This is a genomic window from Rhizobium bangladeshense (assembly GCF_017357245.1).
GTDB classification, from domain to species: domain Bacteria; phylum Pseudomonadota; class Alphaproteobacteria; order Rhizobiales; family Rhizobiaceae; genus Rhizobium; species Rhizobium bangladeshense.
The window spans coordinates 3,506,050-3,555,000 of record NZ_CP071612.1 but is presented as its reverse complement, the minus strand read 5'-3'; the positions used below and the strand labels follow the sequence as shown (position 1 = coordinate 3,555,000).

The 48,951-nt window shown below is 59.9% G+C and carries 38 protein-coding genes, 1 tRNA gene, 2 rRNA genes and 2 pseudogenes (2 of these 43 cut by a window edge); 15 read left to right on the top strand and 28 right to left on the bottom strand.

Going from position 1 to position 48,951, the window contains the following annotated elements; all coding sequences use genetic code 11:
* The 6 genes from J2J98_RS17225 to J2J98_RS17200 form a co-directional block, all read left to right on the top strand.
* Positions 1-2,109: ribosomal RNA gene (locus J2J98_RS17225) — 23S ribosomal RNA — on the top strand (it extends 692 nt beyond the left edge of the window).
* 232 nt (positions 2,110-2,341) lie between these two features.
* Positions 2,342-2,456, top strand: a 5S ribosomal RNA gene (rrf, locus tag J2J98_RS17220).
* Positions 2,457-2,671: 215 nt separating this feature from the next.
* Positions 2,672-2,748 (top strand) — tRNA-Met (locus J2J98_RS17215).
* A gap of 538 nt (positions 2,749-3,286) precedes the next feature.
* Positions 3,287-4,288: an NADH-quinone oxidoreductase subunit NuoH gene (gene nuoH, locus J2J98_RS17210; RefSeq protein ID WP_064706077.1), complete on the top strand. Its 1,002-nt coding sequence runs from the start codon at positions 3,287-3,289 to the stop codon at positions 4,286-4,288.
* Between the two features lie 10 nt (positions 4,289-4,298).
* Entirely contained in the window at positions 4,299-4,865 is a 567-nt protein-coding gene (locus J2J98_RS17205) for an NADH-quinone oxidoreductase subunit I (RefSeq protein WP_064706076.1), read from the top strand.
* Between the two features lie 45 nt (positions 4,866-4,910).
* Positions 4,911-5,351: a CBS domain-containing protein gene (locus tag J2J98_RS17200; protein WP_064706075.1), complete on the top strand. Its 441-nt coding sequence runs from the start codon at positions 4,911-4,913 to the stop codon at positions 5,349-5,351.
* Positions 5,352-5,425: 74 nt separating this feature from the next.
* Here the strand turns inward: J2J98_RS17200 and nuoG are convergent, their stop codons facing one another.
* The 15 genes from nuoG to J2J98_RS17125 form a co-directional block, all read right to left on the bottom strand.
* The gene (gene nuoG / locus J2J98_RS17195) at positions 5,426-8,005 is read right to left on the bottom strand and encodes an NADH-quinone oxidoreductase subunit NuoG (RefSeq protein WP_207601682.1); all 2,580 of its coding nucleotides are present in this window, start codon (positions 8,003-8,005) and stop codon (positions 5,426-5,428) included.
* A 33-nt stretch (positions 8,006-8,038) separates the two neighbouring features.
* Positions 8,039-9,304 carry an NADH-quinone oxidoreductase subunit NuoF gene (gene nuoF, locus J2J98_RS17190; RefSeq protein ID WP_207601681.1) on the bottom strand — a complete coding sequence of 422 codons (1,266 nt, stop codon included), beginning with the start codon at positions 9,302-9,304 and terminating at the stop codon, positions 8,039-8,041.
* Between the two features lie 4 nt (positions 9,305-9,308).
* Positions 9,309-9,818, bottom strand: a complete 510-nt coding sequence (nuoE, locus tag J2J98_RS17185; protein ID WP_207601680.1) for an NADH-quinone oxidoreductase subunit NuoE — start codon at positions 9,816-9,818, stop codon at positions 9,309-9,311.
* 16 nt (positions 9,819-9,834) lie between these two features.
* A complete protein-coding gene (nuoD, locus tag J2J98_RS17180) occupies positions 9,835-11,049 on the bottom strand; it encodes an NADH dehydrogenase (quinone) subunit D (protein WP_207601679.1) in 1,215 nt (404 codons plus the stop codon).
* A 29-nt stretch (positions 11,050-11,078) separates the two neighbouring features.
* Positions 11,079-11,615, bottom strand: coding sequence for an NADH-quinone oxidoreductase subunit C (locus J2J98_RS17175; RefSeq protein ID WP_064706070.1), 537 nt, complete (start codon positions 11,613-11,615; stop codon positions 11,079-11,081).
* The gene (gene nuoB / locus J2J98_RS17170) at positions 11,612-12,115 is read right to left on the bottom strand and encodes an NADH-quinone oxidoreductase subunit NuoB (RefSeq protein ID WP_064706069.1); all 504 of its coding nucleotides are present in this window, start codon (positions 12,113-12,115) and stop codon (positions 11,612-11,614) included. Before nuoB ends, J2J98_RS17175 begins: the two co-directional genes overlap by 4 nt.
* Entirely contained in the window at positions 12,103-12,468 is a 366-nt protein-coding gene (locus J2J98_RS17165; RefSeq protein WP_064706068.1) for an NADH-quinone oxidoreductase subunit A, read from the bottom strand. Before J2J98_RS17165 ends, nuoB begins: the two co-directional genes overlap by 13 nt.
* A 128-nt stretch (positions 12,469-12,596) precedes the next feature.
* Positions 12,597-14,036 (bottom strand): NADH-quinone oxidoreductase subunit N, encoded by a 1,440-nt coding sequence (locus tag J2J98_RS17160; RefSeq protein WP_064711315.1) that lies wholly within the window; start codon positions 14,034-14,036, stop codon positions 12,597-12,599.
* Complete coding sequence (locus tag J2J98_RS17155) at positions 14,033-15,508, bottom strand: NADH-quinone oxidoreductase subunit M (RefSeq protein ID WP_207601678.1); 1,476 nt, start codon at positions 15,506-15,508, stop codon at positions 14,033-14,035. Before J2J98_RS17155 ends, J2J98_RS17160 begins: the two co-directional genes overlap by 4 nt.
* Positions 15,509-15,516: 8 nt before the next feature.
* Complete coding sequence (locus J2J98_RS17150; protein ID WP_207601677.1) at positions 15,517-17,292, bottom strand: Na(+)/H(+) antiporter subunit D; 1,776 nt, start codon at positions 17,290-17,292, stop codon at positions 15,517-15,519.
* On the bottom strand, positions 17,285-17,539 hold the full coding sequence (locus J2J98_RS17145; RefSeq protein ID WP_064706064.1) for a hypothetical protein: 255 nt from the start codon (positions 17,537-17,539) through the stop codon (positions 17,285-17,287). The genes J2J98_RS17150 and J2J98_RS17145 overlap by 8 nt, the downstream gene beginning before the upstream one ends.
* Complete coding sequence (locus J2J98_RS17140; RefSeq protein ID WP_207601676.1) at positions 17,536-18,999, bottom strand: monovalent cation/H+ antiporter subunit D family protein; 1,464 nt, start codon at positions 18,997-18,999, stop codon at positions 17,536-17,538. Before J2J98_RS17140 ends, J2J98_RS17145 begins: the two co-directional genes overlap by 4 nt.
* 5 nt (positions 19,000-19,004) lie before the next feature.
* Positions 19,005-19,307 carry an NADH-quinone oxidoreductase subunit NuoK gene (gene nuoK / locus J2J98_RS17135; protein WP_064706062.1) on the bottom strand — a complete coding sequence of 101 codons (303 nt, stop codon included), beginning with the start codon at positions 19,305-19,307 and terminating at the stop codon, positions 19,005-19,007.
* A complete protein-coding gene (locus tag J2J98_RS17130) occupies positions 19,307-19,807 on the bottom strand; it encodes an NADH-quinone oxidoreductase subunit J (protein WP_207601675.1) in 501 nt (166 codons plus the stop codon). Before J2J98_RS17130 ends, nuoK begins: the two co-directional genes overlap by 1 nt.
* 523 nt (positions 19,808-20,330) lie before the next feature.
* On the bottom strand, positions 20,331-22,649 hold the full coding sequence (locus J2J98_RS17125) for a membrane-bound PQQ-dependent dehydrogenase, glucose/quinate/shikimate family (protein ID WP_207601674.1): 2,319 nt from the start codon (positions 22,647-22,649) through the stop codon (positions 20,331-20,333).
* A gap of 249 nt (positions 22,650-22,898) precedes the next feature.
* On the opposite strand from J2J98_RS17125, the gene J2J98_RS17120 reads away from it, so the two are divergent.
* Positions 22,899-24,008, top strand: a complete 1,110-nt coding sequence (locus J2J98_RS17120; protein WP_207603159.1) for an acyltransferase family protein — start codon at positions 22,899-22,901, stop codon at positions 24,006-24,008.
* A 335-nt stretch (positions 24,009-24,343) separates the two neighbouring features.
* On the opposite strand, the pseudogene J2J98_RS17115 reads toward J2J98_RS17120, so the two are convergent.
* Both J2J98_RS17115 and J2J98_RS17110 read right to left on the bottom strand, forming a co-directional pair.
* Positions 24,344-25,363, bottom strand: a pseudogene (locus J2J98_RS17115) (glycosyltransferase family 2 protein); the annotation flags it as partial.
* A gap of 188 nt (positions 25,364-25,551) precedes the next feature.
* Positions 25,552-26,463, bottom strand: coding sequence for a glycosyltransferase family 8 protein (locus J2J98_RS17110; RefSeq protein WP_207601673.1), 912 nt, complete (start codon positions 26,461-26,463; stop codon positions 25,552-25,554).
* A 308-nt stretch (positions 26,464-26,771) separates the two neighbouring features.
* Between J2J98_RS17110 and J2J98_RS17105 the strand changes: the two genes are divergently transcribed.
* Positions 26,772-27,071 carry a hypothetical protein gene (locus J2J98_RS17105; protein ID WP_064706056.1) on the top strand — a complete coding sequence of 100 codons (300 nt, stop codon included), beginning with the start codon at positions 26,772-26,774 and terminating at the stop codon, positions 27,069-27,071.
* Between the two features lie 188 nt (positions 27,072-27,259).
* On the opposite strand, the gene J2J98_RS17100 is transcribed toward J2J98_RS17105, so the two are convergent.
* The 5 genes from J2J98_RS17100 to J2J98_RS17080 form a co-directional block, all read right to left on the bottom strand.
* Positions 27,260-28,726 carry a hypothetical protein gene (locus J2J98_RS17100; protein WP_207601672.1) on the bottom strand — a complete coding sequence of 489 codons (1,467 nt, stop codon included), beginning with the start codon at positions 28,724-28,726 and terminating at the stop codon, positions 27,260-27,262.
* Positions 28,727-28,848: 122 nt separating this feature from the next.
* Positions 28,849-30,225 (bottom strand): polysaccharide biosynthesis/export family protein, encoded by a 1,377-nt coding sequence (locus J2J98_RS17095; RefSeq protein ID WP_207601671.1) that lies wholly within the window; start codon positions 30,223-30,225, stop codon positions 28,849-28,851.
* A gap of 4 nt (positions 30,226-30,229) precedes the next feature.
* Positions 30,230-31,252 (bottom strand): glycosyltransferase family 2 protein, encoded by a 1,023-nt coding sequence (locus J2J98_RS17090; protein ID WP_207601670.1) that lies wholly within the window; start codon positions 31,250-31,252, stop codon positions 30,230-30,232.
* On the bottom strand, positions 31,249-32,997 hold the full coding sequence (locus J2J98_RS17085) for a polysaccharide biosynthesis tyrosine autokinase (RefSeq protein ID WP_207601669.1): 1,749 nt from the start codon (positions 32,995-32,997) through the stop codon (positions 31,249-31,251). Before J2J98_RS17085 ends, J2J98_RS17090 begins: the two co-directional genes overlap by 4 nt.
* 118 nt (positions 32,998-33,115) lie before the next feature.
* Positions 33,116-33,826 carry a sugar transferase gene (locus J2J98_RS17080; RefSeq protein ID WP_138396497.1) on the bottom strand — a complete coding sequence of 237 codons (711 nt, stop codon included), beginning with the start codon at positions 33,824-33,826 and terminating at the stop codon, positions 33,116-33,118.
* Between the two features lie 458 nt (positions 33,827-34,284).
* Between J2J98_RS17080 and J2J98_RS17075 the strand changes: the two genes are divergently transcribed.
* From J2J98_RS17075 to J2J98_RS17055, 5 genes and pseudogenes are all read left to right on the top strand, one after another.
* The gene (locus tag J2J98_RS17075; protein ID WP_064706051.1) at positions 34,285-35,022 is read left to right on the top strand and encodes a Crp/Fnr family transcriptional regulator; all 738 of its coding nucleotides are present in this window, start codon (positions 34,285-34,287) and stop codon (positions 35,020-35,022) included.
* Positions 35,022-36,367 (top strand): annotated as a pseudogene (locus J2J98_RS17070) (glycosyltransferase family 4 protein). The gene J2J98_RS17075 and the pseudogene J2J98_RS17070 overlap by 1 nt, the downstream one beginning before the upstream one ends.
* Positions 36,364-37,608, top strand: a complete 1,245-nt coding sequence (locus J2J98_RS17065; RefSeq protein ID WP_138396495.1) for a glycosyltransferase family 4 protein — start codon at positions 36,364-36,366, stop codon at positions 37,606-37,608. The pseudogene J2J98_RS17070 and the gene J2J98_RS17065 overlap by 4 nt, the downstream one beginning before the upstream one ends.
* A 75-nt stretch (positions 37,609-37,683) precedes the next feature.
* A complete protein-coding gene (locus J2J98_RS17060; RefSeq protein WP_138396494.1) occupies positions 37,684-39,165 on the top strand; it encodes a lipopolysaccharide biosynthesis protein in 1,482 nt (493 codons plus the stop codon).
* Between the two features lie 50 nt (positions 39,166-39,215).
* Complete coding sequence (locus tag J2J98_RS17055; RefSeq protein ID WP_207601668.1) at positions 39,216-40,043, top strand: glycoside hydrolase family 16 protein; 828 nt, start codon at positions 39,216-39,218, stop codon at positions 40,041-40,043.
* A 21-nt stretch (positions 40,044-40,064) separates the two neighbouring features.
* On the opposite strand, the gene J2J98_RS17050 is transcribed toward J2J98_RS17055, so the two are convergent.
* The 6 genes from J2J98_RS17050 to J2J98_RS17025 all read right to left on the bottom strand — a co-directional run bounded on the left by J2J98_RS17050 (position 40,065) and on the right by J2J98_RS17025 (position 46,133).
* Complete coding sequence (locus J2J98_RS17050) at positions 40,065-41,144, bottom strand: ABC transporter ATP-binding protein (RefSeq protein WP_207601667.1); 1,080 nt, start codon at positions 41,142-41,144, stop codon at positions 40,065-40,067.
* On the bottom strand, positions 41,141-42,070 hold the full coding sequence (locus J2J98_RS17045) for a PfkB family carbohydrate kinase (RefSeq protein ID WP_207601666.1): 930 nt from the start codon (positions 42,068-42,070) through the stop codon (positions 41,141-41,143). The genes J2J98_RS17050 and J2J98_RS17045 overlap by 4 nt, the downstream gene beginning before the upstream one ends.
* The gene (locus J2J98_RS17040) at positions 42,071-43,093 is read right to left on the bottom strand and encodes an SIS domain-containing protein (protein ID WP_138396490.1); all 1,023 of its coding nucleotides are present in this window, start codon (positions 43,091-43,093) and stop codon (positions 42,071-42,073) included.
* Complete coding sequence (locus J2J98_RS17035) at positions 43,090-43,935, bottom strand: carbohydrate ABC transporter permease (protein ID WP_064711333.1); 846 nt, start codon at positions 43,933-43,935, stop codon at positions 43,090-43,092. The genes J2J98_RS17040 and J2J98_RS17035 overlap by 4 nt, the downstream gene beginning before the upstream one ends.
* A complete protein-coding gene (locus J2J98_RS17030; protein ID WP_064706043.1) occupies positions 43,935-44,819 on the bottom strand; it encodes a carbohydrate ABC transporter permease in 885 nt (294 codons plus the stop codon). Before J2J98_RS17030 ends, J2J98_RS17035 begins: the two co-directional genes overlap by 1 nt.
* 75 nt (positions 44,820-44,894) lie before the next feature.
* A complete protein-coding gene (locus tag J2J98_RS17025; RefSeq protein ID WP_207601665.1) occupies positions 44,895-46,133 on the bottom strand; it encodes an extracellular solute-binding protein in 1,239 nt (412 codons plus the stop codon).
* Positions 46,134-46,357: 224 nt separating this feature from the next.
* On the opposite strand from J2J98_RS17025, the gene J2J98_RS17020 reads away from it, so the two are divergent.
* Together J2J98_RS17020 and J2J98_RS17015 are read left to right on the top strand one after the other, a co-directional pair.
* Entirely contained in the window at positions 46,358-47,563 is a 1,206-nt protein-coding gene (locus J2J98_RS17020; RefSeq protein ID WP_207601664.1) for an ROK family transcriptional regulator, read from the top strand.
* Positions 47,564-47,926: 363 nt separating this feature from the next.
* Positions 47,927-48,951: the 5' portion of an extracellular solute-binding protein gene (locus J2J98_RS17015; RefSeq protein WP_064711665.1), read on the top strand. The gene runs 331 nt beyond the window's last position; only the first 1,025 of its 1,356 coding nucleotides appear in the window; it begins with the start codon at positions 47,927-47,929; the stop codon falls past the right edge of the window.

The window sequence follows — 48,951 nt, the reverse complement described above, 5'->3', positions numbered from 1 at the left end:
ATAGTTTGTTGCATTAGACCCGAAACCGAGTGATCTAGCCATGAGCAGGTTGAAGGTTGGGTAACACCAACTGGAGGACCGAACCCGCATCTGTTGCAATAGATTGGGATGACTTGTGGCTAGGGGTGAAAGGCCAATCAAACTCGGAAATAGCTGGTTCTCCGCGAAATCTATTTAGGTAGAGCGTCGAGCGAATACCCCCGGGGGTAGAGCACTGGATGGGCTATGGGGACTCACCGTCTTACTGATCCTAACCAAACTCCGAATACCGGGGAGTACTACTCGGCAGACACACGGCGGGTGCTAACGTCCGTCGTGAAAAGGGCAACAACCCTAACCTCCAGCTAAGGTCCCCAAGTCATGGCTAAGTGGGAAAGGATGTGAGGATCCCAAAACAACCAGGATGTTGGCTTAGAAGCAGCCATCATTTAAAGAAAGCGTAACAGCTCACTGGTCTAAATAAGGGTCTTTGCGCCGAAAATGTAACGGGGCTGAAGCCATGCACCGAAGCTGAGGATGTGTAGCAATACACGTGGTAGCGGAGCGTTCCGTAAGCTGATGAAGGGAGACCCGTGAGGGCTCCTGGAGGTATCGGAAGTGCGAATGTTGACATGAGTAACGATAAAGAGGGTGAGAGACCCTCTCGCCGAAAGACCAAGGGTTCCTGCTTAAAGTTAATCTGAGCAGGGTTAGCCGGCCCCTAAGACGAGGCGGACACGCGTAGTCGATGGGAACCACGTTAATATTCGTGGGCCTGGTGGAAGTGACGGATTGCTCAACTGGTTCAGACTTATTGGATTGTCTGGGCCGGGACGCGGTTCCAGGAAATAGCTCCACCGTATAGACCGTACCCGAAACCGACACAGGTGGTCAGGTAGAGTATACCAAGGCGCTTGAGAGAACTATGTTGAAGGAACTCGGCAAATTGCACGCGTAACTTCGGAAGAAGCGTGACCCCAATTTACGCAAGTATTTTGGGGTGGCACAGACCAGGGGGTAGCGACTGTTTATCAAAAACACAGGGCTCTGCGAAGTCGCAAGACGACGTATAGGGTCTGACGCCTGCCCGGTGCTGGAAGGTTAAGAGGAGAGGTGCAAGCTTTGAATCGAAGCCCCAGTAAACGGCGGCCGTAACTATAACGGTCCTAAGGTAGCGAAATTCCTTGTCGGGTAAGTTCCGACCTGCACGAATGGCGTAACGACTTCCCCGCTGTCTCCAACATAGACTCAGTGAAATTGAATTCCCCGTGAAGATGCGGGGTTCCTGCGGTCAGACGGAAAGACCCCGTGCACCTTTACTATAGCTTTACACTGGCATTCGTGTCGGCATGTGTAGGATAGGTGGTAGGCTTTGAAGCGGGGACGCCAGTTTCCGTGGAGCCATCCTTGAAATACCACCCTTATCGTCATGGATGTCTAACCGCGGCCCGTCATCCGGGTCCGGGACAGTGTATGGTGGGTAGTTTGACTGGGGCGGTCGCCTCCGAAAGAGTAACGGAGGCGCGCGATGGTGGGCTCAGACCGGTCGGAAATCGGTCGTCGAGTGCAATGGCATAAGCCCGCCTGACTGCGAGACTGACAAGTCGAGCAGAGACGAAAGTCGGTCATAGTGATCCGGTGGTCCCGCGTGGAAGGGCCATCGCTCAACGGATAAAAGGTACGCCGGGGATAACAGGCTGATGACCCCCAAGAGTCCATATCGACGGGGTTGTTTGGCACCTCGATGTCGGCTCATCGCATCCTGGGGCTGGAGCAGGTCCCAAGGGTTTGGCTGTTCGCCAATTAAAGCGGTACGTGAGCTGGGTTCAGAACGTCGTGAGACAGTTCGGTCCCTATCTGCCGTGGGTGTAGGAATATTGACAGGATCTGTCCCTAGTACGAGAGGACCGGGATGGACATATCTCTGGTGGACCTGTTGTCCTGCCAAGGGCATAGCAGGGTAGCTATATATGGACGGGATAACCGCTGAAGGCATCTAAGCGGGAAACCCACCTGAAAACGAGTGTTCCCTATCAGAGCCGTGGAAGACGACCACGTTGATAGGCCGGGTGTGGAAGTGCGGCAACGCATGAAGCTTACCGGTACTAATAGCTCGATCGGCTTGATCGTTCTCATTGACCATGCTCATCTCCCGGCGACCGCAAAGCGGTCGTCCGGTTCGATGTGCCTGACCTTTGTCCTGACGCGCCATTGGCGCTGCGGATGGCCACGCCAAACGATTGGCGACGGCCTCTGGCCTGTATGGGTGCCACAAGCACCCGCAGCCGGAAAGATTAAAGACGTGTTCAAAAGAAACAGGCTAACGCCTGCCAGCTTCTCATCAAAAGTTGCGCTTTGCCGACCTGGTGGTTATGGCGGGGTGGCTGCACCCGTTCCCTTTCCGAACACGGCCGTGAAACGCCCCTGCGCCCATGGTACTTCGTCTCAAGACGCGGGAGAGTAGGTCGCTGCCAGGTCTGCAAATCGCAACTAAATCTTCTCATCACATTCAAACGGCCAACGCCGTCGCAAAGGGCCGCTCACAAAGCGGCCTTTCGTGTTATAATACTTCTCGCGGGGTGGAGCAGCCCGTTCGGCCTAAGATCGATCCACCGGATCGATCTCTTAACGGCCTCACATCGTCAGGCTACGCCTGACATCGCTCCCGGGCCCAAAGTCCGGAATGGTATATCGCGGGGTGGAGCAGCCCGGTAGCTCGTCAGGCTCATAACCTGAAGGCCGCAGGTTCAAATCCTGCCCCCGCAACCAAACAAAATGCCCGCCTCGAGCGGGCTTTTTGTTTGGTAACGGGTCGAGGATTTAACGCCTCATCAGGGGCCCGCAAGGAGGCAAAGCCGACGCCGCGGGACAGAAAAACCCTCAAATCCTCCACCGCAACCAATCAACTTGCAAAGTTACCGACGCAAGTCGCTTGACAGAAAGCTCCTCGACATAAACCTCGAGGAGCTTTTGCGTTTCTGCAGGGTGTTCAACTCCTCGGATGACGCCAGCTGACCTGCCACGGACCTTTCATCCGGCGCGATGAGAGCCTCTGCGGTCTTTGATACGCAATATGGCCGGTGTGCACCGGCGAAAACGCGCAGCCTTCATCTTGCACGGCGAACTACTCTTCTTGAAACTTCCTGCCCGAACGCATCATGCCCAGCGAGGGCATAACGGCGACGGCATTGTATGAGGTGCGTCGCCGTTGTACCATGTAGCCTGACAAGTGCGCGCAGTGCTCATTGTAGAGCCGGAGCCAAAGCCCGGTCGCGCGCTTCAACCCGATGAATAAGTAGCCCGGATCATGGAACTTATCGTCGCCCTTGGCCTGATCGTCTTGAAGGTCGCATTCCTGATTGCGATCCTGCTGTTGCTACCCTTGCCGCTCACCTGGCTGGAACGCAAGGTCGCCGGGCACATGCAACAGCGGATGGGGCCGATGCGCGTGGGATGGCACGGGCTGTTGCAGCCGCTTGCGGACGGAATCAAGCTCCTGACGAAAGAGGATCACATACCGGGCGAGGCCGACCGGTTCCTGTTCAAACTGGCGCCGATCCTGGCCCTCGTCCCGCCGTTTGTGGTGTTCGTCGCGATCCCCTTCGGCGAAACTGTCTCGGTCCTCGGCCACGGGATCACGCTCTACGTCTCCAACATGAATGTGGCGCTCCTTTTCGTTTTCTCGGTGATCGGGATCGAGGTTTATGGCGTCATCTTCGGCGGCTGGGCCTCGAACAGCAAATACGCTGTCCTGGGCAGCCTCAGAACCTGCGCGCAGATGATCAGCTACGAAATCCCGATGGGGTTCGCGGTCATCGGCGTGGTCATGCTGGCGCAATCCATGAGCCTTCTCGAGATCGTGCGGGCGCAGGCCGATGTTTGGAACATCGTCTACCAACCGGTCGGATTCTTCGTGTTCTTCGTCGCCGGATTGGCCGAAGCGCAGCGCATTCCCTTCGACCTCGCGGAAGCGGAAGGCGATCTAGGGGCCGGGTTCCATACCGAATACAGCGGTATCCGCTTTGCCTTTTTTATGGTCAGCGAATATGCCATCGTATTGCTTCTGTCGGTCTTGATGGTGATCCTGTTCTTCGGCGGCTGGAACGGCGTTCTGATTCCCTTGCCACCGCTCCTGTGGTTTGCTCTCAAGGTCGCGTTCTTCGTCTATGTGTTCATCTGGTTCCGCTTCACTTTCCCCCGCTACCGCTACGACCAGTTGATGGCGATCGGATGGAAAGTCTTGCTTCCTCTGTCGATGGCGAACATAATTATAACTGGCGTACTTTTAGGGGCCTTAACGGCTCCATAGCGAGGCGGCGATGTCGCGCGCGCAGGACAGAGTTGGAACATGGATTGGCTGGGCGTTCTTCGCCGATCTGGCGAATGCCTTGGCTCTGACCTTGGGATATCTGTTCGCCAAATCCGTGACCATGCAGTATCCCGACAACGAAAAATGGTTGCCCTACTCGCGTTACCGCGGGCATCACTTTCTGAAGCGTGATGAGGAGGGCGAGATCAAGTGCGTGGCCTGCGAACTCTGCGCGCGGATCTGTCCCTGCGACTGCATTGAAGTCGTCCCGTACGAGGACGAGAAGGGCAACCGGCACCCGGCGAAATTTGAAATCGACACAGCACGCTGCCTGTTCTGCGGGTTGTGCGAGGACGCCTGCCCGGCGGATGCAATCGCGCTCGGGCAACAATACGAATTTTCCAGTTTTTCTTCCGCGGACCTGGTGATCGGGCGCGACGATCTGCTCGCCAAGCCGGGTAAGGCGGCAACCGGCGGCGGCGTGGTTGCCGCGCGCCTGAATACGAAGAAGGACGTACTTGTCGAGACGAAAGAGACGCAGGGCTACAACTGGTGGCGGAATATCCGGCGAACATGAACGCGCGCCAGCCATCAAACCGAAGCGCTCAAACAGGAGGCTCAGATGTTTGTCGGTGAAATCATGAAGAACAAGGGTGTCGGTGTCATCGCAGTCGCCCCCGATCAGACGATGGTGGAGGTACTGAGGTTGTTTCGAGACAACAATATCGGCTTCGTCGTCGTGAGCCGCTCAAACAGCAAATACCTCGGTACACTGTCGGAGCGGGATTGCTGCAATGCGATGGCGGAATACGGGGCCGCGGCGGCGGCGATGCGGGTCGCGGACATCATGAACCGCAACGTGGCGACGTGCTCGACACAAGATTTGCTGCCCATTGCGATGGGGATCATGACCCAGCGGCGTACGCGCCATGTGTTGGTCACGGATGGAGGCAACGTTGTCGGCGTGGTCAGCATCGGAGATGTGGTTAAGCACCGGCTCGACGAAGCGCAGCGTACAGAGCAGGAGCTGCAGGATTACATATGCGGGGCCAGGTATCACTGACACCGCCAACTCGATGTGATGACGCTGGGGTGGGCAGCTTGCCCGCGGAGCCTTGCGGTGCCGATCCCAACTCTTCAAACCCCGCGCCAGATCCGGCCTGGGTGGTCGACGTCAAGAGTGGCATGCGCCTTCTGGACTTCCACCGCGCATGGATATTCGCCCCGACGCAGTAGGCTGTTGAGACGCAAGGCTCTATAGTTTTCCGGAACGAAGACGAGACCCTTGGGAAACCGCCTGTCGACCTTGAGCTGCGCTGTCAGTTCGCCCTGGCCGGAACGCACGGTTACCTGATCGCCATCCGAAAAGCCAAGCTCCGCAGCATCCTGCGCGCTCATTGCGACATAGGGATCGTTGGCGACCGTGTTCAGCATGTCCGACCGTTCGGAAAGATATCCGTTGTGGAACAGGCAGTCGCCGGTGATCAGCATGAGCCGGTCGGCTGCTGTTGGAACGGATGGCGGCGCAAGGAACACGCCAGCCGATAATGTTGGCACCGCCCTGGTGAATGCGCCGTCGGCGCCAAGTCCGTCCTGCGTCAACCCTTGATAGGCCGGAACGAGCCGGGCAATCTCGTTGAAAATTTCGCCTTGCGTCGATGGCCGCAGCGCCTGGTTGCGTAGCGCCGCGACGAAGTCGATAATCGCCAGATTGCCTCGCGCCTCGAAAACGGGCTCACGGAATTTGCGAACATTCTGGATCCGGCCCTCGTTGTTGGTGAACGTTCCGGATTCCTCGCCATAGCCCGCCGCGGGCAAGACGACCTCGGCCATGCCCGCCGTATCCGTGAGGAACGCGTCCTGCACGATCAGGAGATCAGCTGTGCCAAGCGCCCGCGTCACAAAGTCCCGGTCGGGATAGGCGACCAGAGGGTCGGTTCCAACGATGTAGAGCGTGCCCATCCGGCCACCGACGCAGAGCTCCAGCATGGCGTCGAGATTCGCGCCGGGTTCAGACGGGATTTGGGCGCCCCAGTTTCGTGCAAGAGCTGCGCGCGCCGCGTCATCGGCGACCGCCCGCAGCCCCGGCAGAGCCGCCGGCAGGACCCCCATGTCCCAGGCGCCCATCTGGTTGGCGCGGTCGAAGAGAAACTGCATCGCCGGGCCCTTGCCTAGCAGGCGCAGAACCTGCAGCAGGTTGTTGAGCTGCAGCAGCGTCGCGCGCGCTCCGGGCGATCTCAGGAGGTCCACGCTGACAAGCACCGTGACGCTACGGCCTTCCTTGAGCGCGATCGCCAGACGATCCGGCCCGTTGCTGCCGGTGCCCGCTGCCGGCCTGCCGATCGTCGCACCGATGTCTGCAAATGCGTCGCCCGGCAAGGTCTGACCGGCGGCCGCCATGAGCGCGGTTACCACCGCCGCAAGGCTCGCCTCTTCTCCGCCCGGCGGCACGCGAACCACCACCCTGGCATCGGCGTCCAGGCGCGAGGGCCGCGCCGAAAGCATCAGCAATCCGGCCTGCCGCCGCCGCACGGCGTCTCGCAGCAGGTATTCGGTGACGGGATTCTCCTCGCTCACGTTGCTGCCGACGATGAGCACGCAGTCGTTGCAGATTACGTCGTCCAGCGGTGTACGGCTGTAAAAAGTTCCCAATAGCGTGCCAAGCGTATCGAAGGGCGCGGCCCAGCGTGACGAACAATCAATGTTGTTGGTCCGGAATACTGTTCGCATCAGCTTCTGGAACTGATAAAGCACCTCGTTGGGCAGGCGAGGCGAGGCCAGCCCGCCGGCATTCTTGCTCTCGACAGCCAATAGTCGCCGGCGCAGATAGTCCCCCGCTTCGTCCCAGGAAACCGGAACCAGGGCTCCATTCTTACGGATCATTGGCTGCTTGATTCGGTCGCGGCTTGCGACGAAATCGAGGCCGAAGCGTCCTCGCACGCAGAGAGTTTCATGGTTGACGCCTTCGTCCCACTTCGAGCGCACCCGCATGAACTCGCCCTTGCGCGTGCCCACTGTCAGCTGGCACCCGGTGCCACAATGCGGGCAGATCGTGTCGGTCTCTACGAGATCCCAGGGGCGCGCCTTGTAGCGGTAGGGGAAGCTCATCAGCGCGCCGACCGGACAGACCTCGACGCAATTGCCGCACTGGTCGCAACTCGCCAGACTGCCCTCGAAGCCGGTGACGGCGGTATCCATGCCTTTTTCGACGGTGCCCAGCGCCACCGCGCCGACGACCTCCTCGCACATCCGGACGCAGCGCTGGCACTGGATGCAGCGGTTGACGTTCATGATGATAACCGGGCTCAGGCGAATGTCCTCGGAGTGGAACACACGTTTGTCATCGCGGAACTGGCTTTCTCGGGGCCCGTAGGCCATCACCATGTTCTGAAGCTCGCATTCGCCGCCCTTGTCGCAGATCGGGCAGTCGAGGGGGTGGTTGGCGAGCAGCATGTCGAGCATGGAAGAGCGCGTTTCCTCGATCAGAGGCGTATTCGTCCGCACGACCATTCCATCGGTGACCGCAGTAGCACAGGACGGCTGCAGCCGCCGCAGGCCCTCGATCTCCACCAGACACATGCGGCAGGAGGCCAGCGGCGGCAGACGCTTCAGATAGCAAAAGGTCGGGATATCGATGTCCAAACGTCGGGCGGCCTGCAACACTGTCGAGCCAGCCTCAACTTCCAGCATTTGTCCATCGATCGTGACTTTAAGCATGGTTTCCTCACAACCCTGATCCAGCACACTCCTTCAGTGAAACGGGCACCTCCGCTCCTCGATATGGGCGACGAATTCATCTCGGAAATGCGCGAGTGCTGCCCGCAAGCCCATAGCGGCACCGTCACCCAAGGCACAAAACGTATTGCCGAAAATGCCCTTGCAGAGCATCTCCAGCTGATCCAGATCGCCGGGTGCGCCGTCCCCGCCTTCAACCCGGCGCAGGACCTTCACGACCCAGTTCAATCCTTCCCGGCAGGGCGTGCACTTGCCGCAGGACTCATGGTGGAAGAACTCGACGATCCTGGTGGCCACCTTGACCATGCAGGTGCGATCGTCGATCACGATAACGCCAGCCGAACCGAGCATCGAGCCGGCGGCAGCCAGCGAGTCAAAATCCATCCTCACCTCCAGCCCGTGCTCAGGGATGACCGGCGCTGAGACCCCACCCGGGATCACTGCCTTGATCTTGCGTCCCGGCAAGGCCCCGCCGGCATGTTCCTCGACCAGCTCGCGCAGCGGTATGCCCATCGGCAACTCGTAGAGGCCGGGTTTGCGCACCTGCCCACTGAGGCAGTAGAGCTTCGGGCCGGGGCTCTTGTCCGGGCCGATTCCCCGAAACCAGTCCGACCCCCGCATAACGATGTGCGGCACGCAGGCCAGCGTCTCGACATTGTTGATCACAGTCGGGCTGGCATAGAGCCCGGCCACGGCCGGAAAAGGTGGCTTCAATCGCGGCTGCGCCCGCTTGCCCTCGAGCGACTCGAGCATAGCGGTCTCCTCGCCGCAGATATAGGCGCCGGCGCCGCAGTGGATGTGTACCGCGAAATTGAAATCCGAGCCGAGAATGCGCTTTCCGAGATAGCCCTGCGCGTGGGCCTCGGCGATCGCCTGCTCCAGACGACGGATCGCCGTCACATATTCTCCGCGAATATAGACATAGGCGGTTTCGGCTCCGATCGCGTAGGCACTTACCGCCAGCCCCTCGATCAGTTGATGCGGGTCGCGCTCCGTGATGATCCGGTCCTTGAACGTACCCGGCTCGCCCTCATCGGCGTTGCAACATAGGTATGTCGGCTTGCCCGCGCGCTTCGGCACGAAACCCCATTTCATGCCCGTTGGGAATCCGGCACCGCCGCGACCGCGCAGGTTGGACCGTTTGACGAGGTCGATAACCTCGTCAGGCGTGTATTCGCGCAACGCCTTCGCCAGCGCCTGGTAGCCGCCGCCTGCCTCGTAGGTCGACACCAAATGACTGTCCGCCACATCGATATTTTTGAGAAGAACCGGCTCGAACATGGCGCTACTCCCAAGGCACCCGCGCAGAGGCGCGCTCGACGCTCGCGGCTCCCGCTATCGCCCGCAGACGGTCCAGCAGTGCGTTTATCCGCGTCACATCAAGGTGGGCATGGTAATCGTCGCCGACTTGCATCACCGGAGCCATCTCGCAGGCGCCGAGGCATTCGACAGTCGAAAGGGTGAACAGCCCGTCCGGGGTGGTGTCGCCTTTCCTGATCTCCAGCACCGTTTCCAGATGGTCCAGCAGGTCCTCTGATCCGCACAGCATGCAGGAAACATTGTCGCAGAGTTGCAGGTGGAACATCCCCACCGGTTCGGTATGGAAGAGTGTGTAGAAAGTCGCCAACTCGTAGACCCAGATCCGCTCGATTCCGAGGATGTCGGCGACCTCTTCCAATACTGGTCCGGGCAGATAGCCATGTTCTTGCTGCGCGATCAGGAGCGCGGGCATGATCGCAGAGCGCTGGTCGGGATACCGCGCCGCCGCCTCTTCGATCTTTTCACGCATGGTCATCGCATTCAAATCCTTGCTACTTGTCCACCTCCGCCATCACAGGGTCGAGGCTGCCGAGCACGGCGATCATGTCCGCCAGATAGCGGGCGTTGGTGACCCCGAAGAGGGCCTGGAGATTGACGAACGAGGGGGCCCGCACCTTCATGCGGAACGGTTTTGGCGACCCGTCGCTGATGATGTAGAAGCCAAGCTCGCCCTTTGGCGCCTCGATTGCCGAATAGACCTCGCCCTTCGGCACCTTGAAGCCGTAGGCCGACAGGTCGAAATGCTGGATCAGCGCCTCCATCGAGCAGTGCACCCGATCCTTTTCCAGCGGGAAGGCGATTGTCGGCATGTCGATCTGGAACGGCCCCTCAGGCATCTGGTCGATGCATTGTTCGAGGATCCTTATGCTCTCGCGCATCTCATCGACGCGGCATCGCCAGCGTGCATAGCAATCGCCCTCGTCACGGGTGATGACGTTGAACGCGAGCCGGTCATAGATCTCGTAGGGCTCGTCGCGGCGGATGTCCCAGTCGACACCGGAAGCACGCAGGTTCGGACCGCTGAGGCCGAGATCGATGCCATCCTCTGCGGAGATCACGCCGATCCCCTTCGTGCGATCGAGAAACACCCGGTTATCTTCGAGCAGTCGCTCATAGTCGCGGATCCGGTTCGGGAAGATGTCGCAAAACTCCCGGACCTTGGGGAAGAACCCGTCAGGCAGGTCCTCGCGCACCCCGCCGACCCGGCAGAAGGACGTGTGCATGCGCGCACCGGTGATCATTTCCAGGAGATCCATGATCATTTCGCGCTCGCGCATGACGTAAAGCAGCGCGGTCATGGCGCCGAGATCCATCGGCAGCGCGCCGGTGATCAGGAGGTGACCGGAGATCCGTGCCAGCTCGGCCATCATCACGCGGATATATTGCGCTCGGATCGGCGCTTCTATGCCGAGGAGTTTCTCCACCGCCAGCGCGAAGGCGAGGTTGTTCGAGGGCGGACAGAGATAGTCGAGCCGATCCGTCAGCGGGAAAATCTGGGTATAGGTGAAGCTCTCCGCCAGTTTTTCGGTGCCGCGATGGAGATAGCCGATATGCGGATCGACGCGCTCGACGAACTCGCCGTCGAGTTCGAGGACGAGCCGAAGAACACCATGGGTGCTGGGGTGCTGCGGACCGAGGTTGAGAAGCACTTCCCTGGTATTGAGCGCTTCACCCTCGGGCCTCCTGAGCTCGGTGACTTCAGTCATCTCAACGTTCCGGCGTAGAACGGCCTCCCTTACGGAATGTCCCTGGTGGCAAGGTCGGGCTGCGTTGGCGGCGGACCCTCGGCACCGAAGGGGTTCAACTTGTCCTTATAGCCCCTGAGGGGGAAATCCTTGCGCTGTGGGAAGCCGTCGAAGCCTTCCCACATGTAGATCCGGCGCAGATCGGGATGTCCCTCGAACCGGATACCATACATGTCCCAGGCCTCACGCTCATGCCAGTTTGCGGTACGCCAGACTCCCGCGACCGAAGGCACCTCAGGAGGATCGCCAAGTCGGCACTTGATGCGGACCCGCCACCTGTTGGGCAGCGAACAGAGATGGTAGACCGCCTCGAACCGCGGCGTTGCGGGATAATGATCGACGCCGCAAATGTCCGAGAGGAAATTGAATTGCAGCGCCGGATGCTCTTTCAGGAGCCGGCAGAACTCGACGATCCTCTCGGGCGGAACGGCAAAAGCGTCGATACCGTGCGCTGTGCCGAGGTCCTCGATCGTATCTCCGAAGCGCTCCATGATCAGAGCGCGATTGAGGGACGGCTCCACACTCATGACGCTATAACCCGATCCAGAGGTGTGCCCGCGAGCGCCCGGGACCTCTTGATCTTTTCTTGAAGCAGAAGGAAGCCGTGCATCAGCGCCTCGGGCCGGGGGGGACAGCCAGGCACATGCACATCGACGGGCACGAAGGTTTCCGATCCCTGCACCACGGCATAGGTGTTGTAGACCCCGCCCGAAATAGCGCAGGTGCCCATGGCGATCACCCAGCGCGGTTCCGGCATCTGGTCATAGAGTCGCCGCACGACGGGCGCGAATTTCCGGGTCACCGTGCCGGCGATGATCATAACGTCGGATTGTCTCGGCGAAGGGCGGAACACCACGCCGAACCGGTCGAGATCGTAGCGGGCGCAACCGGCTGAGATCATCTCGATGGCGCAGCAGGCAATGCCGAAGGTCTCCGGCCATAGCGCCGATCTCCGGCTCCAACTAATGATGCTGTCGGCCGTGGTGAAAAGTACGCTGTCGCGGATCGCGTTGTTTACCGCTCCCATTCCAGCGCTCCTTTCAGCCAGGCGTAGGCGAAGCCCACGAGAAGCAGCAATATGAAGATAAACATCTCGATATAGCCGACCAGCCCGATCTCTTTCAGGACGACGGCCCAGGGAAAGAGGAACATCGCTTCGACGTCGAAAACGACCAGCAGGATCGCGAGGATAAAGAACGGCACCCTGAAGCGGCCCGCCGCCGCCTCGCCCGCTGCGTCCATGCCGCATTCATAAGGCATGTTCTTGGCGGGATAGGGATTGGACGGGCGCAGCAGCGAGGAAACGAACAACGTCACGCCCGCCACCAGAACGACTCCGGCGATCATGAAAAGAACCGGCAAGAACTCCATTGCAGTCATATCACTGCACCGGTTGCCCACCGACCTCATCCCGAACGGGTAAGTCGATCACGCCACGGCGCGACTGGGCAATCCTTTCTCTGCCTCCAAGTCTATTCCGTCGGTGTGATCATTGCAAATCCAATCGCTCACCCGCCAAGGACCGAATCTTGAGCAAGCTTCAGGAACCACGACGGAAATAGGCCGATGCCGATGGTACCGGCGGCGGTGACGGCGAGTGTCGCGCCCACCAGAGGCGTCAGCGCCGGAGCGAACGCCCTCTTCGGCTCGCGCATGTAGATCACCATGACGATGCGGATGTAGAAATAAGCAGCGACGGCGCTGAGCAGCACGGCGATTATCGCCAGTATGACGAAACCATGCTCGACGAGGGCGACCAGCACGTAAAACTTGGCGAAGAACCCGGCGGTCGGCGGAATGCCGGCCAGCGAGAAGAGATAGAGCAGCATCAGAAGCGCCAGCCCGGGATGTGACTTGGCGAAACCCGCATAGTCTTCGATGACCTCGCCCGAGAAATCGCCGTTTCGCATCATGATGACGGCGCCGAAAATGCCGAGATTCATGATGGCGTAGATCAGCAGATAGAGCATTACGCTAGCGATCCCATCGGCGCCGCCAGCGGCCACGCCGAAAATGGCGAAGCCGGCATGGGCGATGCTGGAATAGGCCAGGAGACGCTTGAAATTGTCCTGCACCAGCGCCACGAAGCTGCCGAGCGCCGTCGTCACCACCGCAATGACGGCAACGATGATCCAGACGTCCGAGGCTGCGACCAGAGGGTTGAGGAACACCCGCAGGATCACCGCGAACCCCGCCGCCTTGGGGCCTACCGACATGAAGGCGGTGATCGTCGTTGGCGCGCCTTCATAGACGTCCGGCAGCCACATGTGGAAGGGAACCGCGCCGACCTTGAAGACCAGCCCCGCGACGATGAAGACCACCGCCAGCAACAATCCTGGATCGAGCGGATCGCCAGTCACGGCCGCAGCCATCCCGTCCAAATGCGTTGTGCCGGTGAGCCCGTAGACCAGCGAAACGCCGTAAAGGAAAATCCCGGTCGAGACCGCGCCAAGGATTACATATTTCAGCGCTGCTTCGTTCGACCGCCGCTCAAGCCGCAGAAAGCCGGTCAGCACATAGGTGCAAATCACCATCAGTTCGAGGCCTACATAGATCGACAGGAGATCGGTCGCCGAGGCCATGATCATCATGCCCGAAAGCGCAAAGAGCAGCAGGACATAATATTCGCTGCTCCCGATCCCTTCGATATCGGCATATTTTCGCGAAAGGAGGAATGTCAGAACGGTGGCCAGGTAGAAAACGAACTTGAAGAAGACCGCGAAGCGGTCGGTGATGAACATGCCCGTGTAGGCCGGCCGTACCTCGCCTGCCAGCATGAGTGTCGCCAAGGCTGCAATCAATACGATCGCGACCGACGCCCAGACAAGGAGATGTTCCTGTCCCCTTCGCACAAACTGTCCCAGGATCAGCAGGATGCAGGCGCCGGTGATCACCACGATCTCGGGCAGGCTCGCCAGGGCCGACTGGAAAAGCGCGGCGGCGGTCATGGGCCGCTCCCCCTACTGTGCACGTGTGTCAGCAGATGCTTCACCGACGCATCGATGACGTTGAGAAAGGGTTTCGGATAGAGCCCGACCCAGAGCACGAAGACGGCCAGCGGCAGGATCGCAGCCATCTCACGTGCGTTCACGTCGCTCATCGTCAACCGGGCACCGACGCCGGCCGGACCGAGCGCGATTTTCCCGTACATGCCGAGCAGATAGGCAGCCCCGAGCAATGCGCCCAAAACGGCGGCCGAGCCGGCGACCATGTTGGCCGCAAACCCGCCTGACAGCACCAGCAACTCGCCGACGAACGAATTCGTTCCCGGCAGCGCCATCGACGACAGGGTAAACAGTGCCAGAAACGTCGTGTAGACTGGCGCCACTTTCATCAATCCGCCATAGTCGGCGATGCTGCGGGTATGGGTCCGCTCGTAAATGAGCCCGACGAACAGGAATAAGGCGCCTGTCGTCACGCCGTGATTGAACATCTGCAGGATGCCGCCCTCGAGCCCTCGGAGATTCAGCGCAAAGATTCCCAGCGTCACGAAGCCCATGTGGCTGATGCTGGAATAGGCCACCAGCTTTTTCAGATCGTCTTGCGCCAGCGCGAGCAACCCGCCATAGACGATCGCAAGAACCGACAGCGCCAGCATCAGCGTCGAATAATACATCGATGCTTCCGGCAGCATAGGCAGCGAGAACCGCAGGAATCCGTAGGCGCCCATCTTCAGGAGCACGCCGGCGAGGATAATGCTGCCCGCCGTCGGCGCCTGCACATGGGCGTCCGGTAGCCAGGTATGGAGCGGCACCATCGGCACCTTGACCGCAAAAGCGATTAGGAACGCGAAGAACAGCCAGGACTGGATCCGGAACGGCAAGTCCTGCTCTGTCAAAGCGAGGATATCGAAGGTCCTGCCACCGTAGAAATAGAGCACGACGACACCGATCAGGAACAGGAGGCTGCCCGCCAGCGTGTAGAGGAAAAACTTGATCGCCGCATAGACCCGACCCTCGCCGCCCCAAACACCGATGATGAGGTACATCGGGATCAGCATCGCCTCCCAAAAGACGTAGAAGAGGAACAGATCGAGCGCGCAGAAGACCCCGAGCATCAGCGCCTGCATGAAGAGCAGGCAGATCATGAATTCCTTCACCTTGCGGTCGATCGCGACCCAGGAGGCGAGCACGCAGATCGACCCCAACAGTGCGGTAAGGAACACGAAGAGCGCGCTGATTCCGTCGATGCCAAGCGCATAATTGATCCCGAGCGCGGGCACCCACGAGCGCGTCTCGGTGAACTGCATGGCATGGGTCGTGGTGTCGAAGCCGACCAGCATGGCGATGCAGAGAGCAAGGTCGAGGATGGTGAAAGAGAGCGCAGTCCACCGCATCGCATCGTCACCGCGCAGGAACATCAGAACCGCGGCCCCGACAACGGGTGTGAATATGATGACGCTCAGCAGCGGGAAGCCCATGGCACCCCCTACCGCCACGCCACGACGAAGACGGCGGTGGCTGCGATAAGACCGACGATCATCGCTAGCACGTAATGGGTCACGACACCCGTCTGGAGCCGCCTGAGCCGCCCGCCGCCGTACAGGATCGAGTGGGCAATGCCATTCACGACGGCATCCACGCCGGCAAGATCGAGCCGGAGTCCTGCCCGCGCCGCGCCGCGCAGCAAGGGCAGCGCCGCAGTCTCGGAGACATTGCTCACCACCTGCTCATAGCGCGCCAGCGGCCGTTCGGCGAGCCACATGAAGGCCCGCGCACCCTTGCGGTAAAACCAGTCGGTGTCGAGGCTGATCGTGTTCTCGGGATCGAGGGCCCAGAGGAACAGCACGAACCCCAGCGCGGTGAACATCAGCAGCCCGAGGCTCTCCGTGACGTGCGAACCCGTATAGGGTTCGAAATCCACCGGATAGGGCAGAAGCGCATAAAGCGGCTGAGGGAACACCCCGATCGCAATGCAGAGCACCGCCGCCATGCCCATGGCAATCAGCATGTTGCGCGGCGGCTCCCGCGCCTCCAGTTTCCGGTCCGTTCCGAAGAACATGTAATAGGGAAGCTTGAGGCCAGTGTGCAGGAACGTCCCGGACGATGCCATGGTCAGCGCCAGCACCACCAGTGCGCGGTGATCCGCTCCTGCAGCCGCTATCACCATCGATTTGGTGACGAACCCCGAGAAGAACGGGAAGGCCGAGATCGCGAAAGCGCCTACCATGTAAAGCGCCACGGTCAGCGGCATGGTCTTGTAAAGCCCGCCGAGCTCGGTGAGCCTGCGTCGCCCGGTGACGTAGATGACTGCACCGGCACCCATGAACAGCAGCGCCTTGTAGAGGATATGCGCGAAGGCGTGGCTGGCGGCTCCGTTCACCGCCATCTCGGTCCCGATGCCGATACCCGCGATCATATAGCCCACTTGGCTGACGATGTGATAGGCGAGAAGCCGTCGGCAATCGTTCTCCAGCACTGCGTAGATGACGCCGTAGAGCGCCATGATGGTGCCAAGCCAGACAAGGAGCTCGGTCCCCGGAAACGCACGCGCCAGCACATAGACGGCGGTCTTGGTGGTAAACGCGCTCATGAAGACCGCCCCGGTGACGGTCGCCTCCGGGTAGGCATCGGTCAGCCAGGCATTGAGCGGCGGCACGGCCGCGTTGAGGATGAAGCCGGCGAGGATCAGGTAGTCGCCGACCCCCATCCCTCCGTTGGTGAGGGCCCCCGCGATCGGGCCGAAAAGCAGTGAACCGGTGGCGAGCCCGTGGGAAATGATGCCGCCGAGCAGAATGACGCCACCCGTGATATGGACCATGAGGTAGCGGAATCCGGCCCGGATCGCCGGCCCACCACGCTGCGCGAAGACCAGATAGGCGGAAGCGAATGCCATGCCCTCCCAGAACAGGTAGAGGGTCAGGTAGTCACCGGCAAACACCACACCAAGCGCGCTGCCGACATAGACGAATGCCGCCACGTGCTGGCCGGCATCCGCCAGGTGCAGCGCATAGACCATTCCGATCAGCGCCATGATGGTGAAAACGCTGGCGAAGACTATGCTGAGCTTGTCCACCTTCGCGATCAAGATCTCCTGTCCAATGAACCGCGCTTCGCCATAGCTGCCCGGTTCCATCGCAAGCACGGCCAGGATCGCCAGTGTAGGGATCAGAAGCAGATAGGCCTTGCGGACCGACCCGCTGAGGAACGGGATCGGCAGGGCGCCAAGAATAAAGAGCAGAGCCGGATGGATGAAGTCAGTCATAATAGTCCTCGCGCCGCATCAGCCCGACCCGGTGGCCGAGAAACTTGGAAACGAAGATAAGCAGGACGCAGGAGACGAAGCCGTAGACCGCCGACCAGCCCGGCAGGCTGTCCCACAGATATTCGGCGTGTTCGCGGATGACCAGAAAGTCGGCGACGACGATCAGGACGAGCACGAGGTAGAACAGTCGGCGGCGCGGCCTCGCATATTGCTCGTCACCAAAGAAGTCGACGACACGCTTGATCATCGGATCACTCCGTCTGCCAGGGTGAGAAAATAGCCGGGGAAAATGCCCATCAGCACCGACAGGATCGCCGTCGCGACCAGCGGAATCGTGACCAGCGGAATTTCACGGACCGTCGTCCGGCTCTCCTGCCTCTCCGCCTGGAAGAAGGCGGCATAGCTGACTGGCAGGAAATATGCGGCGTTCAGGACCGAGCTCACAAGGATTACGACCAGGAACGTGGTCTCTCCCGCCGCCACGGCGCCCTCCGCCAGATACCACTTGCTGACGAAGCCCGCGGTCGGCGGTATCCCGATCATGCTGAGCGAAGCGATGAAAAATGCCCCCATCGTCCAGGGCAGCCTGCGGCCGATACCGGCCATGTCGCTGATGTTTCGCTTGCCCGACGCGCAATAGATCGAGCCGGCGCAAAAAAAGAGCGTGATCTTTGAGAATGCGTGCGCTGCGATGTGGATGATCCCGCCGACCATCGCGACCGGCGACAATAGAACCGCGCCCAGCACGATGTAGGAGAGCTGGCTGACCGTCGAATAGGCGAGCCTGGCCTTCAGGTCGTCCCGCGTCAGGGCGTAAATCGACGCCATCAGGATCGTGAACGAAGCCAGATAGGCCGTGGCGATGCCCAGGCTCAGCCCACCCAGCAGCCCTGTGCCGAAGACATGGAACACCACTCGCAGCACGCAGAACACGCCCATCTTGACCACTGCCACTGCATGCAAAAGCGCGCTGACCGGTGTCGGCGCGACCATCGCGGCGGGCAGCCAGGCGTGCATCGGCATTACAGCGGCCTTGGCGAAGCCGAAAAGATAGCAGAAATAGACGACCGTCAGCAGCGCCGCCGAGGCATCACTCCCCGCCAGCAGCCCCCCCGCGACAAAGTCGAGCGACCCCGCAATATGGTAGGTCAGCGCCAGTGCGGCGAGTAGCGCGCTTTTCGAGGCGCCCATCAGATAGACGAGGTACTTGCGGCCGCCCCCCCATCCCTTCTCGTCCTCGTGGTGGTAGACGAGCGGATAGGTAACTAGACTGAGCACTTCGTAGAAGATCACCAGCGTAAACAGATTGGCGGCGAACGCGCCCCCGGCGGCGGCCGCAAGACTGCTGGCGAAGCAGGCGAAGAACCGGGTCTGCGCATGCTCGTTCAAATGCCGCATATAGCCGATGGAATAGATCGCCGCCACGATCCACAGCAGCGACGAGACGGTGGCAAACACCATGCCGAGCGCATCGACACGGAGAGCAAAGTCGATCCCCGGCAGAAACTCGAACAGGCGCAATTCGACCGTCCCGCCCGCCAGCACCGTGGGCGCCATCGACAAGACAATCGCGAACATGGCGATCGCGGCCAATGGCGAGACCAGATCGCGAAGTCTCTTGCGCTTATTCAAAAGGAGAACTGCAAGGGCCGCCAGACCGGCGACGGCGATGGCAAGCAACGGCCGGATCGATACAACCGGGTCCAAGGCCGTTATCCTTTCATCACCGTCACGTCGTCGATCTTGAGGGTGGATTTGTTCCGAACGAGGGCAACCAGAATACCAAGGGCGACGGCAACTTCCGCCGCGGTGATTGCAATGACGAAGATCGCGAAGATCTGCCCGCGGAAATCGGCGTGGTAACGCCCGAAAGCGATGAAATTGATGTTGACCGAGTTGAGCAGCAGCTCCAGCGACATCAGTACGACGAGAATATTGCGCCTGAGCAGAACGCCCGCCGCTCCGATCACGAACAGGACCACTCCGAGCACTATATACCACCAGATCGGAACCATCACCCCTGCTCCTTCCGCGCGAGCATGATGGCGCCGACCAAGGCCGCCAGCAGGATTACGGAGGCAGTTTCAAACGGCAGGAGATATTCGGCGAAAAGTGCTGTGCCAAGCTGCCTGACGTCATCGCCGCCGCTCATCGCGACGGGCTCCATGACCGAAAAGCGGTCGCTCCAGAGCACCAGTACGAGCATCTCGACCCCGAGCAGGACGAGCAGTACCAGAGCCGGGAGGTTGCCGCCTGGCAAGAACCGCTGCAACACCGCTTCGCGCACATCGATCATCATGATCACGAACACGAACAGGACCATGATCGCGCCTACGTAGACGAAGATCTGGATCACTGCGAGCAATGGCGCCTCAAGCAAGACGAAGATTGCCGAGATATTTAGAAAACACGCCATCAGCGCCAATGCGCTGTGAACCGGGTTCCGCGCCAGGACCATCGTCAGAGCGGTGGCCACGGACACTGTAGCGAACAGAAGAAAGAACCCCTCATCCATCGACGCCGACCCTCCGACGCGAACTGTTACTCGGTCCGAGACGGCCGGGTTTAAGATTGCGCCGCAACTTCCGTTGCGTTCATAAATCGTGCCCTAATATCGGATTTTTCACAAGATTATTGTCATCGGCGGAGTAAGATCGAGTAGGTCCGGATGTGGCGAAGGTCGCTTGCCAAGCGCGCTTTCGACAGGGTCGTACCGATTTTACTGTTCCATAGGCAAATGGGGCTTAGCCGGTTTCGGTACTGACGTTTTGTTACGGCGTAGCGGGAAATTTCTTCCAAATAACACCGGCTGTTCCGGCCGAAGTTGCAAGTCTCTCTGCTATCAGGCCCCGCAACCGATTCTCAAAAACTCCCTCCAAAGCCCGCCAGGGGCTTGGCGTTAAGCCGCGCTGGCAATAGCTCGTCGCAGGGGATCTTAAGGGACAGTCTTCGCAAGCGGATCAGCCACATGCTTGAGATGCCCGGGATCGCTCCTGGCACGACCAAGTCGCGTCATGTGGCTTCGTGTGATCGGCCGACTAATCCCCGTCTTTCAGGGAAAAGGCGAGCACATAGTCGCCGACTTCAGTCGAATTTGCTGCTCCGCCAACCGAGACCAGAACATATTGTTTGCCTGTCTTTGGTGAGACGTAGGTCATTGGCGTCGCGCTCGAGCCGACCGGCAGAGGATATTTCCAAAGCTCGTTGCCGTTCTCGGCGTCATAGGCGCGGATGTAATAGTCCTGGAAACCGGCAAAGAAGACGATACCGCCCGCAGTCGCCGATGTGCCAGCATAGGTCGGCAAGCCCATCGACATGGGTAATTTCATCTTGATCTTGAATGGTCCGAGCTGTTCGGCAGTCCCGGCCGGCACCTGCCATGCGATTTTGCGTGTGTTCAGATCCAATGCCGTTACCGTGCCCCATGGCGGTTGCGTGCAGGGAATGCGCAGTCTCGACGTCCATTTCTCGGTCGTCATGCCATAAGGCGTGCCGCGCTGCGGGGCGGAGGGGCCGTGCGCGGTCGTGACGAGGGCGAAATCGACGTAATCGGCCCGCGGCACGAGCGCGAAAATGCTGGGTACGCGGATATCGTTCATGAAGACGCGGTTGTTGGGCAGGTCGACCGAGACGCTACCCCAATTGAGGCCGCCCAGATTTCCCGGCTGCTGAATTGCAGGATGCGTGCCAATGGGGGTGAAATCGCCATCGTAGCGCATCTTGCGAAAGGCGATGCGGCAGGCCAGTTGATCGAACATGGTCAACCCCCAGGCTCTCTGCTCCGTCACGCGTTCCGCGCCGATCGTTGGCATGCCGACCGAATAAGGCTGCGTCGGCGACAGTTTCTCTTCCGGCGCGCCTCCCGTCTGCGGGACCGGCTTCTCCTGAACTTCGGCGAGGGGAACGCCGGTCTGGCGATTGAGCAGGAAAAGCTGTCCACGCTTGGTGGTCTGCAAGATAGCGGGTACTGTGGCTCCATTGTCGTCCGGCAGGTCGATCAGCACCGGTTGGGCCGGCAGATCATAGTCCCAGATATCGTGATGCACGGTCTGGAATTTCCACTTCTCCCGGCCAGTCGTCACATCGAGCGCCACCAATGTCGCGTTATACTGATCGGCGAAAGCCGGGCGATTGGCGCCGTAATAATCCGGCGTGGTATTGCCGAGCGGAGCATAGATGAGGCCGAGCTTGTCGTCGAAGGCGGCTGTCGTCCACATATTGGGCGTAGCGCGCGTATAGGTCTCACCATCCGGCGGAAGCTTGGTGATCGCAGGATTGCCGAGATCCCATGCCCATTCGAGCTCTCCAGTGACCACATTGAATGCGCGGATGACGCCTGAAGGCTCGCCGACCTCCTGGTTGTCGGTCACCCAGCCTCCGATGACGATCAGGTTACGGGCAATCAGCGGAGCGGATGTCTGGAAATAGTAGCCCGTCTTGATTTCACCCATACCCTGAGAGAGCTGAACGGTGCCGTTGTCACCGAAGCCCGTGCACGGTGCACCGGTCTTGCTGTCGATTGCGATGAGGCGCGCATCGATCGTCGTCTGTATCAGGCGCTCATTGCATAGGCCGTCGGGCGACCGGTTTTCCTCCGGCATCTTATAATAGCCGAGGCCGCGGCAGCGCTGCCAATAGGGCGCCGACGCCTTGGGATCGAAGGTCCAGCGGGGTTTTCCCGTGTCGGCATCAAGGGCTGCGATCACATCCGTCGGTGTGCAAGTGTAGATCGTATCGCCGATCTGCAAAGGCGTGTTCTGATCGACGCCGTCGCCTCTCCCGGTGCGATATGTCCAGGCAAGATCGAGCCTGGCAACATTGCCGCGATTGATCTGATCGAATGGGGAATAGCGATCTCCCGCAGTGCTGCGGCCATACGATGTCCAGTCGGAGGGCGAATTGTCGCCTTTGGCAGTCTTGTAGGCAGGAATGTCGACGGAGGGGCGGATCACCTCATGCGGCGTGAAAGCAAGGCTGAAGCCCGCCGCAAACAGAATGGCCGCAAGCAGGGCGCCGCCATGGAAGAGCTTTCGGTTGGCGGTCGGCAACCGCGCTGGTGCAAAGAGAAGCGCAAATCCCGCCACCGCGGTGGGGGACATCAGGCGTGCGAAGAGCGCCCAGAAATTGGTGCCAGACTCCCATATTGCCCAGGGGAGAGTGAAAACGGCGACAAGCAGGATAAGGAGTGCGCCCAGTGGCTTCCGGCGCCATAGCAGAACTGCGGCTACAAAGTAGGCAATTCCTGTGATTGCGTAATAGGGCGAGCCGCCGAGGCTGAGCAGCAAAGCGCCGCCTCCCGTCAAGCCCAATCCGATAAAGGCGAGAACGATACAGTATAGAGCGGCCAGATGTTTCATCGTCTCCTCATCCAATTCGCTACCCGAGCGCCTGCATTCGTCTCCGACCATCGAGCGTCGCCTCGGGCAGCACGGGGCGATTGGAGCGATGGTCAGGTATTCGTCCTGAAGAGGGGCAGTCTCCTCAAATTATTCCTGATGTAGCTGTGGTCACTGACACGTGTCCCTGAGCCGGCAATGATGCTTGAGATGGTCGGCGGCAAAAGCTTGCGATTTGCGATTGCGTCAAAACTTCCGAAAGGGGCACAGATGGTACTCGGCGAAAAACTTGATTTGGCGAAGGGGCGGCCGACAGGATTCGATTACATGCGATTGCTGTTGGCCTTTTCGGTGCTTTGGATACACACGGCTCGCGTCACCTATGGAGATGATCTGTTTTTGTGGGAAACGCCCCTGCGTCCGTTTATCAAGTCTGTGCTGCCGATGTTCTTTGCGCTGAGCGGGTTCCTGGTTGCTGGCAGTCTCGTGCGGTCGAAGACATTGATCTCCTTTCTTGGCAATCGATTTATCCGTATTTACCCCGCTCTCGCAGTGGAAGTGTTGCTGGCTGCTTTTATACTGGGAGCGATCTATACCGAGTATGACCTCAGTAACTACTTCACCGACCCCAAGTTTTTTACATATCTGCTGAACGTCACCGGGCACATTCACTTCAATCTTCCGGGGGTGTTCCTGAGCAATCCTGACGCCGCGATGGTGAATGGGCAGCTCTGGACCGTGCCTTTCGAGCTTGAATGTTACGTCGCGATCGCCGTGCTTTTCCTGCTCGGCGTGGTCAGGCGGCGCGTGATTGCGCTTGTCGCGACGACGGCGTTGATCGTGGGTTTTGGGCTTGCAAGATACTGGAAGCATGAAAGCAACTGGGCATCCATGCCTACGACCGCGTCGGGGAATCTACTGATCGGCTCCTTCCTCGTGGGTGTGACCATCTATCTCTACAAGGACAAGATTCTGTGGGACGTGCGCATCTTCATCGCTTCTGTTGCCGTCGTATTGTGGGCTTACTGGTTCACCCCGTTTGGAGATTTCATTGCCATTCCGGCTATTGGATATGTAACGGTCTTTCTCGGCCTCACCTCGCCCCGCAAGCTCGCACTGCTTCAGGGGGCGGACTATTCCTACGGCGTATTCCTCTACGGCTATCCCATCCAGCAGGCCTTCGTCGCGCTCGGACCCTGGGCGCATAACTGGTGGCTGAATGGGATCGTCTGCAGCATCATTGTCACTTGTTTTGCCGCCTTCTCGTGGCGATTTATCGAAAAGCCTGCGTTGGGGTTGAGGAAACAGGTGACCTGGCTTGAGAATCTGTACCTGCAGCGCGGTTCAAGACGGGAGTTGGCTGGCGCCGTTCTGAAATAGGCTTCCGGTCGCCATCCGAGAGCTCGGCAATTCGAAGCCGGCCGGCGAAGAACCGTCGCCGTGCGCTTGACAACGCCTAAGCTTTGATACTGATGCTATGCTTACGCCATCGCATGTTGCCTCACGCAGTCAATACCGTGCGACGCGCAGCAGAGCCTCTCGATTTAGGTTGCCCCTAAATTCGAGGGGAACGGCGGAAAATCCGTTAGAGCCATATCGGCGGCTTCTAGGTTCGGTGATGATGGCGATCCAAGGGAGGCAGGATCGTAGCCATTTTCATGCCTTCTCTGCGGACGTCGCTGCGCTGAACCAGGCATGTTTTGCTGGACAGTCTCGATTTCGTCCCCCGAGATATTCTTCCAATATTTCCAGCCTTCGCCTTGAATGAGCCCGTGATCGGACAAGTCCTTCCAGCTTGTGTAGGTGCCTGTATCGTCGCAGACGAAGTCACCCATCCCCTTGTCGGCGGAGTAAACGGTGTATTCTTCCGTATGCTGAGAAAGGTGCTCGGCATCAGCAACTTTGTGCACGAAGGTCGATAGGAATTTGAAGTGGAGAAGGGCGCCGGATACGCAAAGCGCGCCGCGCATGTCGCCCAGATTCAGGCAGAGCGGCCAGACTTGGTGCGATGATTTGAGAAACAGCCGTTCACCCGTCACATATACGAGAGGGATCTTGTTGAGCGCCGGCCCGTCCCAAAGCCGGTCGCGAAAATAGATGCGTCCGCGAACGCCGCCTTTGATCCATATCGTCCAGTTGCGTTCGTCGAAATGTGCGACATAGCCGGATCGATCGAACAGATTGCAGACCTCTAGCGGATTGCGGCCAGGCTCGCATATGTTTTCCAAGACCGGACGCGTGCTGTACATGTCGATCATGACCGAGCGGAGGGAATGGCCGCCGGTGGATTCAATATAGGCTGTCAACTGATTGATCGGACGGGAGTCACAATGCGGATAGACCAGAAACTCGTCTGCATCGACATAAAGGACCCATTTCTCCCGACAGTGCCGGTTGATGACTTCATTGATCCAGTCATTTCCGAACCTTGCCGCCTTGTAGGAGCCGTGAGCCGAGACAAGCGAGACATCGTCGAAGCTGGACAGCATTTCAACCGTTCCGTCCGTCGAGCCGTTGTCGATGCAGATGAAGTGCTCGAATCCTAGTTCGCGATAATATTGCAGAAAAAATGCCAGCCGATGGCCCTCGTCACGGATGACGCAAATGACGACGTGGCGCGCCTGCCTGAGCGCACTACGCAACAGGTCGTAGTGGACCTGCCGAGCCTTTAGCGACCGGCGCAGGCGCGCTTTTGCGTAATGCGAGATACTAGCGACGGAAGGCCGATAGCTCATTTTCTATCCTGAACATTGTTCATCTCTGGGATGAATAGGCTTGCGGTGAGAAATGCGACGCGCGGAGCCGGACGAAATTCCGGGTGGCGGTCACGGCGGTGCGGGAAGCGACGATGCAGTTCTTCCGGCTGATCAGGCTGAACTCCATAACGCGAATCTTCATTTTCGGGGCGGACCAATACGGGTCATCATACGGCATAATCCCCAACCAGCAGGCTCTGGACCCGTGGGTGAGGCCCATTCCTCTCGATTGCGTGTTCGAGGCGTGCCCGCATCGACCGATATTTATAGAGCATCTTCCGATCGAGGCTTATTCCGCGATAGAGGGCGCTGTAAATCGGATGCGCGTTGCGCAGATCGACGTAGACTTGGCTTTCCCGATCAGTCCATGGAAAAAAGGTTCCATGCCATGGCTTAGGATGCGCCATATAGTGGACGATCGCCAGTGACGACATGTTCACCAGATGCAGAAACTGCTTGGGAAAGTTCCAACGGTTGGACACGAGGATGAGCGACGACCCGCAGACATAGTTCAATGCACCCTGGTCGTGTTTGCCCTCGCAAGCCTCGGGATTTTTGGCAAAAAGCGCAAGCGCCTCCTGACCGATCCAGCCGTTGCGATGGAATTTCAGCACACCTGCATTGAAATAGTGGTTGTCCTTTCCAGTGTTGAGGAAGTCCTGAATTGCCGTGTAATCGCGAGCCGCGAAAAACCGCCCCTCAGGCACGGTGGCGTTTTCGAGCTTGCCGAGATCGCTGACGATCTGGGTATCGCCATCGAGATAGATGATCTGGCTGTAATGGGCGGGCAGGATCTCGCACAGGACCAGCTTGGCCATGGTGCTGACGCTGATGCGCCCCTGAAAATGCGAACTGTCGAGCTTGCCGAGCGAGTCTTGCAGCGCGTCGGTCGCATCGGCCAATTCGACTCCACTCGCGGCGAGCAGGGCTCTCAACTCATCGAAATTATCGAGACGTTCAGACATGAGCACGCAAACATCGGTTGCGGGGCTTGCGAATTTGCGAGCCTGAAGCGCGGAAAGGATAGTTGGAAATGAATATTCGACATCCGTGACATAGGCAATGCACTGATTGTTCATGTCATCACCCTTCGGGTTGTCTTCAATCCGAGTGAATTGCTGCTGTTTTCAGGCCTGAGCGAATAGTTTTTGATTGGCCCGGCAGACCTGTCGTAGGACGGTCCTGTGCTGTATATATTGTGGAACGCCCGGCCGCTTGTTTGTTGAAACAGCATCCGGCCGTCGGCGGTTTTTGTGTGTTCCATTGTTGAGATGCTCATCATGAAGAATGCCGTGCCTGTGACAGGGCTGTGTTTCGACATATTGAACCGCGGCAGGACGATTGGCGCCGGGGACCTTGTCGAGGTGCAGAGGGAAGGAGGATCGTCATGCTGATCATGACCTTGGTGGCTGCAGTGGTATCGACAGCCGCCGGCGCTGCGATCCGCGCCTGGGCCTTTGCGATTTTCGCAATCCTTGTAGCAATCGGCTTCGGCAGCGTGGCTTTCGCCGACGGGTCTTCGCTGATCGGCGCGTTCGCTTCGGGTATCGCTTTCCTCGTGCTCATGGAGATAGGCTATCTGGCAGGCGTGTTCCTGTCGGGTTTTGCGCGGCGTAGCGCCAGACTGCGACAAAACAGTTCCGCCGCCGATAGTGTCGCAGCCACCAGCGAGCGCCGGCAGGGCTGACGCCGAAACAGGATCGGCCGCCCGTCCTTCCCGGGAGGCGCTTGCGGAACCGCGTTCCGCCGACTTTTTCGCACCAGCATTTCCAAACTTTTGCGACGCTGGCGATTGCCGGCCAACCCAACTGGGCAGCTGCATGACCGCAACGGCGTGCCGCCCTTGGCTTCGAATGAAGTTCGCGACTGAGCTCATTACGCTGCAAACACCGGCGCTCTCCTGAGAGATGCCGATGTCTCCGGGGGAAGCCGATTTGCACCGGGCCGGGCCACCCGATGCTGCGACACATAGGGAGTGGCGAGGCAACCGGCGGCCAAACCCGCCGTGGTGCTGAACAGCAGGCCGAGATCGGTGCCGCTTCCTGAAATCGCCGCAGAGGCGATCTGTGAGATCGATGCCATGATGGCGGCATTTCCTATCGCGTGCGTCTCCCGATCTCCCGAGGCCTGCCGGCTGGAGGCTCTGACAAGGCTGTACAGGAAGGCGACGAAGAGAAGCGTGCCGGTCAATCCGACGTTGGACAGCAAAGCGGCGACGAAACTCGATGCTCGAACCGTTCCAAGTCCGGCGCCGAAGGTCGCGGTATCGACGAATGCAATCAATGCCAGCGTGTTCCACGCGGTGCGCTCTTCGCCGGATTGCGATTGGAGCTTGTCCGATACGGTGGTGTTAAGGAGGCTGGTGATGGAATCCCACGTATCAGGAACAAGGCTGAGAGCGACGATGGCGCAGGGGACCAAGAAGAGGGTTATCGCCAGGAACGTAACGTGCGAGGTCTTAGCCGATCCTGCGATCATACGTTTGCAGCAGAAGAGCACGAACATACAGACAACGAAAAGCCCGGCAATATAGGCGGTTGTCGACGTGCAGAGCAGGATCGTCGGGCCGATGAAAAGCGTTGCTATGCCGGCCATGCGGCTTTGAACACGCTCTAGCCAGAGCAGAAGAGTGAACGAGAAATAGGCCAGTGCGACCGTCCCATATATGCTTGCTTCGGGAAAGGCGCCGACAATGCGTTTGAAACCGCTGATCGTCTCGGCCGTATGCATGGTGTAATTCGCGTTTCTGATGACATCGAGCAGGTACGACTGGCCGGTCACGAACGTTCCGATATCAAGCAACGCCAAGGCAAAACAAGCGATTGAAGCGACGATCAGCTGCTGTGCGATGAAACGCTGATATCCGAGCCTCGCGAGCCCCGAAACCACGGCAAAGCAGGCGAGGTCGCCAAGCAGATAGACAGATTGGCTAAGGTTGGACGAGCCTGGTGACAGGGGAGCGGCGACAGTCGACATCATGCCGGTCGCATCTCTCGCAGAGGAGTAGACGAGGGTCGCACCTGCAAAAATCCGCGGCAGGAAAAAGGAGGATACTACCGAAAACAGGATATAGGCGGCAAACCAGAAGCCGGGACCGGGATAAGAAATGCTCGCCAGCGCCGCTTGCGTCTGGACTGGACGCACCAGGGTGGCGGCGACGACAAACAGGAGCAGAAGATGGCTTGGCTGGATGCTGCTGCCGCCGAGTGCAGGCAATTGGAGAGCGGCCGCTGCTCCCAGCAGCGTCAACAGGCATAGGGTCGCAACTGCAAAACGCGCGCCGTTGACCATGGCGAGCAGGCCAAGCAGGAGAACGATGAAACCGAGCGGCTCTATCGACATGCGTCCAATCCTGACATGGGCAAACAGCTGGAATAGCGATTTGGCAGAACGCGGGCATCCAGAAGCCGATATGATAGGCGAGGCGAAAGCCGCCAGCTGTCGTCGCTGATCATCATCGCCTCCTAATTCGATCCCGTCTGGGATATCCAGCCGCGGCCCGCTCGATTATCCCCGGCCACATCAGAAGACGGGAGCGTCGAGCTCTGTGTCTGGGGTGCGGGCTGCAGCGGCGAAGTCGGCGCCCGAAGGTTCGTGTCCAAACCGACCTCAACGAGATCATGCGGCAGCAATGCGGTTTGCTCGTCGGCCACGATGTTGCTGTAGGTTCCGTCGCTATTACGCCGCACAATCCTGTAATTCTTCTGCGCTCTGCCAATACCCGGCGCGTCCATGTTCACCTGAGCGAGTTGAGCGTCGTACCCCGCCTGTTCACCTAGAAGTTGAGCCACCTGGATATCGATCGCGGCCCTGCCGATCGCAAGATTGACCTGATTCAGCAGGTCCTGGTTTTCGCTGTTCTGCCTGTTGACGATATTGATCTTGGAACGGTTGGCCTCGCTGAGGCCCTGGCGAGCCGTGGTCAAAGCAACTTCGAGATCGATCAGGGTACCTTGTGCATCCGCAACCCAGCGGTCGACAGACACCTGACGGGAATTGCTGACTAACCCCTTGCTCACCAGGCTGTTGACGTTGTCCAGTTCCTTTTGGGCGAGGTCAATCTGCCGCTTCTGCGAGCTGATCTTCGCCTCGAGCGACTCGACCTGCTGACCATAGAGGCGGGTGAGGTCGTTCGCCGCTTCGATCTGGCTGTCGATATCGACACGACGCAGCCGCATCAGGTTCAATTCCTGTGCCTTCAGCTTGTCCACTTCGGGCGTTCCGACGAGTTCGGCAGGAATCTCAAAACTCTGCTCCCCGGCGATTTCCGCCCGCAGCCGCGCCTGCCGCATCAAAAGATCGCGCCGGTTGAGGACGGCCGTTCGAAAGGCGCCGGCTGCCTGGATCCGGTCGCGCTCGAAGTAAGTGTTGTCCTCGCGTTCCCGCAGGAAGCCGCCAGCAATGCTGACGGCCTTCATGACAGTCATCCTCGATTCAAAAGGATAGCGCCCCGGGGTTTGGACCGTCCCGGTCACAAAAATCGGCGCATGCTCCGCAACCTCCAGGGCGATGTACGGCTTGCCAGGCAGTGCCGCCTTTTCAGCGAGAGCGCTGGCGATGGCGTCGGCGAGTTCTTCGGTTGTTTTTCCGGCGGCCTGTACATGGCCGGCGATCGGGATCGACAAGTCGCCAGTGTCGTCGATGGTGTAGACGCCATCGAGCGCTTCCCAGCTGGCATATCGGGAATCCGCGGATCGCCATTCGACGACGCGCAGTCTTACCTTGTCTTCCGGCACGAGGGTGAATGTTTGCGCGTGGGCGACGCTCCAGCCGGTCAGGCAGCAGAAAACCAGGGCGAGGGCCGCGGAGATGACGCGATCGGGGAAGAATGTTGACTGCATTGATCTATCTCCGTTTCGTCGCCGTCGGCGGCGACGCCATTGCGCGGGGCGGTGGATTGGCGAATTCGAGAATGCGGGACGGTGCGGCGCGGCCGGCAAGAAGATCGGTGAGCGCCAGCAAATTGCCGTTCAAACGTCCCCAACGGTCGATCAAGCGGTCGTTGAACAATATCCCCGATGCGTTCGCCAGAATGTTGCGGCCGATCTGCGCCAGCGCACGACCTTTCGACATCGTACCCTTCCGGATCAGGTAGACAGGATTGGCAATCTGCGAATAGCCGAGTTTCCGACCGGGCTGTCGCCCGGATCTTACGCCGAGATGCACTCCGCAGGCGCCTTCAACGCGCACGGATCTGCCGTAGTGGGCGATGGATCTGCTGAAATCGACATCCTCAAGCCAGCCATAGAGCGGCAGTTGCTCGTCAAACGCCAGTGCATGTTCGAGAACGGGGGCGAGGCGAACCGCCATATTGCACCCGTATGCATTATAGACATCCGTCACCCGCTCGGACTTTTCGCCGGCAGTGTGAAGAACCTGCAGGGCCTTCGACATGTCGAGCCCTCCAACAAGGACGCCGTCGGCCAAGACTTCACCGGTGGCGATCGCGACGTCGGGCTTTGCTGCAAAGACGGCTGTCATTCGCGACAGGAAGGTTGCGGCAGGGATGAAATCGTCGTCCAGGAAGATCAGAACATCCGTATCGGCCGCGGCCGCCCGGATGATGCTGTTGCGCTGCGAGGTGAGGCCATGGCTGCCGACAATAACTTCCACGTCGAGACGATCGGCAAGCCCGGCGGCATCGTCGATCGCCGGTACGCAGACGATCAACCGCTGCGGCTGGTCCGGCAGGCCGGCGAGATAGTCGACCGTTTCCAGCAGGATCGAAGGGCGGCCCGCCGAAGCAATTCCGACGGCGATCCGCAATGGCTGGCTCGCAGGCCGCGCCACTGCTTTCGCGTCGCAAGATACAAGCAACGGTCCGCCCAAGACTTCCCGCCTGTCCGTCTTTGCCGAATGCGCGATCATGACTGCATGCTCTTCGGAGCGTGGTTGATGACCGCGCCGAGGATTTCCGCGCCGACATTGCGCATCGTCTGGATGACACGGACGGCGTCGTCGATCGAAGTGCTTCCGTGCGAGGCGACCATGAGAACGCCGTCCAGCTCCGGCGCGATCGCATTGGCATCCGGCGAAGCGGAGAATGCGGAAATGTCGACAAATATGGTGTCGAACTCCTTTTTCAGCTCGGCGAAGCTCAATTGCGTGCGGCGCGAACTTAGACGAATTGCCGGCGTCACGGTGTCGACCTGGCCGAGCGGAAGGAATTTCAGCGTGGGGCTGAGGGGCAAGGCCGCGGTCTCAATCAGTTCGCCATTGTCGAGAACGTCGACGAGGCCGCTGAGACTATGGGGTGCGATCGTCTTGCTGAGCGATGGATTCTGCGCGGCCGCATCAATCAGGAGCGTCTTCGCTCCAGATACCGACGACAGCACAGCAAGTTCGCTTGCGATGGTCGATGCTCCGTTGCCGCGATTGACGGCGACCACTCCGATGACGACCCGGCGTTTGCGCCGAAGCGCGACGACCGTTGCGCTCAGCTCTGTCATGCCTGGGATGGCTATACTGCCGTCCGTACCGGCGGCGAAGAAAGGCGCCGGCTGGCCGTCGCGTGTCCTTTTTGACGTCGCCAGCACGGTGACGAAGGACAGGCCACAGCTTTCAGCGATCTGATGCGGGCGGACGAGCCGGCGGTCGCTGGCATGTCTTATCATTGCGAGTGCGAAACCGGCCCCAAGGCCGACCGCGGCCGCAAAGGCGGCGATGAGAGTGCTGCGCGGTCTCGCCTTCGAAAGAGGCAGCGTAGCTCGCGAGACGATCGTGGCATCGGACATCGGGTACGTGATGCGCTGCTTTGCTTCGGTCAGCTGGTTCAAGGTGTTTTCATAAAGAGTGCGGCGGGCATCCGTTGCGCTCTGCAGCTCCGCAAGCTTGAACTGGTCCCGCGGATTGCTCGTGAAGCTGGCCAGGGCGCTAGCGGCTTCCGCGAGCCCTCGCTGTTGCTCGGCTATGAATTTCGCCAGCCAGTCGCTGTATTGGCGGGCGGCGTTGGCCTTCATCGCGATATTCTTCTGGATATACTGCCCGGCGAGCGTGTCAGCAATGTCGACGGCCTTCTGAGGGGTCGATGCCGCAGCCGATATCTCGATGATCGTCGAGCTTCCGATCCGGCGGATGTCCATCATGTTCAGCAGTTTGGCGGTTGCCCAGTCGTGGAGCCGTTCATCCTCCGTCTGTGGTTGCGCTTCGCTCGCTCCCTTGCCTGCCGCGTCCTGCGATGGAGTATCCACTTGGGGTGAAAGCCCCATCAGCCAATTCTTCGCTCTGTCCTGCAGCGAAGGCGTCTGGTCGACGAACTCGGGATCATGAACGAGATCGAGCGCCGCTACCGTTCCACCGACGACATCGCTCGATCTGGCGATCTCCAACTGTCCTTCGATGAATGCATCTTCCGCGAAAGCCCTCTGCGCTTCAGAGCCGCTCACCTGGGGAAAGATCACAAGCTGCGTGCTGGCAACGTAAGTCGGTTCGGCGGTCAGCAAATAGGTTCCGGCGATCGCCAGGAAAGCGATGGTCGTCGCGACGATCCAATGCCAGCGCATTCTCAAAAAGAAGAGCATATCCCGCAGGGTCAGCGGCGAATTGCCGCCGCCTGTAGCTTCTGGAGCCAGGGATATGGGAGAGACACCACTGAAGATCGTGCTGGAGGTCATGTCGTCCTAATCCGGAATGGGAAATCAATGAATAGCCAGTTAATGGCAGCTTGGAGGGGACGGTGGAGAAGCGCATCTTCCGATCTCGAACACGGTCGGCGGTCTCCCCATTGAACGCTCAGTACGACCCGCGCTGCGAAAACAGCGCAGGAATGGTCTTGGCGATGATGACGAAGTCTCGGACGAGCGACCAGTTGTTGAGGTAATGGACGTCGAGAGAAACCCGGTACTCGTAACTGACATCGTTGCGCCCACTCGTCTGCCATTGGCCGGTCAGCCCCGGGCGAACCGCCATATAGGCCCATACGTGTTCGCCGTAGCGTGGCAGTTCTTCGGCTGTGACCGGGCGGGGTCCGACGAGGCTCATTTCGCCACGCAAGATGTTGATCAGCTGGGGAAGCTCGTCGATGCTCGAGCGCCTGAGGATATCGCCGACGGCGGTGATCCTCGGATCGTTCTTCAACTTACGGGTCATTTCCCATTCGCTGCGGGCCGCCGGGTTGTTTTGCAGCAATTCCGCGAGCTGAGCACTCGCATCGGTCTTCATCGTCCGAAATTTGAGGCATCCGAACGGCGCTCCGCCGAAGCCAATGCGCGTATGGGAATAGAAGACAGGGCCGCCGTCGGAGAGTTTGACGATCATCGCGACGATCAGAAGAAGCGGAGAGAGCAGGATCAGCGCGATGAACGCAACAAGAAAATCTATCGCACGCTTTGACGACCGGCCGGCTGCACGAGGCCTGGAGTCGCGCAAGGAGTCGCGCAAGCCGCCCTTAGCGGCCCGTCCGATGCGAGACCAAGCCTCAAAACTATGTGCTTCCCATGTCATCGCGGTCTCCAAAACATTGGACGTCAAGAACCGTTCAAAGCTTGCTGCGCCGCACCCAGATTGTCTGTTACCAAGGTCATAATCGTTAATTAATTCTTTATGCTACGAAGATGGCTAGAGATTTCCAGATATAGCAATGCGTCATCAATTCTTTTAAGCGGATATATAAGCTGCTTCGAATGATCATCTTGAGCAGAATCCATCGTAATTTTGATGTTTTCATCTCTAATTATGATGATTTCTCATTCATTAAGTCTTTTATATAAGCACATATCGGAGCTACTGCGAGGAATTCCAAGATATATTAGAGAGTTTGATTTTACTAGACGAGTTAGTTTTTAATGCGACACCGAAGTAAACTTGAATTTTCTGTTATCATGCGCTGATGTTATTTGACTAACGTATTAATCCAATATAAATGACGCGGTGCAGCATTCTAGTACTAGGAGTGAAATTGCATGGACGGGATCACGCACGCCTCAGATCGCAGGGTCGGCATCAGCAAGGCCGCGATCTCGGCTAACGGCGGCATTCACCTCAACAGTCGTATCGTCATCGATGATGAATTTCTTTCCTGCCGCTCGAGCGTACGGCGTTTCCGTCGTGGTGAGATCATTGCCGGGGCCGGCGTCCTCGTCGATATGTTCGCTCGCGTGCATTCGGGGTTGGTCAGTGCAAGTACGATGCTGCCCGACGGCAGGGAATTCATCGTTGAAATTATCCCGAAATCAGGCCTGATCGGCGAGCTTGAAGTCTTGCGCCGGCAGACAATGAACCTCGAGTACCGTGCCGCTTCCAATTGCGAGCTGCATTTTTTCGAGGGCCGGCTGCTGCGCGACATGTATGCCAGCGATCCGTGTTTCCGCGAAAAAGTGTTCTCGAGGGCCCTGGCGCGTATTTCGGAGCTTGAACACAGGATTATCGCCAATGCGGCGTCGAGCCTGCAGGCAAGACTGGCGAGCACGCTGCTGCGACTCGCGGCGGTTTACGGAAAGGATGCCGCAAACAGCGGCAACGAGCTGATTATCTCGCAAAATGATCTGGCCGCAACGCTGCCGGCGTCCCGCGAGAAGGTCAATCAGTGCCTGCGGCGTCTGCGGGAATTCAAGATTATCGACGGAGGGCAGGGTAAGATCCGAATTCTTAACCGCAAGGCGCTCGAGGCCTGTGCGAATGGCGCCTTTTCGGTGAAGTGATGCACTTGCCGCTTCCCCACGCCCTGCGACCCGCCTCCATCGTCAGCCGCTTTCCCGGCCACGGTTCGAAGAGGATCGATCGCGTAGTCGTCATCGACGACTATTCTGTAGCGAGGGGCGGGGCGACGGGGCTCGCGGTGCTGTCGGCCAAGCTTTTCCGCGGCCTGAATCTTCCCGTGACCTACATTTGTGGGGATGATGCCGCCAATGCGGAGCTTGCTGCTCTCGGGGTCACCATGATCGGATTGAACAGCCGCGACCTGCTTAGCGCCGAGCGTGCGAAGGCCTTCGTGACCGGGATTCACAATGGTGCGGCCGCCCGTATGGTCGCGAACTGGATTGCCGCAAAGGATACAGCGAATACCGTCTATCACGTGCATGGTTGGCATCAGATCCTTTCTCCCGCGCTTTTCAGGGCACTGGCTCCGGTCGCGGGACGATGCGTGGTCCACGCGCATGACTTTTTCTCCGCCTGTCCCAACGGCGCCTTTTTCGATTACCAGGCGCAAGAGATCTGCCTTCGGCGTCCCCTCGGTGCGGGCTGCATTGCGACGGCCTGCGACAAGAGAAGTTATTCGCACAAATTGTGGCGAGTCGCCCGCGGCTCGAATGTCCTCCGGCTACTCAGGGCTGAAGCGGATTTCGGCCGGATAATCCTGCTGCATGAGAAGATGGCCGGCTTTCTCGTAGGCGCCGGCTATCGGCCCGATCGACTGACGACGATCCGCAATCCCGTTGCCCCTTTGTCGACACAACGCATTGAGGCGGAGGCGAATGATGAGTTCGTCTTCATCGGACGGCTCGACGAGGAAAAGGGCGTGGAGGACGCCGTGGCCGCCACACGCAGAGCCGGCGCCAGGCTCTGCGTGATCGGGGACGGCCCGCTGATGCCCTTGGTCGCGGCGTCCGGCGATCACGTCAGGGCCGTCGGCTGGCAGTCGCATGCGGAGATCGGCACCACCATCCGCAATGCGCGCGCCCTATTGATGCCCTCGCGTTATCCCGAGCCATTCGGCCTCGTGGCGATCGAAGCAGCCATGAGCGGCCTGCCCGTCATCATGTCGCGCAGCGCCTTTCTTGCCGAAGAAATGGAGCAGGCCGGCATGGCGTTTGCGTGCGACACGGCTGATGAAACCGCCTTTGCCGACACATTGACGCGATTGAGCCAAATGCCGAGGCACGAGATCCGCGCCATGAGCGAGCGGGCCTTCCTGATGTCGCCTGATCTCGCCTCGACGCATGAGGAATGGCGCGACGCGCTCCTTGCCGAATATTGCAGCCTGCTTTCGACGAATGCGGTTCCGAGCTGACAGACGGTGTGGCGACACAAGGAGTATTCCGTTGACCTTTAAAGCAACAACCTCTCTTTCCGACGCAAGGGCATTTCTCGGCGATGCGCCCGTGATGGCGAAAAGACGCGCGGCCGAGGCGGGAAGCGTCAAGGAAACCAGGCAACTGCGCGTCGCGATCGTGCATTACTGGCTCGTCTCAATGCGCGGCGGCGAAAAGGTCGTTGAAGAATTGTGCCGCATGTTTCCGCAGGCCGACATCTTCACCCTCGTCTGCAATCGGGATCGCATCAGCGATTTTCTAAAAACGCGGAACATCCGTACGTCCTTTCTGCAGAAGATACCCGGCGCGCAGCGGCATTACACCAAAATGCTGCCGCTGATGCCCTTCGCGCTCGAGCAATTCGATCTACAGGACTACGATCTCGTTTTGTCGAGCGAATCCGGGCCTGCAAAGGGCATCATTACCCGCGCCGACGCTCTCCATGTCTGTTACTGCCATTCGCCGATGCGCTACATCTGGGATCAGTTTCACGTCTATCGCCATGGCCTGCCATGGGTGGGGCGTGCTCTAATGTCGATCACCGCGCCGATGCTGCGTGCCTGGGATGTGACGACGTCTTCCCGTGTCGACGTATTCGTCGCCAATTCCGATTATGTGGCAAACCGCATTCGCCGCTTCTACGATCGGGACTCCATCGTCATCCACCCGCCGGTTGCCACCGACGATTTTTCGGTTGGGAAGGGGAAAGGCGAATTCTATCTCTATGCCGGCCAGCTGACGGCCTACAAGCGGCCGGATATCGCCGTTCGCGCCTGCACCGAGGCCGGGCGTAAGCTTGTCGTAATCGGAGAGGGAGAACAATTGCCCTATCTGAAATCGATCGCTGGACCGACCGTGCAATTCCTCGGCCACCAGCCGTTCAATGTTCTGCGGGACCACCTCTCGCGATGCCGCGCCCTGCTGTTTCCAGGCACGGAAGATTTCGGCATCCTGCCGGTAGAAGCCATGGCATCAGGGCGGCCGGTCCTCGCTTTCGACGCCGGCGGCGCCAGGGAAACCGTTTCTTCGCCGCAGGTCGGTTTTCGCTTCGCTGAGCAAACCACCGAAGCCCTGCTGGAAACCATGGCGGCTTTCGAAGAGGTGGAGGACGATATCGATCCGCATGCGATCCGCGCGCATTCGCTGAAGTTTTCCTCCGCCGTCTTTCGCGACCGGATGGCCGGACTCGTCGAGCAACAGCTCTCCACCCATGCCGATCGATCAGTCGATGGCTTCAATAGACGACCGGTCTAAAACAAAAACTGGAGCTGCCTGTCTTGCTGCCGCGATCGAAACCGTCTCAAGCTGCCGACGAGGAATAGACAGATCATGTCAAGCCTATCTCAGAGGACGGCAATGGCGAGCATCTGGACGATCAGCGGAAAATTCCTCGCGCGGCTGCTTGATTTCGTCAGTCTGCTCGTCCTGGCAAGATTGTTGAGTCCTGCGGATTTCGGATTGGTCGCCATTGCGACGTCGGTTCTGGTCATCATCGAGTCGATCCTGGATCTGCCGTTGACACAGGCGCTTATGCGCCAACCATCGCCTTCGGAGGAGATGTTTGCGACGGCTTTCACGCTCAGCCTGCTGAGAGGGTTGGCCATCAGCCTGCTGATGATGATCATTTCCTGGCCGATGGCCGTGATTTACGACGATTCCCGGCTTTTTGCGCTTGTCGCCGTACTTTCAATCGCGCCGGCCATGCGCGGCATGATCAGTCCGCGCATGGTGATTTTCATGCAGCGTTTCGATTTCAGACGCGAGTTCGCGCTCGACCTCATCACCAAGGGATCGACCCTGCTGTTCGGGGCAGGTGTTGCCGTGGCGACGGGGAGCTATTGGGGGCTTGCGGTGGGGGCCGTCGCCGGCCCGACTGCGGCGATGATCACCTCCTATGTCCTTGCGCCGATGCAGCCGAAATTCTGCCTGTCAGAATGGAAGCGTTTTCAGGATATGATCAGCTGGAATACGGTGTCTCAGGTGCTGAGCGCAATTAATTGGCAGCTGGACCGGCTGCTTTTGCCGCGTTTTGCCGGGCTGTCGACGTTTGGCGCCTTCAGCGTCGCCGACAATATCGCCGGCATTCCCTATCAGACCTTTGTGGGGCCGTTGCTGCGCCCGCTGATGGCGGCGTTCTCCACTGTCGAAGATCGTCGCAACCTGGTTGCCGCCTATTTGAAGGCAACGAGTGCAATCACCTTCGTCGCGGCGCCCATTCTCATTGCGCTTGCCTTTCTGGCTGAGCCGACGGTGCGTATCCTCGTCGGCGAGAAATGGGCATCCGCCGCGCCAATTTTGCAATGGCTGTGCATGGTGAGCCTGCTCGGTCTGCCGACGAACATAGTGCCAGCATTGGCTATGGTCATGGACAATACTCGTTCCCTCGCCTTGCGGATGTTTGCCGAGTTCGCGGTCAGAGTCCCGGTCACCATCCTCGGCATCGTCTATTTTCAGGTGGCGGGTGCGCTCGGCGCGCGTGTGGTGGCGGTTCTCGTCGCTTATGCCGCCTCGCTCGTCATCACCAAGCGGTTGATCGGGGCGAGTTTTGCCGCGCAGCTGAATTCATTTGGCAGGCCTCTGGCCGCGAGCCTGCCGATGATCGCTTTCCTGCTCTGGATGGAGCCGAATCTCGCCACCATGCCTGCCGGCTTTAGCCTGATCGTCAGCCTAGCGCTTTGCGGCGCGGCGGCAGCGACAATCTTCTGGGTCTTCGCGCTGTTGTTATGGCAGATTCTGGGAAGGCCCGACGGCATCGAGACCATCGTTGTTCACAGGCTCATGCCGCGACGCAACAGAGTTGTCATTTCATGAGAAAGACCCGTGTAGTCCAGCGATTGTTTTGGCGGTTTTGGAGGAGCGCAATGCGTTACGGCATATCTTCTAAGAGTCTGGGTTTGCTCGTTGTTCTCGGACTGGGGGCGTTGCCGAGCCAGCCTAGCGTCGCCCAGGAACCGATCAACATGAACGCCTATCAGCTGACGTTCGAGGAGAATTTCGACAGCCTCGATGTCTCGGCGTGGGGAGAGAGACGTTCCCGCTGGATCGCTCACACGCCCTGGAACGGCGATTTCGGCGACGCCCGTTTCACGGATCCGGCGCCCGGATTTCCGTTTACGACAGATCAGGGAATCCTGAAGATCGAAGCGCGGAAGGGCGAGGATGGAACATGGCGTTCAGGCCTGCTCTCGGCGGTCAATCCGAAAGGCGAAGGTTTCTCTCAGCAATTCGGCTATTTCGAAGCGCGGATGAAGCTGCCGCCGGGCAAGGGTGTGTGGCCGGCCTTCTGGCTCATCGGACTCGACCGGTCGAAATACACCGCCGAGATCGACGTGCTGGAATATTATGGCCGGGCGCCCTACGAGTTCAGCATGGGCTTTCACATCTGGCGCCAGGCCCATGGAGGCCAAAACTCTACTGGCGGCTACTGGAAGACTGTTCAGGATGGAATTCTGAACAGCGAGTATCATACCTACGGCGTCGATATCCAGGCCGACAAGACGACCTTCTATCTGGATCGCCACTACCTGTGGAGTTTCGACACACCGAAGGAGTTCCATATGCCGTTCTATCCGCTGGTGAACTTGGCGCTCGGCTCGGGCTGGCCAATCGATGAAACGCCGAACCCTTCCATCCTGCTCGTCGACTATATTCACGTCTACCAGCGGAAGCCGGCCGACGCGGCGAATTGAACGAGCGGCCGTTTGAGCGACCTATTGCTCGCGGAGGCAACTGATACCGGTTTGCGCATCGAAGAGATGAATTGCCTCCTCGTCGAAGAAGAGGGTGAGTTTTTCGCTGTCTCGGAACGGCGTGCGCGGCGGCAGGCAGGCCGTCAGCCGTTGGTTTCCCGCCAGGGCGGTGACGACGAGCTCGGGGCCGGTCAACTCCGCAACCTCCACGCCTGCCTCGAGCGACGGCCCGGATCCAGCCGTGCGAAGGGCCTCGGGGCGGATGCCGAGGATGAGGTCGCGACCATTGGCTGCCGCCTTACCGAAACGGACGGGAAGAGGCAGGCTGACGTCGGAATCCGGGAGCACCAGTCGATTGTCTTGGACCGATGCTTTCAGCAGGTTCATCGGCGGCGCGCCGACGAAGGTCGCGACATAGAGCGTCGCCGGACTGTTGTAGATCTCTTCCGGCGTGCCCAACTGCTCGATACGGCCGTCGCGCATGACGGCGATGCGGCTCGCCAGCGTCATAGCCTCGATCTGGTCATGGGTGACATAGACCACAGTGGTCTTCAGCATCTGGTGCAGCCGCTTGATTTCGGTGCGCATTTCCATGCGCAGCTTGGCGTCCAAATTGGAAAGCGGCTCGTCGAAGAGGAACACCTCCGGCTTGCGCACCAGCGCACGGCCGATCGCGACGCGTTGCCGCTGGCCGCCGGAAAGCTGGCTCGGCTTGCGATCAAGCAGATTTTCGATCTGCAGGAGCTTTGCCGCATCGCGCACGGCCTTGTCGCGCTCCGGCGCCGGAACTTTGCGCATTTCCAGGCCGAAGCCGATGTTCCTATGCACCGTCAGGTTGGGATAGAGCGCGTAGGATTGAAAGACCATTGCGATGTCGCGGTCCTTCGGATGCACGCGAAGCACCGAGCGGCCGCCGATTCTGACGTCACCGCTCGTTGCCTCGGCAAGGCCGGCGATGATGTTCAGGAGAGTGGACTTGCCGCAGCCGGAGGAACCGAGCAGCACGAGGAATTCGCCGCTTTCCAGGGAAACATCGATGCCTTTCAGCGTCTCGACGTCGCCATAGGTCTTGCGGATATTTTCGATATCGAGCGCGCTCATGACCGTGGTTCCTGAGGCGAGGTCGGGTCGCCATAGCTGCGGGGAATGGTGGAGATGGCGCGCGAGGCGACTTCGGTTCCCGCTCTCAGGCAAGACAACAAAGGCTCATCCTTTGCCAGCGCTGCGAGGAAGGCGGCATTGAAGACATCGCCGGCGCCGATGGTATCGACGACCGCGACAACGGGCGCTGCCACCGAGACCAGCTGCCCGTCTGGTCCGATTGCGATTGCGCCATCGGGGCCGCGTTTGACAACGACGATCGCACCGTCCGGCATATGCGAGCTGATGTGCCGGGCGGCTTCGGTCGGATCGGCGACGCCGGCAAGCGTCGTCGACTCGACTTCGTTGAGCAGCGCGATGCCGCTGCGGGAAAGCCAGGCGCGTGTCGCAGCGCAATTCTGCTCGGTCCAGCCGTCGAGCGGCCAGCCGGTGTCAAGTGCGACGGTGATGTCATGGCTCTCGGCCCAGTCGAAGAAGGCATCGTACTGGCGGGTCAGATCGTCGGTCAGGAAGCCGCCGCAGAGAAGTGCATAGCCGCCTCGGAGCCGTGCGCCGTCGACGATGGCGAAGACGTCGGCGAGGCTGAAGCGTGGCAGGTGGCCTCGAGTGGTGAAGAACGTGCGTTCACCGTCGGGGTGGGTGATGCCGACGGAGAGGGTCGTTTGTTCAGGACGCACCGGCCATTTCTCGGAACGGCGGCCGAAGGCCTCGGCCAGCCAGCGGCCAAACTGGTCGCTGCCGATATTGGCGGCTATCTCGAATTCGATGCCGAGCGCCTGCCATGTGAGCGCGCTGTTGCCGGCCGACCCGCCGACCCTCAGTTCGTCATGATCGACAATGATTTCCGTCCCGGCCTTGGGCCAGGGGGCGGCCGGTCCGAGGATCAGGTCGACATTGACGTTGCCGATGACTGCAAGCGGCCGCATTCATTCGCTCCGTGTGATCTTGGTGGATCGAACGGGCGTTCCGGCATTGTCCACCCGGGCTTCGGCAAAGCCGACCATCAGCTGCTGGGCGACCGGCAGCATGGCGAAGATCACGGCAAGACCGGTGGCCGGGGCAAAGCGGATCGTCACGGCGCCGGCGACCGGCGACAGTCCAGATGCGTCGAACAGAATGACGGGCGCGCCGCTCTCCACGGCGGAGATCGCCATGGCCGTTACGAGGGCGGCAGTTTCGTCCAGACCGCGGAACAGAACGACGCCGATTTCCGGTCCGAGCATCTCCATCGGCCCATGACGCAGCTGACCGCCTTCGAGCGAGAAGCAGGGGCGGCGCGACAATTCGGTCAATCCCAGGGCCAGGGCCTCGGCAATGCCCTGCAGACGGCGGCCCGAAGTCACGACCGTCGCGACGTTTTCGAGCGCGGCCAGCGCGGCGGCGATGTCATGGTCTTCGGGCCCGTCAAGGACTGCAAGTGCTGCGGCGGGATCCTCGCCGAGGGCGGTAAGGATTGCCAGATGCAAAGCAAGAGTCACCGTCAGACTGCGAGTGGCTGCGAAGGCGAGCTCGGTGCCGCCGCTGCCAACAAGCGATGGGGTGGTTCTTGCAAGGAAGGAGCCGGCTTCAAGCGTCAGGCCGAAAGTCTCCGGCGTGCCGCCGGTCTCGTTGAACCAGCGCACGACCTCGGCGCTTTCGCCCGATTGCGAGGTGACGAAGATCGTCCTGCCGGCGATCGGCAGTGGCTGTCCGAGTTGCTCGGACAGCGGTATTGCTATCGCGTCGATGCCGAGACCACGGTAGAGCGGTTCGACGGCGCGGTTGACGGCATGTGAGCCGCCCATACCGATCAGGAGCAGCCGGCCGGTCTTCTTCAGCGAAGCGGCTGCTCTTGCCGCCATCGGCCCTGCCGCTTCGTAGGAGGCGATCGCATCAGCGTGCTGACGGGCCATTTCGCGGTCGATTGCCACAAGTCCGGCAGGCCGGTTTGTTTTCGTTGTCATGTTCATCCCTTGACGCCGCCGCTGGTGAGGCCCGAAATCAGGGCGCGTTGCATGATCAGACCGATCAGCACCGGGGGCAGGGCGGCGAGCACACCTGCCGTGGCGATCAGTCCGTAATCGGAGACGCGGCCGCCGGCGAGATCGGCGATGGCGACGGTCAGCGTCTTGGCGCGCTGGTCCGAGGTGAAGAGCAGCGCGTAGAAGAATTCATCCCACGCAAGAAGGAATGCGAAGAGGCTCGAGGTCGCGACCACGGGGGCGGCGAGCGGCAGCGTGATGATCCGGAGCGTCTGGAACAGGCCGGCGCCGTCAATCATCGCGGCGGATTCGATCTCGCGCGGGATGGAATCGAAGCCGGATTTCAACAGCCAGGTGGTGAAGGGGGCCAGGATCGTCAAATAGACGAGGGCGAGGCCGAAGACGTTGTTCAGCATGCCGAGATGGGAGAGGCCCATATAGAGCGGTACGGCGAGTGCCACGGGCGGCAGCATGTAGGTGGCAATCACCATCGACAGCGACCAGCCGACGGAGGGCGTGCGCGACACGGCCCAACCGGCCGGAATGGCGAGCGCGATGGCGGCGATCGTCGCCATGCCCGCCACCTCGATGCTGTTGCGCAGCGACGAAGTGAAGGCAGCGCCGGCGCTGTTTTCAATTGTCGACAGCAGAAGCTGGTATCGCGAGAAATCAACGGCCTGCGGCCACCAGCGCAGCGGCTTTGCGGCGAGATCAGCAGCCGGCGCGATGCTCATGATGAAAAGCCAGAGGATCGGCGCCAGGATGACGGCGGCGAGCAGCAGGGCGCAGAGGTGAATGAAGGCTGAGAAGAGCGGGCTCCGGCGTTCCATCAAGCGGCACTCCCGGCGGTCTTGCGCACAAGGGCCGCGTATCCAACGGCCAACAGCGTCACCAGTAGCGTGACAATCAAGGCCAGCGATGCGCCCGAGCCCGCGCGCTGGAAGGAAAAGGCTTCCTGGTAGACGAGGATCGAGAGCGTGCGCGTGCTATTGGCCGGCCCGCCGCGGGTCATGACCCAGATGATGTCGAACACCTTGAATGCTTCGATCGTGCGGAGCACGAGCGCCACCATCAGCGGGCCCGCGAGATAAGGCAGGATGACGAAGCGGAAGCGGGCGAAGGGACCGGCGCCGTCTACCAGCGATGCGGCGGTGATATCGCGCGGCACGGCTTGGAGCGCTGCGAGCGCGATCAGCGCCACTAGCGGGAAATTCTTCCAGCAGTCGGCGACGATGAGGGCGGCGAGCGCCGTGCCTGGTTCACCCAGCCAGGAGCGGTAGGCGTCGAGCAGGCCGAGCTGCGTCAGTGCGGCGTTCAGCGCGCCATATTCCGGATTGTAGATCAGCCGCCAGAGGGTGGCGTTGACGACGGTCGGCAGTGCCCAGGGCAGGATCATCAGGGCGCGAAGAGCGATGCGGCCGCGGAATTGCTGGTTCAGCAGGAGGGCGGCAAGGACGCCGATCACCATTTCGGCGGCGACCGAGACGATGGCGAACCATGCGGTGGTAATGAGTGTGCGCTGGAAATTCGAGCCGGAGAGCATCTTCACGTAATTATCGATGCCGACGAAATTGCCCTGCGTGCCGACGAGCCTGGCATCGGTGAAGGAGAGGTGGACGGTATCGACCAGAGGCCAGCCGATCACCGAGATCATCACCACGAGAAGCGGCAGCATTAGAAGCCACGCGCGGGTTGTCAGCCAAGTGCCCGACATCGAGGCGACCCCTTTTCATTCATAGGTTCTGGAGGACGGGCGACGACGGGCGCCGCCCGGGCTTTCATGCGGGGCTCAGAGACCGCTATTGTCGGCCGCCGACTTCAGTGCGTCCTCGGGAGTGGACTGGCCGAGCAGCGATTCCTGGATCGCCTGCTGCAGGGCTGTCGAAAGCTCCTGATACTTCGGCGTCGTCGGGCGTGGATACATGGCGGCGAGGCCGACCTTGGCGGCGGCGATCAGCTCTTCCTGCCCCTTGGTGACGGCGGGGTCCTCATAGGAGGATGCCCAGATCGGCAGGCTGAGCTTGGCGTAAGCGTTCTGCGTAGCCCGCGAGGTCATGAAGGTAATGTACTTCCAGGCCTCATCGGGATGCTGGCTGGCGGAGGTGATGCCGAGGCCCATCGAGCCATTAACGGCAGAAGCCTCGCTCTTGCCAGAAACGCCCGGTGCAGGCACGACGCCGATCTTGCCCGCAACCTTGCTGTCCTTTGGATCGTTGGCCATGTTGTACATGTAGGTCCAGTTCAGCGCGAAGGCAGCGTCGCCGTTCTGGAACACCTTGCGGACGTCTTCTTCCAAAAATTCCTTGGAGTTCGGATTGGTCAGGCCCGATGTATAGCTCGCGACCATGTATTTCAGCGCATCGAGACCGCCGCCGGTCTGGAAGGCCGGCTTGCCGTCCTTCAGGAAATCGCCGCCATAGGCGCTGACGAGCGTGGTGTAGTCGCAGATGACGGCTTCGGCCTGCGACCAGCTCCAGGCGATCGGTGTGGCGAGCAGGCCCTTGTCCTTGATCGTCTTTGCCTGCTCGGCTAACTCGTCCCAGGTCTTCGGCGGTGCCTTGATGCCGGCCTTTTCGAGGATCTCCTTGTTGTAGAACAGGTATTTGGTGTCGAGGATCCATGGCATGCCGTAATATTTGCCGTCATACTGAACGGTGGTCCAGGCGCCCGGCAGCACGCCCTTCTTCATCTCGTCGGTGATGCGCGAGGAGACGTCGACCAGCACCTTGTTGGTGGCGTATTCAGCCGGCCAGATCACGTCGAAGAGGACGACGTCGTAGCCGCCGCCCGACCCCTGCGCCAGCACCGTCTTGTCGTGCAGGCCTTCGTAAGGCACAAATTCGAGGTTGACCTTGATATCGGGGTTCGCCTTGGCGAAAGCGTCGGTCATGGCGCGCACATCGGCCTCGCTATAGGCGGCCTGCGCCATGAAAAGCGCGTTCAGCGTCGTTTCCGCGAAAGCATGCGGGGCAAAGGATGCACCGACCAAGGCCGCACCCAGAAGCGTCTTGTTAAGAGATTTCAGCATTGCAGCCTCCAGTTTTTTACATTTACGCATGCCGAGGGCGGCTTTTCCGCCATCGGTTTTCGAGAAGGCACGCGCGAATACAACGTGCCGGTTCATATCTCGGAGCGTCGTTGGAGGCCTGTGCGGCTTCCGGCGTTCCCTGGAACTCTCCGGTCCCTTAATAAGTCAAATGTCTTGACTTATTACTTCGCCAACATTCTACTTGAGTCAAGAGGCAATTGCACATGAATGACGTCAGGCCGATCCGGGCCAAGAGCGGCACCAATCACGAGGGTACCAGTGCGCATAACCGGCGCGTGATGATCGATGCCTTGAGGATCAACGGAGCACTCTCGCGCGCCGATCTGGCGCGGGCGACGCGGCTGACCAAGCAGACGGTGTCGAATATCATCGAGGAGCTCGAGCGCGATGGTCTCGTCAGCTCGCAGGAGGCGGTGCGGAAAGGCAGAGGTCAGCCCTCGACCCCCTATGGCTTGGTGCCCGAAGGCGCTTTCGCGATCGGCCTGCAGATCGACCGACATGTGACGCGGGCGGTCGCCGTCGATCTCGTCGGCAGCGTTCTCGTTCGCGCGGAAGCCGGCCTGCCGCCCGGAGGTCCGTCGACCGGAGCGAAGGTCATTCTCGATCTCGTCGCCGGCGTGCGTTCCAGGCTTGCCGGGATCGTTCAGCAGTCGGAGAAACGTCTGGTCGGCCTCGGCGCCGCGATGCCTGGCCCGTTCGGGATGGAAGGCAGCGGCGATGATCCCTGGATGATGGAGGCCTGGCAGAAGTTTCCGCTGTTGGAAACGCTGAGCGCCGGCACCGGTCTCGATGTCGGCCTTCAGAATGATGCGGCGGCGGCTGCGACCGCCGAGCGAATGGTGGGAGCCGCTCATGGTGTCGATCACGCCGTCTGCCTCTTCGTCGGCTACGGCATCGGCGCCGGCCTCATCCTGAACGGAGAGCTCTATCGCGGCGCAAGCGGCAATGCAGGCGAGATCGGCATGGCGCTGCTCTTTGCCGATGGTAAAACGACGCCGCTCGAACATCGCGCCTCGCTCGCCTCGCTCTACCAGCACCTATCAGTCGATCCGGCTGATCCAGATCTCCATGCGCGCATCAATGCGCTCGCCTCCAGCGGCGATCCAGGTATCCAGTCCTGGATCGAGGCGGCGGCGGCAGACTTGCGCTGGAGCATTCATCTCATCGAAACGATCTTCGATCCGCAGACGGTGATCCTCTGCGGCAGCGCGCCCGAAGCGCTGGTGAACAGCTTGATTGCGGCGATCGGCCCGCTGCTGCCCTCGATCGCCGAAAGGCGCGGCCGGACGCTGCCACGCTTGCAGCCCGGCATGGCCGATCCATGGTCTGTGGCGCTCGGAGCGGCCGCCGGACCAATCAGCCGTGCATTCGATCCGCGCTTTGCTGCAATTTTGAAGGATTTCCTGTGATTTGGGGCTGAAACCAGGCGTTGCACAGCAGTGCAGTGATAAAAAATTCGAATGCTTTTGCAAGTTTCGTCGTCACCGGGCGTGCGAATAGAGACGACTTCCTGTAATATAAGTAAATATTACTAACCCTAGAAAATAACGGTAATTCGAATATAAACGCAAATATCCGACAACATATTTGAACTTTTTGCGAATTTTCTCGAAACACTTCTCCTAGCGTCGCGAATAACGATTGTATGTCAATTTCGTGACAACTAGAATTGGAACCATTCATGTCATGTAATATTCATTGGCAGCGGCAATTTGAACCAGCTAAATGGGCGGGCGCTGAAAGTGCGCGTCCTTTTTTCGTTCGAGGTTCTCATGCAAGCCAAGCTTCTCGGCGCCGTTGGCGCCCTTCTCGCTACAGCGTTTCTTGCTGGTCCCGCTGCCGCCGCCGAAAAGACCAAGATTGACTTCTGGTTCGGCAATTCCGGTGACATCGCAAAGCGTGTCCAGGAACAATGCGATCGCTTCAACCAGTCGCAGGCCGATTACGAAGTCGTCTGCACCAGCCAGGGCAGCTACGACGCTTCCCTGCAGAACACTATTGCCGCCTTCCGTGCCGGCAAGCAGCCGACCATCGCCCAGGTTTCCGACGCCGGCACGCTCGACATCATGCTCTCCGGCGCCTACTATCCGGCCAACAAGCTGATGGCCGACATGGGCTATACCGTCGACTGGAACGACTACTTCTCGGGTATATCAGGCTACTATGCCACGTCGAAGGGCGAGATGTATTCCTTCCCCTTCAACTCCTCGACCGCTCTGCTCTACTGGAACAAGGACGCCTTCGCCAAGATCGGCAAGGATCACGCTCCGGCGACCTGGAAGGAAGCGGGCGAAGACTTGAAGGCCCTGAAGGACGCCGGCTATGCATGCCCGCTCGCGTTCGATATCTCCAACAACGAAGTCTGGCAGTACATCGAGCAGTTCGAAGCCGTCAACGGCGAACCGATCGCGACCAAGAAGAACGGCTTTGAGGGCCTCGACGCCGAGCTGGTCTTCAACAAGAACCCGCTTCTCGTCAGCTACATCAAGGACCTCAAGTCCTGGTACGACAGCAAGCTGGCCATCATCAAGAACAAGGCCGTTGGCCAGACCTTCGTCGAAGCCTTCGCCGCTGGCGATTGCCAGGTCATCCTGACCTCCGTCGGCGATCACGGCAATATCGGCCGCACCGCCAAGCAGGGCATGAACTGGGGCGTTGCAATGCTCCCGACCTATGGGGACGCAACCCGTCACAGCTCCTATGTTGGCGGCGCTTCGCTCTGGGTTCTGAAAGGTCATTCCGACGCCGAATACAAGGCTGCGGCTGCCTTCTTCAACTTCATCGCAAAGCCGGAAGA

What these genes read in the sequence shown, in the direction of transcription:
- J2J98_RS17045 (WP_207601666.1), bottom strand. Translation starts at nt 42,070, where the DNA reads ATGCGGCCGCTTGCAGTCATCGGCAACGTCAATGTCGACCTGATCCTC.
- J2J98_RS17090 (WP_207601670.1), bottom strand. Translation starts at nt 31,252, where the DNA reads ATGATCGCGCATTCGGCAAAGACGGACAGGCGGGAAGTCTTGGGCGGA.
- J2J98_RS17050 (WP_207601667.1), bottom strand. Translation starts at nt 41,144, where the DNA reads ATGAGCGCGCTCGATATCGAAAATATCCGCAAGACCTATGGCGACGTC.
- J2J98_RS17035 (WP_064711333.1), bottom strand. Translation starts at nt 43,935, where the DNA reads ATGGAACGCCGGAGCCCGCTCTTCTCAGCCTTCATTCACCTCTGCGCC.
- J2J98_RS17030 (WP_064706043.1), bottom strand. Translation starts at nt 44,819, where the DNA reads ATGTCGGGCACTTGGCTGACAACCCGCGCGTGGCTTCTAATGCTGCCG.
- J2J98_RS17125 (WP_207601674.1), bottom strand. Translation starts at nt 22,649, where the DNA reads ATGAAACATCTGGCCGCTCTATACTGTATCGTTCTCGCCTTTATCGGA.
- J2J98_RS17120 (WP_207603159.1), top strand. Translation starts at nt 22,899, where the DNA reads ATGGTACTCGGCGAAAAACTTGATTTGGCGAAGGGGCGGCCGACAGGA.
- J2J98_RS17085 (WP_207601669.1), bottom strand. Translation starts at nt 32,997, where the DNA reads ATGACCTCCAGCACGATCTTCAGTGGTGTCTCTCCCATATCCCTGGCT.
- nuoK (WP_064706062.1), bottom strand. Translation starts at nt 19,307, where the DNA reads ATGGTTCCGATCTGGTGGTATATAGTGCTCGGAGTGGTCCTGTTCGTG.
- J2J98_RS17175 (WP_064706070.1), bottom strand. Translation starts at nt 11,615, where the DNA reads ATGAGTGTGGAGCCGTCCCTCAATCGCGCTCTGATCATGGAGCGCTTC.
- nuoB (WP_064706069.1), bottom strand. Translation starts at nt 12,115, where the DNA reads ATGGGAGCGGTAAACAACGCGATCCGCGACAGCGTACTTTTCACCACG.
- J2J98_RS17205 (WP_064706076.1), top strand. Translation starts at nt 4,299, where the DNA reads ATGTCGCGCGCGCAGGACAGAGTTGGAACATGGATTGGCTGGGCGTTC.
- J2J98_RS17165 (WP_064706068.1), bottom strand. Translation starts at nt 12,468, where the DNA reads ATGACTGCAATGGAGTTCTTGCCGGTTCTTTTCATGATCGCCGGAGTC.
- nuoG (WP_207601682.1), bottom strand. Translation starts at nt 8,005, where the DNA reads ATGCTTAAAGTCACGATCGATGGACAAATGCTGGAAGTTGAGGCTGGC.
- J2J98_RS17060 (WP_138396494.1), top strand. Translation starts at nt 37,684, where the DNA reads ATGTCAAGCCTATCTCAGAGGACGGCAATGGCGAGCATCTGGACGATC.
- nuoH (WP_064706077.1), top strand. Translation starts at nt 3,287, where the DNA reads ATGGAACTTATCGTCGCCCTTGGCCTGATCGTCTTGAAGGTCGCATTC.
- nuoF (WP_207601681.1), bottom strand. Translation starts at nt 9,304, where the DNA reads ATGTTCGAGCCGGTTCTTCTCAAAAATATCGATGTGGCGGACAGTCAT.
- J2J98_RS17080 (WP_138396497.1), bottom strand. Translation starts at nt 33,826, where the DNA reads ATGACATGGGAAGCACATAGTTTTGAGGCTTGGTCTCGCATCGGACGG.
- J2J98_RS17110 (WP_207601673.1), bottom strand. Translation starts at nt 26,463, where the DNA reads ATGAACAATCAGTGCATTGCCTATGTCACGGATGTCGAATATTCATTT.
- J2J98_RS17200 (WP_064706075.1), top strand. Translation starts at nt 4,911, where the DNA reads ATGTTTGTCGGTGAAATCATGAAGAACAAGGGTGTCGGTGTCATCGCA.
- J2J98_RS17095 (WP_207601671.1), bottom strand. Translation starts at nt 30,225, where the DNA reads ATGCAGTCAACATTCTTCCCCGATCGCGTCATCTCCGCGGCCCTCGCC.
- J2J98_RS17155 (WP_207601678.1), bottom strand. Translation starts at nt 15,508, where the DNA reads ATGGGCTTCCCGCTGCTGAGCGTCATCATATTCACACCCGTTGTCGGG.
- J2J98_RS17040 (WP_138396490.1), bottom strand. Translation starts at nt 43,093, where the DNA reads ATGAACATGACAACGAAAACAAACCGGCCTGCCGGACTTGTGGCAATC.
- J2J98_RS17145 (WP_064706064.1), bottom strand. Translation starts at nt 17,539, where the DNA reads ATGATCAAGCGTGTCGTCGACTTCTTTGGTGACGAGCAATATGCGAGG.
- J2J98_RS17020 (WP_207601664.1), top strand. Translation starts at nt 46,358, where the DNA reads ATGAATGACGTCAGGCCGATCCGGGCCAAGAGCGGCACCAATCACGAG.
- J2J98_RS17075 (WP_064706051.1), top strand. Translation starts at nt 34,285, where the DNA reads ATGGACGGGATCACGCACGCCTCAGATCGCAGGGTCGGCATCAGCAAG.
- J2J98_RS17105 (WP_064706056.1), top strand. Translation starts at nt 26,772, where the DNA reads ATGCTGATCATGACCTTGGTGGCTGCAGTGGTATCGACAGCCGCCGGC.
- J2J98_RS17160 (WP_064711315.1), bottom strand. Translation starts at nt 14,036, where the DNA reads ATGACCGCCGCCGCGCTTTTCCAGTCGGCCCTGGCGAGCCTGCCCGAG.
- J2J98_RS17130 (WP_207601675.1), bottom strand. Translation starts at nt 19,807, where the DNA reads ATGGATGAGGGGTTCTTTCTTCTGTTCGCTACAGTGTCCGTGGCCACC.
- J2J98_RS17025 (WP_207601665.1), bottom strand. Translation starts at nt 46,133, where the DNA reads ATGCTGAAATCTCTTAACAAGACGCTTCTGGGTGCGGCCTTGGTCGGT.
- J2J98_RS17055 (WP_207601668.1), top strand. Translation starts at nt 39,216, where the DNA reads ATGCGTTACGGCATATCTTCTAAGAGTCTGGGTTTGCTCGTTGTTCTC.
- J2J98_RS17150 (WP_207601677.1), bottom strand. Translation starts at nt 17,292, where the DNA reads ATGACTGACTTCATCCATCCGGCTCTGCTCTTTATTCTTGGCGCCCTG.
- J2J98_RS17100 (WP_207601672.1), bottom strand. Translation starts at nt 28,726, where the DNA reads ATGTCGATAGAGCCGCTCGGTTTCATCGTTCTCCTGCTTGGCCTGCTC.
- nuoE (WP_207601680.1), bottom strand. Translation starts at nt 9,818, where the DNA reads ATGACCATGCGTGAAAAGATCGAAGAGGCGGCGGCGCGGTATCCCGAC.
- nuoD (WP_207601679.1), bottom strand. Translation starts at nt 11,049, where the DNA reads ATGACTGAAGTCACCGAGCTCAGGAGGCCCGAGGGTGAAGCGCTCAAT.